56 protein-coding genes and 1 tRNA gene (2 of these 57 cut by a window edge) are annotated in these 57671 nt (G+C 33.3%); 29 read left to right on the forward strand and 28 right to left on the reverse strand.

Translation table 11 applies throughout. The annotated features are described in order from the left end of the window. Nucleotides 1-406 carry the 5' portion of a YceI family protein gene (locus tag BSF41_RS05755; protein ID WP_095928569.1) on the reverse strand. Its footprint begins 155 nt before the window's first position, so 406 of the gene's 561 nt are visible here — the first part of the coding sequence; its start codon is at nt 404-406; its stop codon lies off the left edge, out of view. A gap of 374 nt (nt 407-780) precedes the next feature. Between BSF41_RS05755 and rlmN the strand changes: the two genes are divergently transcribed. Continuing rightward, nucleotides 781-1824, forward strand: a complete 1044-nt coding sequence (gene rlmN / locus BSF41_RS05760) for a 23S rRNA (adenine(2503)-C(2))-methyltransferase RlmN (protein WP_095928570.1) — start codon at nt 781-783, stop codon at nt 1822-1824. A gap of 152 nt (nt 1825-1976) precedes the next feature. Here the strand turns inward: rlmN and BSF41_RS05765 are convergent, their stop codons facing one another. Further along, nucleotides 1977-2837 carry a hypothetical protein gene (locus tag BSF41_RS05765; protein ID WP_095928571.1) on the reverse strand — a complete coding sequence of 287 codons (861 nt, stop codon included), beginning with the start codon at nt 2835-2837 and terminating at the stop codon, nt 1977-1979. 161 nt (nt 2838-2998) lie between these two features. Between BSF41_RS05765 and BSF41_RS05770 the strand changes: the two genes are divergently transcribed. The 5 genes from BSF41_RS05770 (at nt 2999) to dnaG (ending at nt 8798) form a co-directional block, all read left to right on the forward strand. Further along, nucleotides 2999-3976, forward strand: a complete 978-nt coding sequence (locus tag BSF41_RS05770; RefSeq protein WP_095928572.1) for a polyprenyl synthetase family protein — start codon at nt 2999-3001, stop codon at nt 3974-3976. Nucleotides 3977-4177: 201 nt separating this feature from the next. Further along, a complete protein-coding gene (locus tag BSF41_RS05775) occupies nt 4178-4738 on the forward strand; it encodes an RNA polymerase sigma factor (RefSeq protein ID WP_095928573.1) in 561 nt (186 codons plus the stop codon). Further along, nucleotides 4725-5468, forward strand: a complete 744-nt coding sequence (locus BSF41_RS05780; protein ID WP_095928574.1) for a hypothetical protein — start codon at nt 4725-4727, stop codon at nt 5466-5468. Before BSF41_RS05775 ends, BSF41_RS05780 begins: the two co-directional genes overlap by 14 nt. 36 nt (nt 5469-5504) lie before the next feature. Further along, nucleotides 5505-6596 (forward strand): hypothetical protein, encoded by a 1092-nt coding sequence (locus tag BSF41_RS05785; protein ID WP_095928575.1) that lies wholly within the window; start codon nt 5505-5507, stop codon nt 6594-6596. A gap of 129 nt (nt 6597-6725) precedes the next feature. Continuing rightward, on the forward strand, nt 6726-8798 hold the full coding sequence (gene dnaG / locus BSF41_RS05790) for a DNA primase (protein ID WP_095928576.1): 2073 nt from the start codon (nt 6726-6728) through the stop codon (nt 8796-8798). 89 nt (nt 8799-8887) lie between these two features. On the opposite strand, the gene BSF41_RS05795 is transcribed toward dnaG, so the two are convergent. Further along, complete coding sequence (locus BSF41_RS05795; protein WP_008467169.1) at nt 8888-9517, reverse strand: response regulator transcription factor; 630 nt, start codon at nt 9515-9517, stop codon at nt 8888-8890. A gap of 92 nt (nt 9518-9609) precedes the next feature. Next, nucleotides 9610-10416, reverse strand: coding sequence for an NAD(+) synthase (nadE, locus tag BSF41_RS05800; RefSeq protein ID WP_095928577.1), 807 nt, complete (start codon nt 10414-10416; stop codon nt 9610-9612). 99 nt (nt 10417-10515) lie between these two features. On the opposite strand from nadE, the gene gldB reads away from it, so the two are divergent. From gldB to BSF41_RS23595, 3 genes are all read left to right on the forward strand, one after another. After that, nucleotides 10516-11472: a gliding motility lipoprotein GldB gene (gene gldB / locus BSF41_RS05805; RefSeq protein ID WP_095928578.1), complete on the forward strand. Its 957-nt coding sequence runs from the start codon at nt 10516-10518 to the stop codon at nt 11470-11472. Beyond that, on the forward strand, nt 11472-11804 hold the full coding sequence (gene gldC, locus BSF41_RS05810; protein ID WP_172426852.1) for a gliding motility protein GldC: 333 nt from the start codon (nt 11472-11474) through the stop codon (nt 11802-11804). The genes gldB and gldC overlap by 1 nt, the downstream gene beginning before the upstream one ends. 98 nt (nt 11805-11902) lie before the next feature. Next, nucleotides 11903-12559 (forward strand): hypothetical protein, encoded by a 657-nt coding sequence (locus BSF41_RS23595; protein WP_141248120.1) that lies wholly within the window; start codon nt 11903-11905, stop codon nt 12557-12559. 52 nt (nt 12560-12611) lie between these two features. On the opposite strand, the gene BSF41_RS05820 is transcribed toward BSF41_RS23595, so the two are convergent. From BSF41_RS05820 to BSF41_RS05830, 3 genes are all read right to left on the reverse strand, one after another. Continuing rightward, the gene (locus tag BSF41_RS05820; RefSeq protein WP_095928580.1) at nt 12612-13241 is read right to left on the reverse strand and encodes a hypothetical protein; all 630 of its coding nucleotides are present in this window, start codon (nt 13239-13241) and stop codon (nt 12612-12614) included. Between the two features lie 190 nt (nt 13242-13431). Then, nucleotides 13432-14052 (reverse strand): ribosome biogenesis GTP-binding protein YihA/YsxC, encoded by a 621-nt coding sequence (yihA, locus tag BSF41_RS05825; protein ID WP_095928581.1) that lies wholly within the window; start codon nt 14050-14052, stop codon nt 13432-13434. Between the two features lie 44 nt (nt 14053-14096). Next, nucleotides 14097-14861: an alpha/beta fold hydrolase gene (locus BSF41_RS05830; protein ID WP_095928582.1), complete on the reverse strand. Its 765-nt coding sequence runs from the start codon at nt 14859-14861 to the stop codon at nt 14097-14099. A gap of 378 nt (nt 14862-15239) precedes the next feature. Here BSF41_RS05830 and BSF41_RS05835 point away from each other — a divergent pair, with 378 nt between their 5' ends. The 16 genes from BSF41_RS05835 (at nt 15240) to BSF41_RS23695 (ending at nt 32383) form a co-directional block, all read left to right on the forward strand. Continuing rightward, a complete protein-coding gene (locus tag BSF41_RS05835) occupies nt 15240-15713 on the forward strand; it encodes a division/cell wall cluster transcriptional repressor MraZ (protein ID WP_035691746.1) in 474 nt (157 codons plus the stop codon). Next, nucleotides 15688-16596: a 16S rRNA (cytosine(1402)-N(4))-methyltransferase RsmH gene (gene rsmH / locus BSF41_RS05840; protein ID WP_172426853.1), complete on the forward strand. Its 909-nt coding sequence runs from the start codon at nt 15688-15690 to the stop codon at nt 16594-16596. The genes BSF41_RS05835 and rsmH overlap by 26 nt, the downstream gene beginning before the upstream one ends. 21 nt (nt 16597-16617) lie before the next feature. Then, nucleotides 16618-16965, forward strand: coding sequence for an FtsL-like putative cell division protein (locus BSF41_RS05845; protein WP_008467159.1), 348 nt, complete (start codon nt 16618-16620; stop codon nt 16963-16965). Next, the gene (locus tag BSF41_RS05850; RefSeq protein ID WP_095928583.1) at nt 16956-18962 is read left to right on the forward strand and encodes a penicillin-binding protein; all 2007 of its coding nucleotides are present in this window, start codon (nt 16956-16958) and stop codon (nt 18960-18962) included. Before BSF41_RS05845 ends, BSF41_RS05850 begins: the two co-directional genes overlap by 10 nt. Then, entirely contained in the window at nt 18959-20422 is a 1464-nt protein-coding gene (locus tag BSF41_RS05855; RefSeq protein ID WP_095928584.1) for a UDP-N-acetylmuramoyl-L-alanyl-D-glutamate--2,6-diaminopimelate ligase, read from the forward strand. The genes BSF41_RS05850 and BSF41_RS05855 overlap by 4 nt, the downstream gene beginning before the upstream one ends. 102 nt (nt 20423-20524) lie before the next feature. Beyond that, nucleotides 20525-21757 (forward strand): phospho-N-acetylmuramoyl-pentapeptide-transferase, encoded by a 1233-nt coding sequence (gene mraY / locus BSF41_RS05860; RefSeq protein ID WP_095928585.1) that lies wholly within the window; start codon nt 20525-20527, stop codon nt 21755-21757. Then, the gene (gene murD, locus BSF41_RS05865) at nt 21758-23089 is read left to right on the forward strand and encodes a UDP-N-acetylmuramoyl-L-alanine--D-glutamate ligase (protein WP_095928586.1); all 1332 of its coding nucleotides are present in this window, start codon (nt 21758-21760) and stop codon (nt 23087-23089) included. Nucleotides 23090-23178: 89 nt separating this feature from the next. Next, on the forward strand, nt 23179-24489 hold the full coding sequence (locus BSF41_RS05870; protein WP_095928587.1) for an FtsW/RodA/SpoVE family cell cycle protein: 1311 nt from the start codon (nt 23179-23181) through the stop codon (nt 24487-24489). 45 nt (nt 24490-24534) lie between these two features. Further along, on the forward strand, nt 24535-25623 hold the full coding sequence (gene murG / locus BSF41_RS05875) for an undecaprenyldiphospho-muramoylpentapeptide beta-N-acetylglucosaminyltransferase (protein WP_095928588.1): 1089 nt from the start codon (nt 24535-24537) through the stop codon (nt 25621-25623). 144 nt (nt 25624-25767) lie between these two features. Next, a complete protein-coding gene (gene murC, locus BSF41_RS05880; protein ID WP_095928589.1) occupies nt 25768-27117 on the forward strand; it encodes a UDP-N-acetylmuramate--L-alanine ligase in 1350 nt (449 codons plus the stop codon). Further along, nucleotides 27104-27826: a cell division protein FtsQ/DivIB gene (locus BSF41_RS05885; protein ID WP_095928590.1), complete on the forward strand. Its 723-nt coding sequence runs from the start codon at nt 27104-27106 to the stop codon at nt 27824-27826. The genes murC and BSF41_RS05885 overlap by 14 nt, the downstream gene beginning before the upstream one ends. A gap of 6 nt (nt 27827-27832) precedes the next feature. Then, entirely contained in the window at nt 27833-29239 is a 1407-nt protein-coding gene (ftsA, locus tag BSF41_RS05890; protein WP_095928591.1) for a cell division protein FtsA, read from the forward strand. A 79-nt stretch (nt 29240-29318) separates the two neighbouring features. Continuing rightward, nucleotides 29319-31313, forward strand: a complete 1995-nt coding sequence (ftsZ, locus tag BSF41_RS05895; protein WP_095928592.1) for a cell division protein FtsZ — start codon at nt 29319-29321, stop codon at nt 31311-31313. A 199-nt stretch (nt 31314-31512) separates the two neighbouring features. Next, nucleotides 31513-31962, forward strand: coding sequence for a GatB/YqeY domain-containing protein (locus tag BSF41_RS05900; RefSeq protein WP_095928593.1), 450 nt, complete (start codon nt 31513-31515; stop codon nt 31960-31962). Nucleotides 31963-32044: 82 nt separating this feature from the next. Beyond that, nucleotides 32045-32118: transfer RNA gene (locus BSF41_RS05905), tRNA-Arg, on the forward strand. A gap of 121 nt (nt 32119-32239) precedes the next feature. Then, entirely contained in the window at nt 32240-32383 is a 144-nt protein-coding gene (locus BSF41_RS23695; protein ID WP_172426854.1) for a hypothetical protein, read from the forward strand. A 390-nt stretch (nt 32384-32773) separates the two neighbouring features. Here the strand turns inward: BSF41_RS23695 and BSF41_RS05910 are convergent, their stop codons facing one another. The 17 genes from BSF41_RS05910 to BSF41_RS05990 form a co-directional block, all read right to left on the reverse strand. Continuing rightward, the gene (locus BSF41_RS05910; protein WP_095928594.1) at nt 32774-33934 is read right to left on the reverse strand and encodes a PQQ-binding-like beta-propeller repeat protein; all 1161 of its coding nucleotides are present in this window, start codon (nt 33932-33934) and stop codon (nt 32774-32776) included. After that, the gene (locus BSF41_RS05915; protein WP_095928595.1) at nt 33921-34634 is read right to left on the reverse strand and encodes a hypothetical protein; all 714 of its coding nucleotides are present in this window, start codon (nt 34632-34634) and stop codon (nt 33921-33923) included. Before BSF41_RS05915 ends, BSF41_RS05910 begins: the two co-directional genes overlap by 14 nt. 6 nt (nt 34635-34640) lie before the next feature. After that, nucleotides 34641-35624 (reverse strand): hypothetical protein, encoded by a 984-nt coding sequence (locus BSF41_RS05920; RefSeq protein WP_141248121.1) that lies wholly within the window; start codon nt 35622-35624, stop codon nt 34641-34643. 4 nt (nt 35625-35628) lie between these two features. Continuing rightward, nucleotides 35629-36627: a hypothetical protein gene (locus BSF41_RS05925; protein ID WP_141248122.1), complete on the reverse strand. Its 999-nt coding sequence runs from the start codon at nt 36625-36627 to the stop codon at nt 35629-35631. A gap of 8 nt (nt 36628-36635) precedes the next feature. Beyond that, nucleotides 36636-39500, reverse strand: a complete 2865-nt coding sequence (locus tag BSF41_RS05930) for an OmpA family protein (protein WP_095928598.1) — start codon at nt 39498-39500, stop codon at nt 36636-36638. 2 nt (nt 39501-39502) lie between these two features. Continuing rightward, complete coding sequence (locus BSF41_RS05935; RefSeq protein ID WP_095928599.1) at nt 39503-40000, reverse strand: DUF4280 domain-containing protein; 498 nt, start codon at nt 39998-40000, stop codon at nt 39503-39505. An 11-nt stretch (nt 40001-40011) separates the two neighbouring features. Then, nucleotides 40012-41202: a hypothetical protein gene (locus tag BSF41_RS05940; RefSeq protein ID WP_095928600.1), complete on the reverse strand. Its 1191-nt coding sequence runs from the start codon at nt 41200-41202 to the stop codon at nt 40012-40014. 859 nt (nt 41203-42061) lie between these two features. Continuing rightward, complete coding sequence (locus tag BSF41_RS05945; RefSeq protein WP_095928601.1) at nt 42062-42253, reverse strand: hypothetical protein; 192 nt, start codon at nt 42251-42253, stop codon at nt 42062-42064. A 32-nt stretch (nt 42254-42285) separates the two neighbouring features. Next, nucleotides 42286-43056 carry a hypothetical protein gene (locus BSF41_RS05950; RefSeq protein WP_095928602.1) on the reverse strand — a complete coding sequence of 257 codons (771 nt, stop codon included), beginning with the start codon at nt 43054-43056 and terminating at the stop codon, nt 42286-42288. A 12-nt stretch (nt 43057-43068) separates the two neighbouring features. Next, nucleotides 43069-43929: a hypothetical protein gene (locus tag BSF41_RS05955; RefSeq protein WP_095928603.1), complete on the reverse strand. Its 861-nt coding sequence runs from the start codon at nt 43927-43929 to the stop codon at nt 43069-43071. Nucleotides 43930-44035: 106 nt separating this feature from the next. Continuing rightward, nucleotides 44036-44539 carry a hypothetical protein gene (locus BSF41_RS05960; protein ID WP_095928604.1) on the reverse strand — a complete coding sequence of 168 codons (504 nt, stop codon included), beginning with the start codon at nt 44537-44539 and terminating at the stop codon, nt 44036-44038. Nucleotides 44540-44593: 54 nt separating this feature from the next. Then, nucleotides 44594-46432 carry a TlpA disulfide reductase family protein gene (locus tag BSF41_RS05965; protein ID WP_095928605.1) on the reverse strand — a complete coding sequence of 613 codons (1839 nt, stop codon included), beginning with the start codon at nt 46430-46432 and terminating at the stop codon, nt 44594-44596. A gap of 137 nt (nt 46433-46569) precedes the next feature. After that, nucleotides 46570-47463: an SAM-dependent methyltransferase gene (locus BSF41_RS05970; protein WP_095928606.1), complete on the reverse strand. Its 894-nt coding sequence runs from the start codon at nt 47461-47463 to the stop codon at nt 46570-46572. A 7-nt stretch (nt 47464-47470) separates the two neighbouring features. Then, complete coding sequence (locus BSF41_RS05975; RefSeq protein WP_095928607.1) at nt 47471-47935, reverse strand: DUF962 domain-containing protein; 465 nt, start codon at nt 47933-47935, stop codon at nt 47471-47473. 45 nt (nt 47936-47980) lie between these two features. Continuing rightward, nucleotides 47981-48496 carry a DUF2199 domain-containing protein gene (locus tag BSF41_RS05980; RefSeq protein ID WP_095928608.1) on the reverse strand — a complete coding sequence of 172 codons (516 nt, stop codon included), beginning with the start codon at nt 48494-48496 and terminating at the stop codon, nt 47981-47983. Between the two features lie 2 nt (nt 48497-48498). Continuing rightward, the gene (locus BSF41_RS05985; RefSeq protein ID WP_095928609.1) at nt 48499-49746 is read right to left on the reverse strand and encodes a TMEM143 family protein; all 1248 of its coding nucleotides are present in this window, start codon (nt 49744-49746) and stop codon (nt 48499-48501) included. A gap of 513 nt (nt 49747-50259) precedes the next feature. Next, complete coding sequence (locus tag BSF41_RS05990; RefSeq protein WP_095928610.1) at nt 50260-50724, reverse strand: hypothetical protein; 465 nt, start codon at nt 50722-50724, stop codon at nt 50260-50262. Between the two features lie 323 nt (nt 50725-51047). Between BSF41_RS05990 and BSF41_RS05995 the strand changes: the two genes are divergently transcribed. Then, nucleotides 51048-51467 carry a hypothetical protein gene (locus BSF41_RS05995; RefSeq protein WP_172426855.1) on the forward strand — a complete coding sequence of 140 codons (420 nt, stop codon included), beginning with the start codon at nt 51048-51050 and terminating at the stop codon, nt 51465-51467. 134 nt (nt 51468-51601) lie between these two features. Here BSF41_RS05995 and BSF41_RS06000 read toward each other — a convergent pair whose 3' ends face one another. The 4 genes from BSF41_RS06000 to BSF41_RS06015 form a co-directional block, all read right to left on the reverse strand. Then, on the reverse strand, nt 51602-52063 hold the full coding sequence (locus BSF41_RS06000; RefSeq protein ID WP_095928611.1) for a hypothetical protein: 462 nt from the start codon (nt 52061-52063) through the stop codon (nt 51602-51604). Between the two features lie 191 nt (nt 52064-52254). Beyond that, the gene (locus BSF41_RS06005; RefSeq protein WP_172426861.1) at nt 52255-52767 is read right to left on the reverse strand and encodes a tetratricopeptide repeat protein; all 513 of its coding nucleotides are present in this window, start codon (nt 52765-52767) and stop codon (nt 52255-52257) included. 263 nt (nt 52768-53030) lie between these two features. After that, nucleotides 53031-53744, reverse strand: a complete 714-nt coding sequence (locus BSF41_RS06010) for a LytTR family DNA-binding domain-containing protein (RefSeq protein ID WP_095928613.1) — start codon at nt 53742-53744, stop codon at nt 53031-53033. Beyond that, nucleotides 53720-54802, reverse strand: a complete 1083-nt coding sequence (locus tag BSF41_RS06015; protein ID WP_253251763.1) for a sensor histidine kinase — start codon at nt 54800-54802, stop codon at nt 53720-53722. The genes BSF41_RS06010 and BSF41_RS06015 overlap by 25 nt, the downstream gene beginning before the upstream one ends. Before the next feature lie 89 nt (nt 54803-54891). On the opposite strand from BSF41_RS06015, the gene BSF41_RS06020 reads away from it, so the two are divergent. The 3 genes from BSF41_RS06020 to BSF41_RS06030 all read left to right on the forward strand — a co-directional run. Beyond that, nucleotides 54892-55881, forward strand: coding sequence for a hypothetical protein (locus tag BSF41_RS06020; RefSeq protein ID WP_095928614.1), 990 nt, complete (start codon nt 54892-54894; stop codon nt 55879-55881). A 1-nt stretch (nt 55882) separates the two neighbouring features. Continuing rightward, nucleotides 55883-56128 carry a hypothetical protein gene (locus BSF41_RS06025; protein WP_095928615.1) on the forward strand — a complete coding sequence of 82 codons (246 nt, stop codon included), beginning with the start codon at nt 55883-55885 and terminating at the stop codon, nt 56126-56128. Nucleotides 56129-56375: 247 nt separating this feature from the next. After that, on the forward strand, nt 56376-57671 hold the 5' portion of the coding sequence (locus BSF41_RS06030; RefSeq protein ID WP_095928616.1) for a SulP family inorganic anion transporter. Its footprint extends 234 nt past the window's final position; only the first 1296 of its 1530 coding nucleotides appear in the window; it begins with the start codon at nt 56376-56378; its stop codon lies off the right edge, out of view.

Raw genomic sequence — 57671 nt, forward strand, 5'->3', positions numbered from 1 at the left:
GGGTTTTGTATTCTTTGCTTACTCCTGCAATCGTGTAAACTCCTGTTAAGTTCCAAGTGTTATCATCTATCTTTTCAGCAGATTTTAAAACGTATTCAATATTCTTGTGTGTTTCGGTATCCAAAGCTTCGTAAGCTACTTTGTCCATACTCGCTTTATAGCTTTTTAAGCTTTCGGCCAATATTGAAATTCTTAAACTATTTATCGTAGCAAGTTTAGAATCCTTAACTATTAAGTTGGCCATTCCAGTTCCTTCTGTAGATTTCATTACCCAGTCGTGCACTGTAGAGGTTCCTGCTACTTCAAAGGTTGAGTTTGCAGCTACACTATAATTTTTTTGAGCATTTGCCTGTAATGCTATTGTTGTAAAAATTACGGTCAGTAAAAATGATTGAATTGTTTTCATGTTGATAAAGTATAGGTTAATCATTTAAATGAGGAAATTTTAAAATTCAGTTAGTGGATGCAGAATCAAAAAATTATCCTTATTTCTTAGACCAAAATTATCGCGCGCGCGAAGAAAACGAAATGATAAAAATCATGGCTAAAGTTTTATTAAATTGTTATAGTAAAGGAAGGAATGGCCTATTAACACTAAGATTTTATCTTTAAAGGAAATAAAACAAGATGTAAGTAATTGCCTATTAGTTTATTGTGTGTTTGGATCGAAAACATCTCGTACTGTTTTTTCAGCCCAATTTTTTTGGAAAGAAATCAATAAAAAAAGCGGGAAAGTGCTTTAAGTTTTAGAAAATACTGGAAATAAACTAACTTTGCAGCATGCAAATGGAGAAAAAAGACATACGAGCCTTATCAAAAGAACAGCTTCGCGATTTTTTTGTTGAAAATGGAGATAAAGCTTTCCGCGGAAATCAGGTTTACGAATGGTTATGGAGCAAAGGGGCTCACAGTTTTGAAGACATGACAAATGTGGCAAAAGCTACAAGGTCTATGCTTGAAAATAGCTTTGTTATTAATCATATTAAGGTTGATACAATGCAAAGAAGTAGTGACGGAACAGTAAAAAATGCTGTTAGGCTTCATGACGGACTTGTAGTAGAGTCTGTTTTAATTCCTACAGAAACTAGAACTACTGCTTGTGTTTCTAGTCAAGTGGGCTGTAGTTTAGACTGTAATTTCTGTGCAACAGCACGATTAAAAAGAATGCGAAATCTAGAACCTGGCGAAATTTATGATCAAGTTCTAGCTATTGATAGAGAGAGCCGTTTGTATTACAATCATCCGCTTTCTAATATTGTTTTCATGGGAATGGGAGAACCTTTAATGAATTACAATAATGTCATTAAAGCAATAGACATGATTACTTCAGAGGAAGGTTTAGGAATGTCTCCAAAACGAATTATGGTTTCGACTTCAGGAATTCCGAAGATGATCAAAAAAATGGCCGATGATGATGTGAAGTTTAAGCTGGCAGTTTCTCTGCACTCTGCTATAGATGAAACTCGTGCTCGCATTATGCCTTTCAGTAAAAACTTCCCTTTAAAAGATTTACGAGAAGCTTTAGAATATTGGTATAGAAAAACCAAAAGTAAAATTTCGTACGAATATGTAGTTTGGAAAGGAATTAACGATGATAAAGCTTCGGTTGATGCATTGGTTAAATTCTGTAAATATGTGCCTTGTAAAGTCAATTTGATTGAATACAATCCAATTGATGATGGCGAATTCCAGCAAGCTTCAGAAGAATCGATTATGGCTTACATAAAAGCGTTAGAAAATATTGGAGTAGTGGTAAAAGTGAGAAGAAGCCGAGGTAAAGATATCGACGCAGCCTGCGGACAACTAGCCAATAAAGAAGCATAAAAAAATACTCCGTAAGAGTATCTGGTCGGTAGAAAAAAATATTGACAATGATGAATATGTCCCATCGGGACATTTGATTGGTTAATTAAAAAGCATTAAAAACAAGAATTATTTCTCGTTTTTAATGCTTTTTTTCTGGACAAAAAGGATGCTTATTTTTTCAAATCTACTTCTTCAGTAACGCCGTCTTTTGTTACTTTTACAAGCGTATCGCATTCTCCGCTACCATAATCAAGAGTTGCTGTAGCGCCATTTTTAGTTATAGAAACAATTCCTTTTACTGCAATAGATTTTCTGCAAGATGCATTAAACTCTAGAGGAGTTGTAATTTCTGCCGAAAAAGTATCTCCGTTTGGGAAAGTTGTAGAACCGCTTCCGGTAACCACAAACACATTATCATCCCAATCAAACCATGTGTCATAGCCAGAAGTCATTTCTTTTGTTAGCGTTCCTTTTCTAGTATACACTTTTCCATCATCAAACGTAATGGTTAAATCTATAGAAGCTGTAGAAACAGGATGTGCTGTCACCAATAAATTGGTCTCTTTAATAGTTCTCACAATACTTTTGCTTCCTTGAATTTTTTTACCATTATGATAAAATCCCTCAAAAGTGTAGCTAATGGTTTGTGTAGAAGAAGTAAAATCGTTTGAAAAAGAAACAACCATTTTACCTTTTACTGTATTTCCGTTATTAAGAGTGCAGCCTTCCACGCCAAAATCAACTGTTTTTGTCCAAGTGCTATTGGTCAAAACGGTAGTGATTGTAGCACAGCTAGGAAGATATTTTTTTATAGGTCCGTTTGGTTTGGCATTTACATTCAATTGAGAGCTAAATTGATCTTCGGCAATATCCGTAACATCCTCAACAGAAGCATCGATTTTGGCGTTGGTTACAATCTCGTCGTTGGTAATCGCAGCTGCCGATCCGTCATTTGTTTTTTCATCAGAATTACAGCTGATGAAAAAAGACATAGTAATAAAAGTACTAATTAATAAAAGTTTTGTTTTCATAAAAAAATGGTTTTAGGTTCTTCTTTTAACTTAATGAATTCAAATCAGTATTAGTTAGAGCTATTTTTGGCGTTTTTTTTCAGGTTAAAACATAAAATATTTAAATCCTAACCTAAAATAAACAACGTATTTTTATTTAAAATAGTATATTTGGAATCTAAATGAATATTACGTCTCAAATAAAGCAGCCTATTTTTACCGAGATGGAACTTTTCGAGAAAAAGTTCCATGAATCGATGACTTCGAAGGTTGCGTTGCTTAACCGAATCACTTATTATATCGTAAACCGCAAAGGGAAACAAATGCGTCCGATGTTTGTTTTTCTTACTGCAAAAATGGTTTCTGGAGGTACTGTAAACGAAAGAACCTATCGCGGAGCTTCGGTAATTGAGCTTATTCATACTGCAACTTTGGTACACGATGATGTGGTAGACGACAGTAACCGCCGTCGTGGATTTTTCTCAATTAATGCACTTTGGAAAAATAAAATTGCCGTTTTAGTTGGAGATTATTTATTATCTAAAGGTTTATTGCTTTCAATAGATAATGGCGATTTCGATTTATTGAGAATTATTTCTGTAGCCGTTCGTGAAATGAGCGAAGGAGAATTGCTTCAAATTGAAAAAGCAAGAAGACTTGATATTACTGAAGATGTTTATTACGAAATCATCAGAAAAAAAACAGCAACGCTTATTGCTGCTTGTTGTGCGCTTGGCGCGAAAGCCGTAATCGAAGACGATTCTCAGGTAGAAAACATGCGCAAATTCGGTGAATTGATCGGAATGGCATTTCAAATCAAAGATGATTTATTTGATTACAGCGAAGAAGCCATTGGAAAACCAACAGGAATAGATATTAAAGAGCAAAAAATGACTTTGCCTTTAATTCACGTTTTAAATACTTGTACTCCGCAAGAAAAAAAGTGGCTGATAAACTCCATCAAAAACCACAACAAAGACAAAAAACGCGTAAAAGAAGTTATTGCCTTTGTAAAAAATAATAATGGTTTGGCTTACGCCGAAAACAAAATGGTCGAATTCCAGCAAGAAGCACTTGCATTACTTCAAAACTTCGAAGATTCGGAGTACAAAGACGCTTTGACTTTGATGGTCAACTACGTTATTGAGAGAAAAAAATAATCTTTTTAAATTAGATAATCAGAAAATGTGTCAATTAAATAATTGGTTTACTTTGTTGTAAATCAGTTGTGTATTGCTGTATGTTGGAATTTGGAATTTAAAAATTTGATTTTTTTTTAAGCCCATGCAACCATTTCAAATCGACAATCGTCTATGCTAATAGAAGTCTGTTTCTAAAACCAAAAACCGAAAAGCTTATTAATGAAAATTATCCAGTTACATCAAGAAGAAACCAAAATCATAAAGCTGGCTGTCGAGAACAATCGTCAGGCGCAGCAACAGATTTATAGTAAGTTTTCTTCTAAAATGTTAAGTGTGTGTCGTCAGTACATAAAAGACATACAATTGGCAGAAGATGTAATGATAACGGCTTTTATGAAAGTGTTCACCAATTTAAGCAAGTTTGAACACAAAGGAAGTTTTGAAGGTTGGATCCGCCGAATTATGGTTAACGAATGCATTTCGTATTTAAGAGTTCAGAAAAAGGTAAAATTTGCCGAAGATGAATTTTTTGTAGAAGAAGGCTTCAATGAAATCGACAGCCAATTTACCGTAGAACAGATTCAGTATTTAATTGATGCTTTGCCCGACGGCTATAAGATGGTTTTCAATTTATATGCAATTGAAGGTTACAAACACAATGAAATTGCCAAGATGTTAGGAATTAATGAAGGAACATCGAAATCGCAATTATCGCACGCTAGAAAAATGCTGCAAACACAAATTACTATTTTAAAAAAACAAGATAATGGAACCGAATAATTTTGAAAAGGATTTCCGTGAAAAACTAAATCAACGCGAAATTGAGCCAAGCAACAAAGCCTGGGATCGATTGGATGCAATGCTGACTGTGGCAGAAGAAAAAGAACCAGTTAAGCTTAATTCAAAAAAATCAAAAAGAAAGTGGCTGTATATCGCAGCAAGTTTCATCGGGTTTCTATTGGTTGGAACGCTGTATTTCAATCAAAATAAAAATGCAGTTAAAACGCCAGAAACGGTAGTTGTAGAAAAAGAAACTGAAGCCGAAAAAGAATCGGTAACAAAACCTGTTTTAAACACTGCTGATTCAGTAAAAACGGAAATTGCAATTGCCGAAAAAACTTCTGAAAAAACAATAAACAAAAACAAAAAAAGCAATTCCGAAGCTTCGGAGCAAATTTCAAATAAAATCATTAAAAATGAATCCAATCAAATAGCGGAGTCTTCAATCATCAAAAACAATCAAGAAAAACAATCAACAAACAATCCAACTTTAATTGCCGAAACGTCTAAACAAGATGATGTCGATCAATTATTGGAAAAAGCTGAAACTAAAATTTTAGCAGAAAATGCAGTTAAATCAAAATCAAAAATCAAAATTAACTCAAACGACTTATTAGATCAAGTTGACGGTGAACTGGAACTTTCTTTTAGAGAAAAAATGATTGCAAAAATCAATAAAAGCTACCAGACCGTTAAAGTTGCTGTTGAAAATCGAAACGTTAAAAATTAAATCATCAATCAAATCAATCAATCAAAAAAAGTAATCATGAAAAATTTTACAATTTATCTATTTCTCTTAGTGTTCCTGTTTGTTACTAAAATGGTAGGACAAGAAACTTTTGAAAACAAAGCAAAAACAATTGCCGTTAATATCGAAAATATAACCAATGAAGAGAAAGCGGCATTAAAGAAAGAAGTCGATGAGGTTAACAATCAATTGGTAGAAGGAACAATTTCGAAGGAAGAAGCAGAAAAAAAGAAAAAAGAGTTTGCAGAAAAAAGAGCGCGTAATATCGAGAATCGAGTGGCTGTAGAACAGGAGAAATTGCAAGATTTGGTTCAGGAAAAAGTCGATGGCAAAGTGAATTATAATAAAGAAAAAAGAGGAACGGTTTTGTTAATTGGTACAGGCAGCGATTCGATTAGACAGCATGAAACTGAAATAAAGATTCCAGCAATGAAGGTGTACAACGGTCAAGATGATAAAGTGAAGAGAGAATCTAAAAGAACAACTTCTCAATTTGTGTTTGCAATGGGTTTAAACAGTACAATGGTCGACGGTAAACTGCAGGATTCTAATTATGATTTTATCGGATCACATTTTTACGAATGGGGTTTGACTCTTAATTCCAGAATTTTGAATGACAATAATTTGCTGCACGCCAAATACGGACTTTCATTAATGTATAATAATCTTAGACCAACAGATAATCGCAGTTTTGTTGTAAATGGCGACCAGACAGATTTAGTGACAAATCCGATACATTTAAAAGAATCTCGTTTTAGAAATGTGTATTTAGTGGCGCCAGTTCATTTAGAATTTGATTTTTCGAAAGACGGAAACTACGACGGGAAATCTTATTTTAGAACACATAAAGGATTCCGAATGGGATTTGGAGGTTATGCAGGAATCAATGTAAAATCGAAACAGATTTTAAAATTTGAAGACAACGACTATAAGACAACGCAAAAAACAAAGGGCGATTATAATGTAAATAATTTCATTTACGGATTGAGTTCTTATATAGGTTACAAAGAAATAAGCTTGTATTTGAAATATGATTTAAATCCAATATTTAAAAATAATGCTGTCGATGAGAATAATATTTCGTTAGGTATTCGATTCGATTTCAACTAAGAAGAAAATTAAGTTTAGTTAGTAAAAGGGCATCTCGTGAGGGATGCTTTTTTTGCTTTAAAAATGATTAAAATTCCAACAAGATTTACGTATTTTTGCAAGCTCTCAACTTCTAAAATTTAATACACTTTGATTTCACAAACCACCATTGATTCTGTTTTTGAAACTGCTCGAGTAGAGGAGGTTATTGGCGATTTTGTGAATTTGAAGCGTGCAGGAAGTAATTTTAAAGGGCTGAGTCCGTTCTCAGACGAGCGCTCTCCTTCGTTCATGGTTTCTCCAGCAAAAGGGATCTGGAAAGATTTTAGTACCGGAAAAGGAGGAAATTCTGTTAAATTCTTAATGGAACATTCACAATTTACCTATCCAGAAGCCATTCGTTATTTAGCTAAAAAATATAATATCGAAATTGAAGAAACGGAGCAGACTGAAGCAGAAAAAGCCAATACCGATCTTCGTGAAAGTATGTATTTGGTTTCTGAATTTGCGGCCAAGTATTTTCAGGATGTTTTGGTTAATTCTGAAGAAGGAAAAGCAATTGGTTTATCGTATTTTAAAGAAAGAGGATTTACGAATGAAACCATTAAAAAATTCAATCTAGGTTATTCTCCAGAAACTTGGGATGCTTTGACGAAAGAAGCCTTAGGGAAAGGATATAAATTAGAATTTCTAGAAAGTACAGGTTTGACAATTCCGAGAGAAGATCGACCATTTGACCGATTTAAAGGGCGTGTAATGTTCCCGATTCAAAGTATGTCGGGTCGTGTTTTAGGTTTTGGAGGACGTATTTTAACGAATGATAAAAAAGCTGCAAAATACCTCAATTCGCCTGAAAGTGATATTTACCATAAAAGTAAAGTCCTTTACGGAATTTACCATGCAAAACAATCTATAGCCAAACAAAATAACTGTTACTTGGTTGAAGGTTATACCGATGTGATTCAGTTTAGCCAAGCCGGAATAGAAAATGTTGTGGCTTCATCTGGAACAGCTTTAACGCCAGATCAGATTCGTTTGATAAATCGTCTAACGCGAAATATCACCGTTCTTTTTGATGGAGATGCGGCTGGTTTACGAGCGGCCATTCGAGGAATTGATTTGATTTTGGAAGAAGGTATGAATGTTCGTGTTTGTTCTTTTCCTCAGGGAGAAGATCCGGACAGTTTTGCGCGTAAAAATTCTCATGACGATTTAGTCGCTTATCTAGAAAACAACAGTAAAGATTTTATACAATTTAAGGCTTCGATTTTAATGGGCGAAGCTAAGAATGACCCAATAAAAAAGGCAGATCTGATTCGTGATATGGTTACGAGTATTTCTAAAATTCCAGACCGTATTCAGCGTGAAGTTTATATTCAGGAATGTGCTCGAATCATGGATATTTCGGAGCAGGTCTTGACGAGTACTTTGGCGCAGCTGATTCAGAAAGATATAGCTGACGCTAATAAAAAGCAGAAACAGGAACAAAAGCCTTTTGAGGTAGTTAGGAATCAGCCTCCGCAAGCAGGTACATTTTCAGGAGGAGATCCGGAAGATCCAAGAACTGGCCCACCCGAAGGTTATGATTATCCAGGAGATCCAGGATATTTTCCGCAAGAACAAAGTCAAAAAGTAGATATTTTATATGGTTTCGAAAGAAAAGTCATTGAGATTTTGCTATTGTACGGAAGTGTAGTAGAAAATTTTGAAGATGTTTTTTTGAGGGCAGATGAAGAGGGAAATGTAAAAGAAGTTTCCGAAAAAAGACAATATAAGGTATTCGAAAAAATATATCTAAGTCTTCAAGAAGATGAGGTGCAGTTGTCCAATATTTTGTTTCAGAATATTTACACGAACATCATTGATTTTTATAATCAGAATGAAACATTTAGTTTAGATAAATATTTGATGCATTTAGAACCTGATTTTGCTCAGGAAGTAACCAATATTTTGATGGAAGATGAAAGATTAACCATTCATAATTGGGAAGGGCAGAATATTTACCCAAAACATAAAAGTGAAACCATTGAACAGAATGTTTCAGATACGATATTTTCTATGAGATGGTATTTGGTGTCTGGAATTATAGCAGAATTAAAGAATTCTCTTTTAACCGATCCTCAGGAAGATAATTCGGAAGTTTTGAGTATGGTGATCGATTATTCTAAATTGCTGAATAACTTTTCGAAAAAATTAGGTCGAGTAGTAGTGCCATATCACTAAAAGAAAAAACTCTATCTAATTTGATAATTCAAAATAGATAGAGTTTTATAATTTTCGATTCTCTTAAAAGGCTAAGATTTTCGACTTGATTAAATAATTTCTAAAGTCTTAGCTTTGTTCACTAAGTCAACAAGATTAGTAACATTTAATTTTGTTAATAATCTCAGTTTGTAAGTACTGATTGTTTTTTCGTTCAGATTTAAGATTTTAGAGATTTCATTGTTTTTCTTACCATCACTTAAGTAACGTAAAACCTCGATTTCGCGGTTAGAAAGTTTTCTGTACAGACGCTCACTTTTGCTTTGTTTAGCAATAAGTGCCATGTTTTTACGTACTGTTTCGTTGATGATAATTTTTCCTTCGTGTACTTTAATAATAGAATGACCTAATGTTTCAAGTTTTTCTGTTTTGTGTACATACCCAGAAACTCCTGCTTTAATTGCGTTTGGAGCGTACATTTGCTCAGCAAGATCACTGAAAATAACAATTTTTGTTTTTGGGAAATTTTTTAAGATAGATTTAATTTCAAAGATGCTTGAAAGACCTTCTAACTCTAAATCTAGAATTAAAATGTCGATCTCCTTCGTTTGAAGAATATCTCTAACCATTGAAAAATTGCCTACGTTGGCAACAATTGAAATTTGATCGTGGTCTTTAAAATAAGACTTAACGCCAAAGTGCGTCACAGGATGATTGTCTGCTAGACATACTTTAATCATAATTTTTACCTTTTTTAGAATTGTTCATGTTTTTGGAATGGTAAAATTAATAAATAAATTCTGTAATAACTCGCAGAGAATGTTAAAATGTATTATTTTAACGTTTTTGGGATTAAACAAACAGGAATTGGATCCATTTTATGCTTGTTGCTGGTGTTTAATCGTTTATAGATTTCAAAGACAGATTTTTCTCTCCCTTCGAAGTCAGATGCCGTTTTTCCTGACTCCGCGGCTAACATCGCCCATTCTAATTCGTCATAACTTGCACCTAATTGATCTTCATCTGTACGATTGTCTCCAAATAATCCATCGGTAGGTGCGGCTGTTAAAATAGATTGTGGAATTTGCAAAAATTCTCCTAAAGCATATACATCAGATTTCATTAAGTCGGCAATCGGACTTAAATCTACGCCACCATCTCCGTATTTGGTGTAAAAACCTACGCCAAAATCTTCCACTTTGTTTCCTGTTCCGGCTACAAGTAAACCATGAATTCCTGCTAAATAATACAAAGAAGTCATTCTAATGCGTGCACGTGTGTTTGCTAAAGCTAAATTAACTTTTGCTACATCTTCAGTAGATGGCACTGCGCTTTTAAAAGATTCAAAAGTTTGGGTCAAATCGGTCTTAACGTCAGAAACATTCGGGAAGCGTTTTTTAAGCTGTTCAATATGCTCTCTTCCTCTCGAAACTTGACTTTCTGCCTGATGAATAGGCATTTCTACACATAAAACATTCAGTCCTGTCTGTGCGCATAAAGTAGAAGTTACTGCAGAATCTACACCTCCTGAGATTCCAATTACAAAACCATTTACTTTTGCATTAGCAGCGTAATTTTTTAACCACTCTACAATGTGCGTATTTACTTTTTCTGTCTGAATTGTGCTTTTTTTAGCCATAATAGTTTAAGTTTTAAGATGCAGGGATGTATATTTGCAGAATTATTTTGAGTATGCAACTACTTAAAATTCTGATAACACAAATCTAATTAAAATAAAATGAAAATATATCGCTTTGCAGTGGTTCTATGCCTGTTTTTTTTGTCTTGCAATCAAAAAAGTAAGGTTGAAAAAGAAGTAGAAGAAATTCCTGTTGATATTAAAGTAGAACGATTTGATAAGGTGTTTTTTGAAACCAAACCGCAAGATCTTGCGAAAGTAAAAAAACAGTATCCGTTTTTCTTTCCTGGTAATGATGATAACGTTTGGGTTCAGAAAATGAACGATCCGATCTGGAGAGAAGTTTATACAGAAGTTCAGAAAAAGTACAGCAATTTTGAGCCGGTTCGCAAAGAGTTTAATGAACTTTTTCAGCATGTAAAATACTATTTTCCTAAAACTAAAATTCCTAAGGTAATTACAGTAATTGGAGAAATGGATTATAATGCAAAATCTATTTACGCAGACAGTCTTGTAGTGGTAGCTTTAGAATTGTATTTAGGTAAAAACCATAAGTTTTATGAGTTTCCAAATTACTTAAAAGAGAACTTTGAAGAAAGACAAATTATGCCAGACGTAGTGTCTAGTTTTTCGTATCGAAATATTCCAAATTCTATAGATAAGAGTTTGGTTGCTCAAATGGTTTTTGAAGGGAAACAGCTTTACGCAAAAGATTTGCTGATTCCTGAATATACAGATGCAGAAAAAATGGGATATACTCCAGAGCAGATAAAATGGTGTGAAGAAAACGAAGCCTATATGTGGCGTTATTTCATAGAAAATGAAATGCTTTACAACGAAGACCCAAAGCTGAGAGCACGATTTATAGCTCCAGCGCCTTTTTCTAAATTCTTTTTAGAAATAGATAACGATTCTCCAGGACGAGTGGGAGCTTGGATTGGCTGGCAGATGGTACGTTCTTACATGAAAAACAATAGTGATGTAACTTTGGCTGAATTATTCAAGCTTGAGCCAAAAGAAATCTTCGAAAAATCAAAATATAAACCTAAGAAATAATGGCAAATATAAACTCAGAGATTAAATTTAATATAGAATTGGACGAAAACCGTGTTCCTGAAAAATTAACATGGAGCGCACAAGATGGTGGAGTTCAAGCTGAAGAAGCAAAAGCAATCATGCTGTCTATTTGGGACAGTAAGGTAAAAGAAACAATGCGTATTGATTTGTGGACAAAAGATATGCCGGTAGATGAAATGAAGATTTTCTTCCACCAGACTTTAGTTGCAATGGCTGATACTTTTAAACGTGCAACAGATGATGAAAAAATGTCTGACACTATGAAAGATTTCTGTGACTACTTTGCAGAAAAACTGGAGCTTACAAAGTAATAGAAATTCCAATATAAAAAATCCCAAATTCCAATTTCAAAGATTGGGTTTGGGATTTTTTGCTTTTTATTGTAAATTGTCTGAGTAAAACAAATTATATGCTATTTCCTTTTCTTGTAAGCCTTGTCGGGTTGTTTTTTTTACTTGCCAATGCGATACGGTTTTACATGACGTGCAAAAACAGAGATGTATTGTATCGTATTGTAACCACTTATTTGGTGCTGCTGTTTTGTGTAGAATTGCTTTGCAATATCATCGGATTCCTTTATCCGAATTCTAATTTCTTCCTTTCACACTATTATTTTAATTTCCAGTTTATCACACTTAATCTCTTTTTCTATAAAAGTTTTTCAAACCAGAAATTAAAGCAGGTTATGATAATGGTATTCTTTTCGGTGCTGCTTTTTTTAGGATATCAATATTATAGCAAGCCTTCGCTTTATTGGGGATTTAATTTAGTAGAAATAGCCCTAACGTCTATTCCGCTGTTGTGTTATGCGGTTTATTTTATTGTTTCAAATTTAAAAAACCATAAGCATAATTATTTCTATTTCTGTAATGGGTTAATTATCTACGTAACAAGTAGTGCGGGTATTTTTCTATCAGGAAATACCGAATCGGTAATTTTTACAGAACCGTTTGTGCTTGATTTCTGGTTTTTCAATTCGCTCTTTTATATCCTTTATCAATTTTTGATTTATAAAGAATGGAAAGCTTTAAACTTTAGAAGAACAGCAAAGAAAAAATTCCAATAAAAAAATCCCAAATTCCAAGTTTGCAATTGGGATTCGGGATTGTTGTTTCTTTTTATTTGACAGATCTTTTGTCTAGATCTTTGAATATCTTTTTTAAAGCTCCTTTCATTAATTTATCTGATGTTTTATAGAACTCTACATTATCAATAAACTTGTTTGATTTTTCGGTAGACCACATCGGTTCGGTTTTTGTTTTTTGAGAAATGCCGACCACATTTTGAGAATAGATGATTTCTTGAGAGTTTAGATCGTAAATTTCAACAAGTACGGCGGCTTCGTTTTTTCCTACTTCGTCATCGGATTGATAGAGTTCAATATATGAGAAATCACTTTTGCGTTTTGTAGTTGAGATATTGATAAAAAAATCAAAACCGGTTCCGTCTTTTAATTCTTTTAGTTTGGTTTTATTAGGATTTAAATGAATCTTTCGGCTAATTAATAGTCCGTTAACATCATTTATATAAAACAAACGGTCTCCCAAATTCTTTTTAAAAAACGCTAAAGATTCTTCAGTTAATTTGTCTTTGGATTTTTTTGGACAATCTAATTCATTCATCAACCATCTTCCTGAGGTAAAATTAACACCGGATCTTGGTCCAGATGTAAACATATAAGTTGGCGTTTTGCAAGATGCCAGGATCAGAGTCAAGAAAATAAAAAAGAATGGTTTTGCGTTCTTCATAAACTATTTTTGGTTGTGTCAAATGTAGTTTAAAAGATAGTTTTCAGACTATAAAAAACGATTTATTTTTAAGGTTTTACTTTCAAAAATAAAAATCCCAAATTCCAATGTAAACTTGGAATTTGGGATTTTAATATTGTGAGTTTGTAAAGTTTGAAATTTGGAATTTCAAAAAATTGGAATTTAAATTTTAAAACTCCGAGTTGTTTTTAAAAACTTCTTGATTCACTTCATCTATATAAGATAATAGTTCTTCTTTTCCGGTAGATTCTGTAGATGAGGTTACAAAATATTGAGGCATTTCGGCCCAGTTGTTGGCAAACATCTGTTTTTTGTAAGCTGCAATATGAGAATCTATTTTCGTTTTGCTAATTTTATCTGCTTTAGTAAAAATAATGCAGAACGGAATTTCGCTTTCGCCCATATAAGACATAAATTCGATATCTATTTTTTGAGCTTCGTGGCGAATGTCAATTAAAACAAAAGCACAAACCAGTTGTTCTCTGTTTTCAAAATAATCAGTAATAAATTGCTGAAAAACTGATTTTGTTTTCTTAGAAACTTTAGCGTAACCATAACCAGGCAAATCGACCAAAAACCAATTGTTATTGATTTTGAAATGATTTATTAATTGTGTTTTTCCTGGTTTTCCAGATGTTTTGGCTAAGTTTTTATTGTTGGTAAGCATATTAATCAAAGATGACTTACCTACGTTTGATCTTCCTATAAAAGCATATTCTGGCAAAAAATCCTTTGGACATTTTGATGCATCAGAATTGCTGACAATAAATTCGGCGGTGTTAATTTTCATGTTCTTTCGTTTTAAAACCTCCTAAAAAAAATAAATTTTGACGGCTAAAAATTCTTTTCAGTAAGCCATTTTTCAAGAATTTCATTAAATTCCTGAGGGTGTTCCATCATCGCTGCGTGTCCGCATTTGTCAATCCAGTATAAAGTTGAATTTGGTAACAATTTATCAAATTCTTCAGCTACATTTGGAGGAGTTACAGAGTCATTTCGACCCCAAATAATACAAGTTTCAACGTCCATTTTTGGCAAATCTTTAGCCATATTATGGCGAATGGCACTCTTTGCAATGGTTAAAGTTTTGATTAATTTGATGCGGTCATTAGCTGTAGCGTAAACTTCATCAATCAAATCGGGAGTTGCAATTTTTGGGTCATAAAATACAGCTTCAGCTTTTGTTTTGATGTATTCGTAATCGCCTCTTCTTGGATAGCTATCTCCCATTGCGCTTTCGTAAAGTCCAGAACTTCCAGTAATTACAAGTCCGGCAACTTTCTCAGGATAAAGTTTTGTATGGTACAAAGCAATATGCCCTCCAAGAGAATTTCCTAGAAGAATAACTTTGTCAAACCCTTTGTAAGTGATAAAGTCTTTTACGTATTTCGCAAAACTTTTTACGTTCGTTTTTAAAATGCTTTGGGTGTATATTGGCAAATCTGGGATAACAACTTTATATCCTTTCGTTGGGAAATATTGTGCTACACCATCAAAGTTACTTAGACCTCCCATTAAACCATGCAGAATAACGATCGGAGTTCCTTCTCCAGCTTCGAAATAGCTGTATTTGCCTTCTTTTTTATAGTGTTTGTCCATCTAATCTAATGCCAATTTCAATTTCGACAAATATAGGGTTAATTCAACAAAAATGAATTTTTGATGCCATTTTTTAACTAGATAATTTCAGTAGAATATGTAAAATGTTAAAAATCAGTAATTAAGATGATATTTGTTAAAATACGTAAATGTTAAGAAATGTGCATTATAATCAATTTTTTAAGAAAATTAGCGCATTATTTTTTTGAATGAATAACGTATTTAAGAATCTGTTAATTAATAGTTAAAGTATTGATTAAATGCAGGTTATGGAAAGTGGTAGCAAAGTGGTTAAACTTATTAACAAAGTGGTATAAAGTGGTAATATGTGGTAATATTTTTTATATTTTTGCTGTATAACATGTTAACTAGTTTTTTTTGAACACAATTGTTGGAACATATGAATGTAAAGTCGATGCTAAAGGGAGGCTAATGATGCCTGCACCTTTAAAAAAGCAGTTGACGGCTTCTCTTCAAGACGGATTCGTTTTGAAGCGTTCTGTTTTTCAGCCGTGTTTAGAATTGTATCCTATGGTAGAATGGGATGCGATGATGAAAAAAATCAACAAGCTTAATCGCTTTGTAAAAAAGAACAACGATTTCATTAGAAGGTTTACTGCTGGTGTTAAAGTGGTTGAGGTTGATGCATTAGGAAGATTGCTTGTTCCAAAAGATTTGGTAACGTTTGCAAGTATTTCTAAAGATGTGGTTTTTTCATCTGCGGTTAATATTGTTGAGATTTGGGACAAAGATTTATACGAGAAATCAATTAGTGGCGAAGATATGGATTTTGCAGATCTAGCCGAAGAAGTAATGGGAAATATTAATGACGACGAAGATGGAATATCATAATCCGGTTTTGCTTCATCCAACAGTAGATGGTTTAAATATTAAACCTGATGGTGTGTATGTAGATGTTACGTTTGGAGGCGGTGGTCATTCAAAAGAGATTTTAAAAAGATTAGGGCCAAACGGAAGGCTGTTTGCATTTGACCAAGACGAAGATGCGCTTGCCAATGCACTGCCAGACGAAAGGTTCACTTTGATAAACGAAAATTTTAGGTTCATAAAAAGGTTTTTACGTTTTCACGGAGTAAAAGCAGTAGATGGAATCTTGGCAGATTTGGGAGTTTCATCACATCAGTTTGATGTTCCAGAAAGAGGTTTTTCTACCCGATTTGATGCCGAACTAGATATGCGGATGAGTCAAAAGAATGATTTGAATGCTTATCGAGTGGTTAACGAATATGAAGAACAGGATTTACGTCGTGTTTTTTTTGATTATGGGGAGTTGAAAAATGCACCGGTTTTGGCTAGAACAATTGTTGAGGCAAGAAAAGATTACCCAATCAAAACGACTGAAGAATTGAAAGATGTTCTGAAAAAGTTTTTGCCAGAGAAAGTTCGAAACAAAGTTTTGGCTCAGATATACCAGGCAATTCGAATCGAGGTAAATCAGGAAATGGATGTTCTAAAAGAATTTATTGAGCAGTCGTTGGAAGTTTTAAAACCAGGAGGAAGATTTTCGGTAATCTCGTATCATTCTTTAGAAGATCGTTTGGTAAAGAGGTTTATTAAAAACGGAATGTTTGAAGGAGAGCCAGAAAGAGATTTTTACGGAAATTTTTCAGTTCCATTCAAAACTATCGGAAAACTGATTGTTCCAGACAACGAAGAAATCAAAATTAATAATAGAGCAAGAAGTGCCAAATTAAGAGTCGCAGAAAAGCTATAATATATATTAAGGTAGGAAATAATGAAAAGTGGTGTATTTAGCATATTAAAAGCAAGATTCCTGATTCATGAAGATGCAGTAAAAAATTGGCGATTTATCGTTTTTATAATTCTGCTGGCCATTTTGATGATTGCCAATACACAGCGATACGAACAAAAGGTTTTTGAAATCGCGAAATTAAATAATGAAGTAAAAGAACTAAGATCTGAATTTGTAGATCGCCGTTCAGAATTGATGAAGTTAAAAATGGAGTCAACTATCTCGGATAAAATGTTAGAAAAACAAATTTTTCCGTCGACGGTTCCTCCAGTGAAAATAGAAGTTAAAAAAGAAGAAGAAAAAAGTTTCTTTAAAAGAATATGGCAGTAGACGATAAACATATATCCTACAGAATTTACCTCGTAGCAGTTTTCATCTTTTTGATGGCAATTGCTATTGTCGTTAAATTAACCAATATTCAGTGGGTTGATGGAGATTATTACAGAAAACTGGCGAAACAGCGTACCGTTAGAAATTTTGTAATTCCTGCCAATAAAGGAAATATTTATTCTGCTGATGGAAGTTTATTGGCAACATCTATCCCGAATTATGAAATTCGTTTTGATGCAAAAGCGCCAAAAAAAGAAACATTCGAAAAGTATGTAAAACAATTGTCAGATTCTCTAGCAACTGTTTTAGATAAGCCAAGTGGCTATTTTCAAAAAGAATTAAGAAAAGCACGAGAGAATAAAAACCGTTATTATTTGATTGCCCGCAATTTGAGTTATACGGAATATGTAAAAATTAAAGGGTTTCCATTATTCAATTTAGGTGCTTTCAAAGGTGGAATTATTGTTGAGCAAGAAACTGTTAGAAAACATCCAATAGGTAAAATTGCAGAAAGAACAATTGGCTACGACCGTATTGATCCAGCAACTGGAATAGAAGTAGGAAAAGGAATTGAATGGGCTTTTAAAAGCTATTTGAACGGAAAAGATGGTAAAATTCTAAAGCAAAAAATTGCAAAAGGACAATGGAAACCAATTCGTGATGTAAACGAAGTGGATCCAATTGACGGTTACGATGTGATTTCGACTATAGATGTTTTCATTCAAGATATCGCACACCACGCTTTGTTGAAACAATTGGAAGATTACGAAGCAGATCACGGTTGTGTGGTAGTAATGGAAACAGAAACAGGATATATAAAAGCGATTTCAAATTTAGGAAGAGCAGAAGATGGTTCTTATTACGAAACAACCAATTATGCAGTTGCTGAATCTCACGAACCTGGATCGACTTTTAAATTAGTTGATTTAATGGCGATTTTAGAAGATAAGGTGGCTGATACAAGTACAGTTTACGATAGTCATGGCGGAGAAATTAGATATTATGGAAGAGCTGTTCGTGATTCGCATAGAGGTGGTTACGGGAAAGTTACTTTGGCACGCGGATTTGAGCTTTCGTCCAATACCGTAATGGTTCAGGCAGTCTACGAAAATTACAAAAGCAACCCTTCTAAATTTGTAAATCATATCAATAATTTAGGCTTAAATAAACCATTGGGATTGCATTTTAAAGGAGAAGGAAGGCCTTATATTCCGCAGCCTGGAGACAAACATTGGTCGGGAACTACGCTTCCTTGGATGGCTTTTGGATATAACGTTTCGGTTACGCCAATGCAGACTTTAACTTTGTATAATGCGGTTGCAAACAATGGGGTAATGGTAAAACCGCAATTTGTATCAGAAATTAAAGAATGGAACAAAACCATTAAAAAGTTTGATACAGAAGTAATGAATCCAAAGGTTTGTTCACCAGAGACACTTAAAAAAGTAAAAGCAGTTTTGGCGAATGTGGTGAAAAAAGGAACAGGTTCTAAGTTGTATTCGAAAGATTTTTCAATGGCAGGAAAAACGGGAACAGCTATGGTGAATTATGGCAACGCAGGAAGAGAAGGAATGTATTATGCATCTTCTTTTGCGGGCTATTTTCCAGCTGATCATCCAAAGTATTCTTGTATTGTAGTAGTTCATAAACCTAATACGTCTAGAAATAATTACTATGGAGCAGATGTTGCCGGACCGGTTTTTAAGAGAATTGCGCAAAAGATTTTTACCGATGCGCCTTCGACAAATAAAATCAAAAAATTAGATTCTAGAATTCCGAAGCAGGATGCTAGTTATGATAAATATACGGCTGAAGCTAATAAAAAGCTTAACCAGATTCCGAATTTAAAAGGAATGCCAGGAATGGACGCGATTGCTTTACTAGAAAATTTAGGTTTGAAAGTAAAAGTAAATGGAATGGGGAAAGTAAAGAATCAATCGATTCAAGCGGGAACCAGTATAAGTAAAAACACAACAATTTTATTAGAATTATCGTGAACGTATTAAAAGACATATTATATAAAGTAGCTATTGAATCTGTAAAAGGTTCAACAGATATTGCTATTCAGAAAATCGAATTTGATTCTCGTAAAGTAGAAGCAAATGATATTTTTGTAGCAATTCGCGGTTCACTTTCAGATGGACACGATTATATCGAAAAAGCAATTCAGCTTGGGGCAAAAGCTATTATTTGTGATACGCTTCCTGAAAATGCGGCTACTGACGTAACTTATGTTAAGGTTAAAGATACGAACACCGCTTTGGCTTTTATGGCGGCTAATTATTTTGAAGATCCGTCTGCAAAACTAAAATTAGTTGGTGTAACAGGAACAAATGGAAAAACGACTATTGCGTCCTTATTGTTTCAGTTGTTTCAAAAAGCAGGCTTTAAGGTTGGTTTATTGTCAACGGTAAAAATTGTAGTAGATCAAACAGAATATCCAGCAACGCATACAACACCAGATTCTTTAACTATAAATCATTATTTAAATGAAATGGTTGAAGCTGGCGTTACACATTGTTTTATGGAAGTAAGTTCGCATGGAATTCACCAGAAACGTACAGAAGCTTTGCATTTTGTGGGCGGAATTTTTACGAATCTTTCTCATGATCACTTAGATTATCATCCAACATTTGCTGAATATAGAGATGTTAAAAAGTCATTTTTTGATTCTCTTCCAAAATCAGCTTTTGTTATATCGAATATTGATGACAAAAACGGATCGGTAATGCTTCAGAATACAGTGGCTAAAAAACTGACTTACGCTTTAAAATCTTATGCAGATTATAGAGCGCAGATTTTAGAAAGCCAATTGTCTGGATTATTGTTGAAAATCAATGATAATGAAGTTTGGGTAAAACTGATTGGTACATTCAACGCATACAATGTTTTAGCGATTTATGGAACCGCAGTAGAGCTAGGAATTGATAGTCTTGAAGCGTTACGTTTACTATCTGATTTAGAAAGTGTTTCGGGTCGTTTTCAGTATATCGTATCAGATGGCGGAATTACTGCTGTTGTAGATTACGCACATACGCCAGATGCCTTAGAAAATGTTTTAAAAACGATAAATGATATTCGCACTAAAAACGAACAGCTAATTACTGTAGTAGGCTGTGGAGGAAATCGTGATAAAACAAAACGTCCAATAATGGCAAAGATTGCTTCAGATTTAAGCGATAAAGCGGTTTTGACTTCAGATAATCCAAGAAACGAAGATCCGGAAGTTATTTTGGATGAAATGGAGCAGGGAGTTGAGCCTCACAACTATAAAAAAATGCTGCGAATTACAGATAGAAAACAGGCAATTAAAACGGCTTGTCAATTTGCTCAGCCTAAAGATATCATTTTAATTGCAGGAAAAGGGCATGAAACCTATCAAGAAATAAATGGTGTTCGCCATCATTTTGATGATATGGAAACGGTAAAAGAGATTTTAGAACAACTAAATAAATAACAAAAAGGAAATTTCAAATTCCAAATCCCAATAAAATTTGGATTTTGGGTTTTAAAAAATTGGAATTTAATTCGAGATTGGAATTTAAAAAAATAAGAAAATATGCTGTACTACTTATTCGAATATTTTGATAAAACATTGGACGTTCCTGGAACAGGGGTTTTCCAGTACATCACATTTAGATCAGCTTTGGCATTTATGCTTTCGTTGCTTCTGTCGACTATTTATGGTAAAAGAGTAATTAACTTTTTACGCCGTCAGCAAGTTGGGGAAACAGTACGTGAGCTTGGTCTTGCAGGTCAGAATGAAAAAGCTGGTACGCCAACAATGGGAGGGTTAATTATCATTTTTGCAACCTTAGTTCCGGTTTTGTTATTTGCAAGATTGCATAACATTTATATCGTTTTGCTGATTGTAACAACATTGTGGATGGGAACAATTGGTTTTGTTGATGATTATATCAAGATATTCAAAAAAGACAAACAAGGCTTAAAAGGTATTTTTAAAGTAATTGGTCAAGTTGGTCTTGGAATTATAGTAGGAGCGGTTCTTTATTTTAATCCTGCTGTTACGGTAAGAACAGATACTGGACGTACAGATATTTTTAAAACAGCGGGAAACACAACAGTTGTATTGCCAGCGCCTATTGAAGAAAAATCTACAGCAACGACAATTCCTTTTGTAAAAAATAATGAATTTGATTATGCTGAAGTATTGTCTTTTATGGGAGATGGATATGAGAAATGGGCTTGGTTGATTTTTATTCCAGTAGTGATTTTTATTATTACAGCGGTTTCAAATGGGGCTAATTTAACAGATGGGATCGACGGACTGGCCGCAGGAACCTCTGCAATATCCGTCCTCGCACTCGGGATTTTTACGTTCGTTTCTGGTAATATCATTTTTTCAAATTATCTGAATATTATGTACATCCCCAATTCGGGAGAAATGACGGTCTTTATTTCAGCTTTTGTGGGTGCGCTTATTGGTTTTCTTTGGTACAATTCTTATCCAGCTTCTGTATTTATGGGAGATACGGGAAGTTTGACTATTGGAGGGATTATCGCAGTTTTAGCCATTGCAGTTCGTAAAGAAATATTGATTGTTTTATTCTGTGGAATTTTCTTAGCAGAAAGTGCTTCAGTAATTATTCAGGTAACTTATTTTAAATATACGAAGAAGCGTTTCGGAGAAGGACGAAGAATTTTCCTGATGTCGCCTTTGCATCATCATTATCAGAAAAAAGGATACCACGAAAGTAAAATCGTAACCCGTTTCTGGATTGTTGCTGTAATGTTAGCCATTTTATCAATCATCACTTTAAAACTGAGATAAATGAGGCTAGTAGTTTTAGGAGGAGGAGAAAGCGGTGTAGGAACCGCAATCCTCGGTAAGAAACAGGGATATGATGTTTTTGTATCCGATTTTGGAAAAATAAAAGAGAGTTACAAAGAAGTTCTTATCATTAATAAAATAGCCTGGGAAGAAGAGCAGCATACAGAAGATTTAATTCTAAATGCAGATGTGGTAATGAAAAGCCCAGGAATTCCTGACAAGTCTCCGATAGTAAAAAAGTTGGTTGCGGCAGGAGTGAAAGTTATTTCTGAAATTGAATTTGCGATTCCTTACACGGAAGCAATGACTATCGGGATTACAGGAAGTAATGGTAAAACAACCACAACAATGCTGACCCATCACCTGTTGAAATATGCAGGATTAAATGTCGGATTGGGAGGGAATATTGGAAAGAGCTTCGCCTGGCAGGTGGCCGAGAATAAATTTGATGCCTACGTTCTTGAATTAAGCAGTTTTCAGTTAGACGGAATAATAAATTACAGACCCGATATTGCAATAATAACCAATATAAGTCCAGACCATTTAGATCGATACGAATATAAATATGAAAATTATATCAATTCGAAGTTCCGAATAACGATGAACCAGACTGAAAGTGATTATCTGATTTACGATGCAGATGATGAAGCAAGTACAAAATGGTTGCAGCAAAACAAAACAAAAGCAAAATTAATTCCTTTTTCATTGACGAAAAAATTTGATGAAGGGGCTTCTATAAATAACAACAAAATGGAAATAAAGATCAACCAAGAAGAGTTTACAATGGATACAGAACACATTGCGTTAGAAGGAAAACATAATATGAAAAACGCCATGGCAGCAAGCTCTGTAGCTAAATTGATGCAAATTAGAAATGCAACGATTCGTGAAAGTCTATCTAATTTCCAAGGTGTTGAACACCGTTTAGAAAAAGTATTAAAAATACAGAACGTTCAATATATCAACGATTCAAAAGCAACAAATGTAAACGCTACTTTCTTTGCTTTGGATAGTATGAATTCACCAACAGTATGGATTGTTGGAGGTGTTGATAAAGGAAACGATTACAACGAATTAATGTCGTTAGTACGCGAAAAAGTAAAAGCAATTATCTGTCTTGGAATCGATAACCGTAAAATTATTGATGCTTTTGGAAACGTTGTTGATATTATGGTTGAAGTAAATAATATGAATGATGCAGTAAAAACTGCGCAAAGATTAACAGAAAAAGGCGACGTGGTTTTATTGTCTCCAGCCTGCGCAAGTTTCGATTTATTCGAAAACTACGAAGACAGAGGAAAACAATTTAAGCAAGCGGTACACAACTTGTAGAAAATAGTTTAAAGTTTCAAGTTTCAGGTTTCAAGTTAGACACCTGAAACTTGAAACCTGAAACAAAAGAAACTTGAAACAAAACAACAATGAAGGAGCTAGTAAACAAACTAAAAGGAGATAGGGTAATATGGTCATTTGTGGCCTTATTGGCGTTGTTTTCGTTTATGCCTGTTTTTAGTGCAAGTAGTAATTTGGCTTATATTGGGCACGGAACAGGAAATACATTAGGATATTTAGTAAAACATCTGGCGCATATCTGTATTGGATTCTTAATTATTTACTGGGTGCATAGAGTGCCGTATCACTATTTTAGAGCGATTTCGAAGATTGCGCTTCCAGTGGTTTGGATTTTACTGCTTTATACGCTTTTAAAAGGAACTGTTATCGCTGGTGCAAACGCTAGCCGTTGGATTCAGGTTCCCTTTATCGGAATTACGTTTCAGACATCAACATTAGCATCTATTGTATTGTTTATTTATGTAGCGCGCTATTTGTCTAAGACTAAAGAAGAAAATGAGCCATTTCAGACCTCGTTGATTCAGCTTTGGGTTCCAGTATTTATCACATTAGTATTAATTCTTCCAGCAAACTTTTCGACTACGGCGTTAATTTTTGCAATGGTTTTGATGCTGACATTTATTGGTAAATATCCATTAAAATATATTGCTTTTATCATTGGTTCAGGAGTTGCGATGTTAGCATTTTTCCTTTTAGTGGCAAAAGCTTTTCCAGACTCAAGATTCTTTAGCAGGGTTTCAACTTGGGAAAGTCGTATTACGAATTTTACAACAGACAAACCAGACGAAGATGACTATCAGATTGAGAAAGCAAAAATTGCAATTGCATCTGGGAAATTAGGAGGGTTAGGTCCAGGGAAAAGTGTTCAGAAGAACTTTTTGCCACAATCTTCTTCCGATTTTATTTATGCCATTATTGTAGAAGAATACGGTTTGGTTGGAGGAGTTTCAATTGTTATTCTCTATTTGTTGTTATTGTTCCGATTTGTAATTGCTTCGCATAAAGCTCCAACGGTGTTTGGGAAATTAGTTGTCGTTGGTGTTGGGTTTCCGATGATATTTCAAGCGATGATTAATATGGCGGTTGCGGTAGAATTGTTGCCAGTTACAGGGCAGACACTTCCGTTGATAAGTAGCGGGGGAAGTTCGATTTGGATGACCTGTCTTGGACTTGGAATTATCATTAGTGTAACAAGAAAAGAAGAAGAAATTGCTGAGGATAAATTGGAGAGAGAAAAACGAAAAGAAGCCTTACAGCGATTGATAGATAAAGAAATGGCAGAAGAGGATTTGCCAGCAGATGAAATATATGAAGAAGAGGCAATGTATTCGATAGAAGACAATTCAAGAAATCCGATGAATGCGGTTTTAAACAAATAAGATTAAAATATAAAAATTTTTTAAAAAGTTGTAATTTTTAGACAGATGACAAAGTATAAATTCATACTTAGCGGAGGAGGAACAGGAGGACATATCTATCCTGCGATTGCAATTGCAAATGAATTAAAATTACAATTTCCTGATGCAGAATTTCTTTTTGTAGGTGCTAGAGATAAAATGGAAATGCAGAAAGTGCCTCAGGCAGGTTATGAAATAAAAGGTCTTTGGATTGCTGGTTTACAGCGAAAATTGACATTACAAAATTTAATGTTTCCTCTTAAACTGGCAAGCAGTTTATTGGAATCAAAAAGAATAATTAAAAAGTTTAAGCCCAATGTGGTAATCGGTACGGGTGGTTTTGCCAGCGGACCTTTATTGCAAGCGGCAGGTTCGGCAGGAATTCCAACAGTGGTTCAGGAGCAGAATTCTTATCCAGGAATTACAAACAAATTGTTGAGCAAGAAAGCCAATGCAATTTGTGTGGCTTATGAAAATTTAGAGCGTTTTTTTCCAAAAGAAAAAATTGTTTTAACAGGGAATCCGGTTCGTCAGGATTTAATTGACATTGAAAGCAAACGTGAAGAAGCAATTGCTTTTTATGGCTTAGATCCGAATAAGAAAACATTACTGGTTTTAGGAGGAAGTTTAGGAGCAAGAAGAATCAATCAGTTAATTGAGAAGGAACTGCAAAATTTCCTTTCGCAAGATGTTCAGGTAATCTGGCAATGTGGAAAATTATATTTTGAAGATTATAAAAAATACAATCAGCCAAATGTAAAAGTGGTCGATTTTATTGAAAGAATGGATTTTGTTTACGCAGCATCGGATGTCATAATTTCACGTGCAGGTGCTTCATCAGTGTCAGAATTGTGCATTGTAGGGAAACCAGTGATTTTTATTCCGTCACCTAATGTAGCTGAGGATCATCAGACTAAAAATGCACAAGCGATTGTTGATGCTAAAGGTGCGATTTTGTTGAAAGAATCTGAGCTTGACAGTCAGTTTAGCATTGTTTTTGAAGCGCTGCTGAAAGATTCTGGAAAACAAAAACAATTAAGTGATAACATTAAAAAATTGGCAAAACCAAGAGCTACACAAGATATTGTGGCTGAAATTGTCAAGTTAATTAGATAAGCTGTAAGCTATAGGCAATCAGCTTTAAGCTTGAGAATGCTATCTAAAACGTAATATAGATTAAAAGGATAAAAGAGGATTAGAAAATAAAGACAAAAGTTATAGGCTTACAGCCTAAAGCTTACGGCATAAAGCAAAAAAAAAATGAATTTAAATCAAATACAAAACGTTTATTTTATTGGTATCGGAGGAATCGGAATGAGTGCTCTGGCTCGTTATTTCAAGTTTATTGGAAAACAAGTTTCAGGTTACGACAAAACGCCTTCTATGCTAACTAATGAATTGATTGAGAGTGGTATTGATATTCATTTTGAAGATGATATAAGCTTAATTCCAAAAGATTATTATTTGGAGAATACGTTGGTGATATATACGCCAGCGGTTCCAAAAACACATTCAGAATGGAATTATTTTATTGAAAGACATTACCAGGTTAAAAAAAGAGCTGAAGTTCTTGGAATCATAAGTAAAGATACTTTTTGTTTTGCAGTTGCAGGAACGCATGGAAAAACAACGACTTCTAGTATTTTGGGGCATATTTTGTTTCAAAGCGGTGCTGATGTAACTGCTTTCATTGGTGGAATTGTAGAGAATTATAATTCAAATTTAATCGGAAGCGGAAAAACGGTAACGGTGGTAGAAGCAGATGAATTTGACAGATCATTTTTGCATTTGCGTCCAGACATCGCTTGTGTGACTTCTATGGATGCGGATCACTTGGATATTTATGGAACTAGTGATGCAATTGAGGCTTCTTTTAGAGAGTTTGCTTCAAAAGTAGAAGATAAAAATAATCTCTTCATTACAAAAGAGTTGCCTTTAGAGGGAGTTCAATGTGCTGTAAATGAAGATGCTGTTTATAAGGCTTTTAATGTTCGCATTGAAGATGGGGCTTATGTTTTTGATGTGCAGACGCCATCAGAAATTATGAAAGATTTGCGTTTTGGATTGCCTGGAAGACACAATTTAATGAATGGATTGATGGCTATTGCGATGGCTAAGACTTTCGGCACCCCGACCGATTCTATTGCAAAAGCCATTGCTTCATTCAACGGAATTAGAAGACGTTTTTCATATCAAATTAAGAGTGAAAATTTAGTATATATTGATGATTATGCACATCATCCAACAGAAATAAATGCTGTTCATCAAGCAGTTAGAGAGTTGTATCCAGGACGTAAAGTTTTGGCAATTTTCCAGCCGCATTTGTTTAGCAGAACAAGAGACTTTGTCGACGGATTTGCAGCAAGTTTATCGCAGTTTGATGAAGTGTTTTTGATGGATATTTACCCTGCTAGAGAGCTTCCGATGGAAGGAGTAACTTCTGAGTGGCTTTTGGGTAAAATGACAAATTCGAACAAAAAGATTGTTACAAAAGAAGATTTATTAGGTGAAATTAAAGCCAGTGATGCACCTATTATTGTAACAATTGGAGCTGGTGATCTGGGAGAGATGGTTCCGTCAATTAAAAAGGTTTTAAATGAAAATATTTAATTGGGCAAATATTAGATTAGTACTTATTTTCGGACTGGTTTTGTTTCTATATTCTTTCGCTAAGCACCGAAATGGCGATCGAAAATTGAAAAAATCAGTAGTCGTTTTTGTAGGAGAAAATACGCTTTTTGTGAAGCCAGAGACGGTTAATAAATTGTTGATAGAAAATAGAAGAGATGCTTCCAGTATTAGAAAAGATGAACTAGATTTGAATAAGATAGAGAAAACCATCGATACGCAAGAGATGATTGAGAAGTCAAACGTTTTTGTAAGTATTGATGGAGTTCTAAAAGCAGTAGTAAAACAGAAGACGCCCATAGCAAGAGTTTATGACGGCGCTGCTTCTTTTTATATTGACTATGAGGGAAATAAAATGCACTTATCGGACAATTTCACTGCGCGAGTTCCTCTTGTTTCAGGGGCAATAAATGAAAAAAATAACGAAGATTTAGCAGCTTTATTTCGCACAATTTATGACGATGCGTTTTTGAAAAAAAACATCATTGCTGTAGAGATTATGCCGAATGGAAGCTTAAAAATGTTTAATCGTAACTATGATTACTTCATAGATTTTGGAAGAACGATGAATGTTGATAAGAAATTTAGAAACTATAAAGCCTTTTTTCAAAAAGCAGTTTTAGATAGTTCGTTATACAAATACAAAAAAATTGACCTTAGGTTTACGGAACAAGTAGTTTGCACTAAATAATAGAAAATGGAAAAAGATAATATTGCAGTAGGTCTAGATATTGGAACAACCAAAATCGTTGCCATGATTGGCAAAAAAAATGAATATGGTAAGTTGGAGATTTTGGGCATTGGTAAATCCAAAAGTTTGGGTGTTGCCAGAGGAGTAGTAAACAACATTACGCAGACGATTCAATCGATACAGCAGGCGATAGTCGAAGCAGAAAATAATTCAGGATACAAAATTAAAGATGTGGTTGTGGGTATTGCCGGACAGCACATCAGAAGTATTCAGCATACAGATTACATCAGCAGAAATAATCCAGAAGAAGTAATTGGCGAAAAAGATATTCAGCTTCTAATCGATCAGGTAAACAAACTGGCGATGTTACCGGGAGAAGAAATTATTCACGTTTTGCCACAAGAGTTCAAAATTGACGGACAGTCTGAAATTAAAGAGCCAATCGGAATGTATGGCGGAAGATTAGAATCTAGTTTTCACGTTGTAGTTGGACAGGCATCTTCTATCAGAAATGTTGGTAGATGTATTCAGAGTTCAGGAATAGAATTGTCTGGATTGACATTAGAACCATTAGCTTCTGCAGATGCTGTTTTGAGTCAGGAAGAAAAAGAAGCTGGTGTTGCGCTTATCGATATTGGTGGTGGAACAACAGATTTAGCTATTTTCAAAGACGGTATCATTCGCCATACGGCTGTAATTCCTTTTGGTGGAAATGTAATTACAGATGATATCAAAGAAGGCTGTTCAATCATCGAAAAACAAGCTGAACTTTTAAAAATAAAATTCGGATCTGCTTGGCCAGGCGAAAATAAAGATAACGAGATTGTTTCTATTCCAGGTTTGAGAGGAAGAGAACCAAAAGAGATTTCGCTTAAAAACTTATCTAAAATTATTCACGCAAGAGTGGTGGAAATTGTAGAGCAAGTTTTTGCAGAAATTAAAGCATACGGACACGAAGATCCTCGTAAAAAGCTAATCGCTGGAATTGTATTAACAGGTGGTGGTGCACAATTAAAGCACATTAAGCAGCTGGTAGAATATATTACAGGAATGGATACGAGAATTGGTTATCCGAACGAGCATTTGGCAGGAAACTCTGGAGAAGAAATCTCTAGCCCGTTATATGCAACTGCAGTAGGATTGGTAATGAACAGTATCGAAAACAGTTCGCAAAGCGCTGTTAGAATGGAAATGGTAAAAGAGCAACCAAAAATTGTTTATAGAACCGCTCCGCCAGTACAGCGATACGAAGTAGAAGAAAACTACGTTGAAAGAGTAGAAACCATTGATGATCCTGAAGAAGTTGTAAGTCAGAAGGTGCCTAAAAATGAATCTACTGAAACCAAAATAAGAAGATCATTTTTTGATCGATATGTCGACAAAATCAAAGAATTTTTAGACAACGCAGAATAATAAAAAGAGAAGGATTATTTCTTGCCCCAAGTCAAGAAGTAAAAAATGTACTTAATAAGAATTTCAAAAAACCAAAAAGATGATGAGCAACTCAGAATTTGGAAGTATTTCATTTGATTTACCAAAAAATCAATCAAATGTAATCAAAGTAATAGGTGTAGGTGGAGGCGGAAGTAACGCAATTAACCACATGTTTAAACAAGGTATTAAAGGCGTAGATTTTATCGTTTGTAATACCGATTCGCAAGCGCTTCAAAATAGTTCAGTACCCAATAAAATTCAGTTAGGAGTTAATTTAACTGAAGGGCTAGGAGCTGGAGCAAATCCAGACGTTGGACAACAGTCTGCAATTGAAAGTATTTCTGATATTGAAAAGATGTTGGACCGCGGTACTAAGATGGTATTCATTACTGCTGGTATGGGTGGAGGAACTGGAACTGGTGCAGCTCCGGTAATTGCGCAATTAGCAAAAGAAAGAGAAATATTGACAGTTGGTATCGTGACCATTCCGTTTCAGTTTGAAGGGAAAGTGCGTCAGGAGCAAGCTATTATTGGAATTGAGAAATTGCGCAAGCAAGTCGATTCTTTAATTGTAATCAACAATAATAAATTAAGAGAAGTATACGGAAATCTAGGTTTTAAAGCTGGATTCTCGAAAGCGGATGAAGTTTTGGCAACAGCCTCTAGAGGTATTGCCGAAGTAATTACGCACCACTATACTCAGAATATCGATTTACGTGACGCTAAAACTGTTTTGGCCAACAGTGGGACTGCTATAATGGGGTCTTCTGTAGCTGAAGGCGAAAACAGAGCTAAAGATGCTATCGTTTCGGCTTTGGATTCTCCATTGTTGAATGATAATAAAATTACAGGTGCCAAAAACGTATTGTTGCTTATCGTTTCTGGAACTAATGAGATTACTCTGGACGAAATCGGAGAAATCAACGATCATATCCAAGATGAAGCTGGTTACAACGCAAACATTATCATGGGAGTTGGTGAAGACGAAAGTCTTGGCGAAGCTATTGCAGTAACTATTATTGCAACAGGTTTTGATGTAGAACAACAAAATGAAATTGTAAATACAGAACCAAAGAAAATCATTCACACGTTAGAAGATGAGCAAAGAAGTGTTCATAATCTAACCAATAAACCGCTTGCATCTTTTGATTTAACTGTGGATACACCAACAGCAAAAGTGGAAGATAAAGTAGTGTTTGATTTAATTGATGATGACGAAACTTTTACTCCTACTCCAGTTCAAGCTGTTGCTCCAGCTATCAATCAGGAAGAGTTAGTGGTTATGTCTGAGTTTATCAAAAATCTTGATGTAACTTTCGAAATTGTTTCGCCAATTACCGATATCGATTTTACAATCTCTGCTCCTGAAACACCAGTAGCAAGAGAAGTGCAACAGCCACCAGTACAACAGCAGCCGGTGCAACAGCAAAGAGTATTTGAAAGAGAAGAGCAAACTACTTTTTCTTTTGATCTTCCTTTGTTCAAGCAAGAGCCTATAAAAAGAGAACCAGTTGTTGAAGATAACAGAGTTTTGTTTGAATTGACAAATGAAACTCGTGATATTAAAGTAAACGATCCAGTACAATTTGTTCCTGTAACTGAAGTTTCAGACAACGGAATCATTAAATATTCTCTAGAAGAATATATGGAAGTTGAAAACGATTTATTGGCTTCTAAACCAGTTGAAAAAGTAGTTGAAGAAACCATCCCAGAGGAATTAAACATCACGTTGAAACCAAGACCAGATTTTGCTAGTCAACCTGATTTGGCTACAACTTCTGAAGTTTCTCCTTTAGAATTAACTATTGAAGAAACATTGCGTTTAAGAGCTGAAGAAAGAAGAAAGAAACTAAAAGAATTTAATTATAAATTCCATAACAATGTTTCTAGAATTGATGAGTTGGAAAAAGAACCAGCTTACAAAAGATTAGGAATAGATTTGTCTAATTCACAATCTAACAATACAAATTCTAGAATTTCTGTTGGAACAGATAGTAACAACGATTTGCAATTACGTTCAAACAATTCATTTTTGCACGATAACGTAGATTAATTTTAGAATCATAATATTTGGTAACCCGAAAATTGGATTTAATTTTCGGGTTATTTTTTTTATCTTCGCACAGAATTTCAAAATTTGACTTCCTAAATAGGTTTTTAAAGTGAATCTTATGGTCACCCTGAGCGAAGTCGAAGGGCCAAATTAATATATCAATTAATAAGCTTTGGCTTATTTTAAATAAAACATAAACATGAGTTTACAAACAAAAATTATGGACGAAATCAAAACGGCCATGAAAGCAAAAGATACAGTAGCATTAGAATCTTTAAGAGCAATTAAATCGGAATTGTTATTGGCTTCAACAGCTTCTGGATCTAAAGAAGATTTATCTGAAGATGATGAAATTAAATTGCTTCAGAGATTGGTTAAAACTCGTAAAGAAAGCGCAAGAATCTTTACAGAGCAAAACCGTCCAGATTTAGCAGAACCAGAATTGGCTCAAGTTGCTGTAATCGAGAAGTTTTTACCAGCTCAATTAAGCGAAGAAGAAGTAGAAGCTGTAATAGCAAAAATTATTGCTGAAACAGGAGCTTCTGGAATCGCTTCAATGGGTAAAGTAATGGGATTAGCATCTGCTCAATTAGGAGGAACTGCTGAAGGAAAAACCATCTCTACAATTGTAAAGAAATTACTTTCGTAAATAATAATTTTAGATTTTAGACTGTAGATTTTAGATTCCAATCAGTAATCTATAATCTATAATCTAAAATCATAAATAAACTGACCTCGTAGTTCAACTGGATAGAATATCAGATTTCGGCTCTGAGGGTTGGGGGTTCGAACCCCTCCGGGGTCACTAAAAAAAAGCCTGAGAATATTGTTCTCAGGCTTTTTTTATTTAAAAATACATTATGCCTTAAATATTTGTTCCCTGAGCCAAGAGTCTTTATTTGAAGGGACATCATAGACCCAAAAGCATGACAAAAGAAGAATCTATTAAAGAAGATTATTTTAGAATAAACAAAAGTATAGATTATTTTGAAGATAAATTAAAATTTCAGAATAACAGACATATTGAGCGTATCTTAAATAATTTATGGGCTCATAATCATAATTCTTAATAGTTTTAAGCATTATTTCCATGTAGTTTTTACTCGTTAAATCGCTGGCTTTGTTAGTTTGTTTTTGCGAGTAAGCACCAAAACAAACCATCAGTAAAGTATACAACAAATACTTCTTCATCAAAATTTATCTTAAAATTACGAGTTCGTCTTCGCCTTCTGGAATGTACAGATAGTATTTTAAAAAATCATACATCATACCGTCTCCTTCACCAAATTTTGCTCATAATGCTGATTTACCTCTCATTTTTGCTTCCTGGCTTCTAAGCTCTAAACAAACTATTCTGCCATTACCATAAAGTTTAAGCTCATAGTCTTCTAATGGTTGAAGTTTATAATCCTTAATTGTAAAAGCTTCTATTTAAGATTCTAATTTTCTAGTAATTTCCATTATTCGAAAACCATAAAGGTTTCATCTAAATTTCTATCCGTTTTGTAATGAACATCTTTTAATACTATAGATTCATTTTGTAATTTAGTATCAATTTTATATAAATTATTATCCGAACATAAATAGTAAAAAAAACTATTAACATAATTAACCTTACCAACTATTTTTCTGTTTGAAAAATATTTTCTTTTAGTTAATTTACCATTATTTTTATTTATTAATAATATATAATGTTCTGTATTAGCAACTAAATCATCAAAATTTGTTTCTATTGCTTCTAGATATTCTTCATTTGGGATTAAAAAATGTTTATTTCCCAAAACTTCTTCATCACTTTTGGGGAATTCTATTTTACAAACTCTTATTTGCCATTTTTTAGTTCCGGATAATTTATCTAAACAAACTATTTCATCACGTCCATAAAAAACATTGTTTTCATCTATTACTAAATTATTCGTAATGTAAAGTTTTTTCTCTGGGGTATATTGCCATTGAACATCTTTTTCATCCATACATAAGACAATTCCATGTTCATCAACTGAATAAAAAAACTTTTCATCTTTTATAACTTCATTATAAATAGAATTTTGGGAATCTACATACATAATTCCTTTTCCTGTATGTGGATCGATTATAGAAACATTACTAGCTAAACTTACTGCAAGAAAATTTTTATAAATAATTGGAGAACTTTGTATCGGAAAAGGATACTGATTAGTCCAATTCGTTTTCTTTGTTTTGATGTCTATTGACTTTAATTCACCATGACTGTTTGCAAAAATTATTGATTTACCAAAAACAATAGGATATTGATAAAATAATAGAAAATCAACATCTGAAAAGTCATACCCATAGTAAGATTGATCAGGTGAAACTTTATCATTATATTCCCAATTTATTTTTCCCGATACTTTATTGAGTTCAATAATTCTTCCATCACAATATGTTCTATAAATAACGCTGTCTAGGATTGTAAAGTATGTGATTTCATCAGTGTCTTTATTACCTGATATTTTCCAGTTCAATTTTTCTTTTTTAAGATTAATACTGTACATATCTCCATTACTAGTTGATAAATAAAGCGTATTATATTTCCTTTCATTGTTGTGACAAGAAATAAAGAATAAAAACAAAAAAAAATAATTTTTAATCGATGTCATTTTTATGTGGATTTAATTCATAATCAAAAGGAATTCTCTGTGAAAGATTTTCAACATACCAATTTTCTGGATCGAAAGAGTATCTAACAAAATCATATGCTATTCTTAATGGCATTTCAATATTACTTAAATTTTCATTTTTCCTGTTAAAACCAGATACCATACAAGTAACTCTTGCTATTTCAACTCTATCCGGATCAGTATTTAATAAAGGAGCAACATAGCATTTTCCTATTTTTAAGCTTGCTTCATACTTTTTAAGTAACTTTATAACGGGTGCACCATAGTGCCTTACTATTGCATATTGACATTCTGTATCAGTTGGAAAATCTTCTGCAACTTTTAATTTAGAAAAATCAACTTTTCTTAATTCTTCCAACTCTTCTTTGAAATCATCCTCAACTTCACCATCGTGAATATATAATAAACTGTCAAGAGGATATTTTGGTGGTTGAAGCACTACAATAGTATCTGGAGAATTTTTAAAAGAATGTTTATCATTATCTTTTGGTATAATTTGGTCATTATCTCTTTCCTCAGTAGTAAATTTATAAACAATGTCTCGCCAAAGATCGTGTATGTGCCCTGGAATATGCTTAAAACCAATGTAATTTGCAAAACAGAATATACAAACACTAAAAACACAAAATACTGTAAGTTTGTTCTTATGTCTTTTGAAAAAAGTTTCTTTCTTATTCATCAAAATTTATCTTATTATTACTAATTCGTCTTCGCCTTCTGGAATGTAAAGGTAGAATTTAAAAAAATCAGCCATCACACCATCTCCTTCGTCAAACTCGGCCCATAACGCCGATTCTCCTCTTAAATTATTGTCTAGACTTTCTATTTCTAAACAAACAATTTTCCCATCTCCGTAAAGTTTAAGTTTATAATTTTCTAAGGGCTGTATTTGATAATTAGGAATAGTAAAAGGATCTAAATACAAGTCTAAAATTTGTTGCAACTCTTTTTTATTAAAATATAAACTCTGACGAGTTTCTTTTTCTCTTAAATCTAAATATGAGAAGTATTCTTCTAGTTTTTTCTCTTTTAGCAGTGTCAACTGATTTTTATAAAAATCGACCACTTTTTGTTCCAGTTTTTCGGGATTCCATTGTCGCAAATCCTGACCTTTCTCTAAACTATTAAATTCGTAAGGAACTTTTGCTTCAAAAGTAAAACTGGCTTCATAATAGGTTTTTCCTGTTGCTATAAATTCTTTCTCCTCATACGCATTACTATTTGCGACGGTTTTCGTGACATAATCTGCAATTTTTTTTTCCGTTTGGTCTCGTTTTTTATTATCGGATTCTGATATTTCGATTTTCATATCGGTCTGTCCCGTTAATGTATGATGATCAAAATCTTTACCTTTACTTGCCGGGTATAATCGAAAAGTCACTTTTTGCAAACCACTCTTAAAAATATAATTGTTTATCCTTAGTGTTTGCCCATCGGCAACTTCTGTAAAATTCTTGTTAAGAGGTATATCATTTACCAGTATTTCTGAATAACAGCTGTTTTGTACATAAGTCAGAAAATATACTGGTTCGTACTCATAATGCTTAATAGTTTTAAGCATGGTTTCTACATAATTTGTACTGGTTAAATTGCTAGTTATAGAAGTATTTTTTTGCGAACAAGCACCAAAATAAATCATCAATGAAGTATACAACAAATATTTCGTCATAAACCTACCTTAAAATTTCTAATTCGTCTTTACCTTCTGGAATATATAGGTAGTATTGTAAAAAATCTGCCATTATCCCGTCTCCTTCATCAAGTTTTGCCCATAAAGCAGATTCGCCTCTTAGATGATTGTTCAAGCTTTCTATTTCTAAACAAACAATTCTACCATCTCCATAAATTTTAAGTTTATAATTTTCTAAAGGTTGCATTTGATAATTTGGAATAGTAAATGCTTCTAAATATGAATCAAGCACGTCTTGTAAATCCTTTCTATTGTAAAATAAACTCTGACAAGTTTCTTTTTCTTTTATTTCTAAATAAGAAAAATATTCCTCAATTTTTTTGTTTTCTAGAAGAACCAATTGATTTTTATAAAAATCAACCACTTTCTTTTCAAGTTTTTCTGAATCCCATTTTCTTAAATCCTGCCCTTTATCAAGGCTGGAAAATTCGTACGGTACTTTTGCTTCAAAGGTAAAACTGGCTTCAAAATAAGTTTTCCCTGTAGCTGCAAATTTCTTTATTGCACCATTCTCATTGACTCCATCTATAGTCGGAGTTAGATAAGAAGTTATTTCTTTTCCTTTCTTATTTTTATTAATATTGTCTGATTCACTTATACTAATCTTCATATCAGTCTCGTCTGTAAATTTTTTTAAATCAAAGTCTTTACCTTTAATTGCCGGATATAATCGAAAAGTTACTTTTTGCAAACCACTCTTAAAAATATAATTATTGATTTCCATTGTTTCGCCATCTCCAAGCTCTGTAAAATTCTTATGCACAGGTATATCATTTACCAATATTTCAGAATAACAGACGTTTTGGACATATGTCAGAAAATATACAGGTTCGTAATCATAGTGCTTAACAGTTCGAAGCATTGTTTCTATGTAATTTTTGCTGGTTAAATTGCTCATTTTTTCTGATTTGAGGTTATTGTTTTGCTTGCAAGAGGGAAATATAAAAAGGGCGACTAAAATAATTAAAATTATATTTTTCATGTGTTTTACTATTGAGGTTTAGTATTAAAAAGATAAATGGTTTTTAGAGTCTTAGTGTAACCTTCTAATACGGTAAATTGTTTTGGTTTTCCATCATTTGAAGAATATCCCATTGGTTTTCGTTTTTTAACTTTAACCTTAACATTTCCTTTAAAAGTTCCTTTCAATCCGGAAAATTTTATTTTTTGTGTCACAAATAACCCTCTTCCACTTACTTTATCAAAGCCATATTCTGTTATTATAATAGCTTCACAGGCGATATTAAACTTAAGGTCGGCAGTAACTAACGTTTCTAAAGGTGAAAATAAAAATAATTTTTTAGTAAAATTAGTTTCAAACGAAATAGTACCTGTTATTTTATTACTATAGCTTATGATTCTTTTTTGAGGTAAATTATTGAATTTATCTTTTAGTGTATACTGCTCCGTTAGTACATTGTATTGTATGTTTTGATTTAAACCTACTTCTCCAACCATACTTAAGCTAAACTTAATATCATCTTCTCCCATTTCAGATAATATACCACTTATATTTTCATTTATTTCTTTCCAGTCTTCATCAGTTTCATTTTTTGTTTCTTTATCAAAGAGGAGACTTTTTATAGTAAACTTCTTTTCAAAATTTATCGCGACAAGTGGATCAGCTTTTATGTTAGCTTCATAAATAAGTGCCATTCTTCTGTCTGTTTGCATTTTGTAATACATACCTGTGTTGATAGCAATCGATGGTGGCACAAGTTCAGCTCCAATATCTTTAAGATACTTTGAGACTCTTTTAGCTTTTGCCGCCATTTTCAAGATTTTTCCTTCTGCACTTCCTCCTCTTGTTAAGTATAGCATGATTAAATCGATAACAATTCCTATCGCTACCATTTCATAAATTATCGCGGCAACAACGAGTCTGGTAGTTGTATCTGTTTTTATAAAATCCAGCGTTGTACCTTGTAAGTTTAATTCTTCATCGCGTTTCTCGATATTTCGATCGTATATAGCATGCAAACCAGCATCGTAAAATTCAGACTGAGTTTCCAAGTAAGCCATTAAAGTTTCTGCCATGAGCCATTTTTCATGAAAAAAGCTTAAGATAAAGCCTACGATCGAATTTTTGAGTTCTTTTATTTCCTGTGCAATTCCGTTTTTTAATTCTACTGTTTTATCGTGAAAAAAATAAGGATCTTTGGAGGTTTCATCATCATCCCCCCAATTTCTAATTTTATAATTGTACATAAAGTGACCAATCCATACAATATCAGGATAAGCATTAATAGCAAAACTTGGATGTTCTGTACTAGAATAATAAGTACAGGAATGTAGATAGTAACTGTAAATGTTTCTGTAATTTTTTCCAAAATTAAAAATATCGGTTATTTTTGGCGCGGTAGGCAATCTGGAATTCAGTTTAACCTCAATTGAATTAGGTTTGTGTTCAATTAAATCATAAACAGCCGACTCCTTATAGCTGTCATACGATTTAATGCTATTGAGGTGTTCCTTCTTTTTATGACAGCCTTTTCTAATAAATCCGTCTATATTAATTTTTAACTCAGCAGGTTTTTTATAACTTGGTACTAGAACATCGTACACAAGTGTTTGGGCATTGTTTTCGAAAATTTTGAAGCGCAAAGTGGTTCTTCTGTTTTCCTGGTGCTGTGCTTCAGACAGATGAGCTCCTGTGCGAACGGGTTTTGTTTTTCCGTATCCTTTTCCGGAAATTAAATGCGAAGGAACTCCTTTTGAAATTAAATATTTAACTGCAGCATCTGCTCTTTTTGCAGACAAATCCAGATTGTATTCAGCTGTTCCTCTACTGTCTGTATGAGCACCGAGTTCAACAGGCAGAAAAGGCGGGTCTTTTAAATAATCTGCAATTTTATCTAAAATTGGTTTTGCATCATTACGGATATCCCATTTATCATAATCGTAATGTATTTGCTCTACAATATTAAAATCATCTTTAGGATCCATTTTACGAATGAACTTTCCTTCATCAAAAAGTAAGTCATTTTCATCCTGATAAGTAACCTCAATTTTTGTAAACTTGCAGGTGCCTGCATTTTTATCATATGGTTTTAACTTACCAACTTTTGCCTTGCTTAAACCAAGGTCTATTGTGGGCAAAACAAATTTATTTTCATCCATCACATTTAAATAACGAGCATGATAAACATCATTATTATCGTCTTTTATGTATTTGTTTGTTGAAGAGTCTTTTACTTTTATATAAAATTGTTCTGGACTGGCTCTATTTGTTATCTTGCCTTGCCAGGAAAGCGAATCTTTAATGATGATATTAACTTCACCATTATTTACAGGGATTTTACTATAAACTTTTATTAACTGATCGTCATTTGCACCCTTTCCTCGCTGAACTCTTCTGTATATTTCGATGATCAGATTATTTACTCCATTTAATCCTTCGGTAGTAAGATTAAGATAAAGTGGTTCTCCATAAGAAAACGGATGTGTTTTTCTTACGTCTTCTCCCTGAGTTTCAGTCGCCCATGCACTGGAGATTATCTTAGGCTCACACAACCCGCTAATCAGTAAGCCTGCAGATTTTGAGTATGATGAATTTAGCAGACTTGTCTGGAGATAATAAGTAAAAGGGCCACAAAATTTTTTAGCCAATTTGATTCCGTAAATTTCATCGCCTTTTTTTGTCAATTTCAAAACACTTTTTCTTGGAGAATAGGTTTGAAAATGCCATAAAACAGTTCCTTTTTTCTCTTCTGCAGTGGTGCCATCATGCCATTCTGCTATTTTAAAGTAAACAAACTGGTCTGCTTTAATTTTAGCTCTAGCGTTTTTAACTGAAAAGTTACCAGCTATTTCACCCTTACCAGCCCATTCTATTTTTTTAATTCCTTTTGCCATAATTATATTTGTGCTATACCGGTAAAATCAAATTTTGGTTGCATTAAATCATTCAGCCCTAATAACGGATTAATTTTATTCTGAACGTCAGGATTTGCATTTTTAAGATTTTGTTCTGATGGTTCTGCAATTTGTCCATGATCTACTATTTCGATACAATCCGGAGTTCCCATTTTGCAGGTAGCTTTACTGTCTTCAAGTAAAATATTCCCACCATTGCTTAGTGTTACCTTATCGTAAAAGTTTTTCCACTCAGAAATATCTACTTTGCATGGATTGTAACTTCCACTGCCGTTTGGCTGCATTTTACAGGTTCCAAAAGTGTTTTTCTCTAAAGTTTGTCCAATATCTTTTGTAGTGGCTGTTAACTTTTCAGAACCATCTTTATCGTTTGTATAATGTTTCGATTGTGTTTTTACTTTTAAAACATCATTTTGTGATTCATTGCTGTACTTGCAGGTACAAGTCGCACCTTGTACGACAATATGTTTTTCGCTCATAATATTTAAATTTATCTTCCTGTTATTACTTCCAGAAATAACTTAAAAATGCTTGATTTTTTCTCTGTTATTTCTTCATCTAAAAATGAAAAATTTGAACTTAAGTTCAATTTGGCGTTTTCTTCTATATTTGAAATAACAACAGTTAGTTTTTGAGGAATATCTAATTTAATTTCACACTCTAAATAAACGCTTTCCAGGACGTTGGTGTTCGGATCCAGAAAATAATACGCTGTATAGCTACCCTCTGCTTTTTCGGCATTGTTATCTTCTGAATCATCTTCAGGAAATAACAAATTGTTTTCAAAGTCATTTTTGCTTCTTAGATCTGAAAGTATACCGGTTTGCGTTATATTAATTAAATTATAAGCATCAAGAGTGGGTAAAATTGTCTGCTCAGCAGTAAATGACACATTTCCTGTTTTTTGAGATATAGGAAATTCTATCACCTGTTGAATGGTAAGGTTTTGGGTATATTCAATGTTTAGGCTGTTAAAAAAGACTTTTAAAAACCAATCTTTGGATAATGAATCAAAAATAATTTCATCATTTTGCAGTCTGTCTTCAAATTTAAGCAGTGCTTCATGTAATACTTCTCCCTGAAAATCCTTAAGTACTTTGCGCTTTACTTTCTGCCAGCGGTTGCGGATATCTTCATAATTATATATGGAGACTAATTCTCCTTTTGGATCAATAACTACTTGCAGGGGATAAAAGACTTTAGCGGTTTTCTCCGCTAATTCATCGGCCATTGTATCAGCCTCTTTTCCATCAATATATACTTGGGATATTCTATTAATTTCTATTAGCGAAAAATCATTTTTATCTTTATTTATAAACTTTACATTAATTTCTTCTTTTACTGTGTGCTGCTCTTCACCATTTTCCATGGTGTACATCGCTAAATAATTCGTATTGAGTCCCTGAGGTGTAAATGGTAATTTGAAATTGTTTGCAAAATGTACATTTTCACGATGTGTTTCTCTGGCGATTTTAGATTCTTCAGATTCAATTATCAAAAACTTCAAATGTGGTTTAAAGTCAGCTTCGATTAAATCATCTAGGGGACAACGCATATTATGATAAGATCTCAAAGAATAAGAATCAACTTCTAATTGTTCTGCTACCTTTTTTAATGTGTCACCTTCCTTTATTTTGTAAACGAAGTGATTTTCATACGCGAAATCTGGGATATATAACATTAGTTAAAGCTTGTTTTTTGTTTGATAGTTGTGTAGTTTTTTTGATTCTTATTTTGACTTAATTGACAAAATAGGAAATACGTTTGGCAGCGTTAGTGTTTCTTAAAGTGAGCCATTAATTTTTGAGGTTATTACTGACTTAAGATCGATATCAAAATGCAGTTTATCGAAAAGTTTTTCATTTTCAAAGTATTGATATGAGTATCTATATTTTCTTGTTTTATGAAAACTGCTATGTTTTAACGTAAGGCTACTATAAAAAATTATTTTTTTCAAACTGAAACTATTAAGAAAAGGCTTGTTATTTTTTTGGAGTAAATGTAAGTTTTTGTTTTCAAAAAAAGTATTCAAAATTTAAAACTTAGCAGAAAATTTCGGAGGTAAGGGAAGAAATTAGTATAATAACCTCATATGGTTCTGATATTAAAAAACTTACAAATTAAGAAGTAGAGAAATGAAGGGTAAAAAAATGCGTTGAAAATTAATCTTTATTTAATTTGATGGATCTCCCTACTTGATGTGCTACCTTAGCATGAAGTTTTAAGAACTAGATCTTAACTTTAGAGGATGGGAGAGAATCATAAAACTTTCTGAGTTCTTGAAAAAAAGCTTATTAAACGGAATAGTTTTTATTTATTAGAGGTAACACATGACTCTAAACAATATTGGTTCCCGAAGAGAAGAGTCTTTAGTTGAAACGACATCATAGATCCAAAAGCATGATAAGAGAAGAATCTATTAAAGAGTGTTATTTTAGAATAAAAGTAAATAGCACAAAATAAAAGTGCATTCCTTTAATTATTAAAGGAATGCACTTTTTAGATTATATATTACAGTGATTTTTCCGCAAGCTTAGAATTTACTTTGGCTGTTTCTTAGAATTTCTAATAATATAATAAACCGAAAACGCAAAAACTACAATATATATAACTGCCATTGCAGGATTCTCAAATTTTAGACTTTTAAAATCAAATTGCTTGTATAAAGTTACGCCTAAAATGATCGCAATAATCCAAAAAACAAATGTAATAGGTTGGTTTTTATTTTCCATGGTTCTAAGTTTAAAGTTAATTTTAATGTCGATTAGTTGCCATCGTATATGATAACACTTTGAAGTCCGAGTTTTTCTAAATCTACTTCGATATTTATATTGGGATTTTCTGCCAGTTTTAAGATTGATTCTCGCATATTAGTTCCAGAAACAACTCCAAAATCATTTTCAATGGCAATTTCTATAAATTTCAAAAAGTCATTGAAATATTCTTTTGAATTAGTTGAAACTAAATTAGCACGGTCTAGCCACAATAATTTTAAGTCTTCGTTTGTAATCCAGTTTATGATTCCCGAACCGTAAGAGTGTGTAGATCCGGATGGTGAATTGTCTATTTGCGAAATAATTGCTTCAGCAACAGATTTTGGTTTTGCCCCAACATTTCCAGAAAAAATTCTACGTCCTAAAATGAGATGCGGATTAAATGCAGCACATTCAGAAAACATTATTAATGTTAGTGCCGTAGCAAGATCATCAGCTGCGGTTCCATTTTGTTTGTAGAATTCGTCTGTATCTTGTAGCATCTTCTGCATGAATGTTTGATATTCCTCGTCTGGTTTTTTCTTCCGAGTTTCGATCTCATAAAGAAGTTTATGGGTTTTGAAATCTTCGCCAAAAAATTGACAATATTCCAAGACAGCATTAATTCTTTTGTCATTATCAGAATTATGAAACAAAAGATAGTTGCCTAATTTTGATTCAAAGTATTTTTTAAGCAAAATTCCTTCACCTGTTAGATCAGGAACTACTTTTTCATAAAAGTGTTTGTCACTAAAAAAATGTAAGGTATTCCAATCTCCCATTATTTTTTTTCTTTACAGTTTACTTTGTTCAGCACTTAAAATATCAAAAATAGTCTCACTCTTAAAGTTTTCTAGAAACAAATTGATTAGAGGAACCGTTGGGCTTTTTGGATATTTTTTCAAGAAACGATTAAATTCCTGAATGTTTTCTGGATAAATATATTTTTCGTCTGAAGACCTTTCGGCCGTTGGCGTATTGTCTTGACCCACCAAATAATCCATTTGGTAATTTTTGTATTGCTCTTTTACAGATGGAATTAATTTTGAATTCGGGTATTTGGTCATAAAATTTTCCCAAGAAATAATTCGGTCGCCCAAATCTTTAAAAGAAATTACAAGTCCTGCATCTGCAGAATAGAGCGACTTATTTTCTTCACTCTTTAAGTACAAATAATCTTTATAGTCATTCGTTACATAATCTTTAAAGATCTTATAATAGAAATCATGAAGCGGATCTATTTCAACATACCCTTCTCCAATTTCAGAATACTCCAATTCATGTTTAGAAAGTCTTTCGCCCAAAAGTTTAACCGCTTTTTTGTCGGCTTCGTCTTCATTATAAAACTTATCCAATACTCCAGATTCTTTTGCGGCGATCTCTTGTAATAAAGTGCCATTTTCTTCAAAATATTTTTCATACAATGCATTGGCAGCTTCTCTGTTGGGTAATGATTTTAATTGGAGAACCACTTCATTTTTGTTTTTAGAAAACTGTTCTAATAAGTTAGAATCTGATTGTGCTGTTTTGGCACCATCTTCAACTTTAACACTGTCTTTTTTTATTTCTGCTTTGCCAGAAACGCTTTTATTATCTGTTTGTTTGCAAGAAGAAAGTAAAATTAAAGAAGTAATCGCGATAATGAATTTTCTCATTTTATAGGCTGAATTTTTTTGTAGTGTTTTTTAAATAAAAAAGGACAATAAGATAAAATTCTTCTTTGTCCTTTATTTTTTTAGAAATGCATTAGATTAAAGAAAATTACAAAGACTTAAACTCGCCCGAGCCCTTAAAATCTTTAAACTCTGAGTATACTTCTATACCAAGAAGTATCCATTTTCTAGTTCCTCCAACCTCATATTGAAAGGTGTTTTTCTTTTCTGTTTTATTTATAATAATGTACACTGTCGACCATCTCGTACCACAAATAAATCCAGTTCTTCGAATCATTGCTGAACTAGCATTTTCACCATCGGAATTAGCATACAATTCGATTTTTGAAAGGAGATCCTCTTCAAGAACAATATTTGAAAAATAGTTATTGTGATTTAAAGACTGCGTTTTGGTTTCCCTATTTTCAAATTCAAATTTTTTATCTTTTTCTTCTTTGCTTGGCCTTGCGATAAAAGATAAAGCAAAAAAAGAAAAAAGAAGCGTGGCTGAAAGGCTAATTTTGTTGCGAATTTCTGAAGCCGTTTTTGTACAAAAAATGACAAGCCCTAATACTGTGGCAATGTTTACTATCGCCCAAATTAACTGTATCATAAATTTAGTTTTGGTATATCAAATGTACATTTTATTTTAAAAATAAGAGAATACTTATTTTAATTGTTCATCAATAATTGCTGCGATATCGGTATTTGAATAATCGTAAGCCAGAATAGTTCCGTTTTTGTCAATGACAACGCGAGTCGGGATGCCGTTTACTTTGTAACTGGTAACTACTTCTGTTTTTGAATCAAAAACAACGTTGAAGTCAAATTTTTTATCAGTGATATAAGCAGAAACTTTTTTAAATATATCTTCTTCTTTGCCATTTTCCCAAGTGTTTACAAACAAAAAGGCAACATCTTTTCCTTTGTATTTAGTCACTAAATTCTGCATCTTCGGAAAAGAAGCTTTGCATGGTCCACACCAAGTTGCCCAAAAATCAAGAACGACCACTTTGCCTTTATAATCAGAAAGTTTTGTTTCTTTTCCGTCTAGATTTTTTAAGGTAAAATCAATTGCATTTGTACTTCCAAATCTTTCAATTAGATCTTTGCTTTTGTTTTCTTTTGCTAATACATCTGTTTTTTGCTCAATTGCATTAAATTCTGCAAGAGGCAATTTCTTCTCGATATAAATCTCTTTTAGTTTAGCTAGAAATACTGATGATGTATTGCCTTTACTAATTTCGTCGTCAATATAAGCTTTTACTTCGTCTTTGCTTTTCACCTTATCCATCATTGTCAAATAGCGATCTTTTCCTCCAGAATCCAAACCGTTATTCTCTTTTACGGCACTTTGATATTTAAACGCCTCTTCATATTTGCCTTGTTTATAAAGCAAAAGCGCATAAGTGTCTGCAAACATATTAAACGACTCTTTATACGCAGGATAAAAGCTTTCTTTATTTCTCTGTTCAAGCAAATACATTGCTCTCTCAGATACTTTTACAACAAAATCAAGATCTTTTACTGGCGTAGTAAGGTCTCCTCCCGATTTCCCCCAAGCAAAGTCGTTGTACAAATCACTAGCGTTTTTTAAATATGGTTCTAATGCAATTGCTTTTTCATATTGTCCATTCTCCAAATATACCGTTAGTAAAGCGCGATAAAAAGTTCTCGAATATTCTGCTGAAATACCTTTAAACTTGGCGTTGTAAGTCTTCATGCTTTCCATAATTGAAGCCTCCGTTTTATTAGGCTGATCGTAGAAGCTTCGCATAAAAAACATTTTTTCAAGTTTACCTGTAGGATACCTAGCCGAAATTTCTTTTCCGAGTTTTTCAGTTTCTTCAGGTTTACTGCTGCCTTGAGAAATATTGTAAGCAAGAGTTAAATACTCTTCTGTGTTTTTTTCAATGCATTTTGATATGAAAGCAGTCAGATCTTTTTGGCCTTGTTCGGCATTAAGAGACTTCTTTAAATACAAATAATTTACAGCATCTTTGTCTTCTCTTAGTTTTGGATATTTTGCAAATAAAGCGTCATAAGCGGCAATAACATTTTCTTTTTTGGTATCTAATTTTAGGTTTAAAAAATGATTCCCATAATTTCTCATGAAAATTTGGTTCATCAGCGATTTTCCTAATTCAATATCATTTTGTGTTTTTAGAAATACCGAATAACCTTGGTCTTTATTGCTGTCAGCGATTTTGTGCAGATCATTTATAGTTACCATAAGCACTCTAGCAGAATCGGAAACTTTTGTGGTGAATTCATAACGTTTTCCATCCTTTTTTAAAGAAACTAAATCATTAGAAAAATCGTCTGGAGTAGCGTACAAAACATTTGCTTTAGCATTGTCTTCTATAACAAGACCTTGCGGTGGTTCGTAAATATAGGTATTGGGTTTGCCTACATTGAATTTATTGTTTTTTAAATAGATTTTTCCACTTTGAGAAAAAGCAGTGTTAAAGATTGCAAAGAGGAGTAAAAGAATAGTTTTTTTCATTTGTTTTTGGTTTTTTGATTGATGATTTCTTAAATTTTAGCGAATGCTAAATTATACAATGTTGTCTTTGTGCGATTTTTATTAAGAAAATATTAGCATAAAAAACATAGAATAATTTCAGAACAATCAAAAAGAAGTTAGATCGTAGAAGAAAAATGGGTTTCTTTTATGCCAATTGCAGTCCGATAAAATTCATAACCTTTTTCAGAACGGTCGGGGAGAAATCTATTGCGGTATTCATCCGCTCCCAAATCTTCCAAAAGTTTGATTCCAAACAGATTTAAAAAGTCTGGCACTTCTTCAGGAAGTAAACCAAAAGTCCAGTGTTCTTCTATGTTTTTAAGATCTTCTAACAATTTTTTTCCTCCTAAAAAAGCATCAGGATTTTGAAGGATGTCTTTATGTACGTAAGTAAAAATAATTTGACTCTTGTTGGCAAATTTTGAAATAAACGAAAAAGTACTTTTTACCGCTTCTTCGGTTAAATAATTGGTAACACCTTCCCAGATTATCGTGGTAGGTTTTGAAAAGTCAAGATTGTGTTTTAGCGCCAGATGATTTAGATCTTCTTTATTAAAATCAATTTGAAGAAAAGTCACATTCTCTGGAATTTTGCCAATACGTTTCTTATAGATTTCAGCTTTAAAATTTGAGGTATTCGGATGATCGATTTCTATTACGGGAATCGATTTTAGAGAATCAAGACGAACTGCTCTGGTGTCAAATCCGGCGCCTAAAATGATGACTTGTTTTACGCCTTCGGAGATCGAATTTTCCAGTAGACTATCAATATATTTTGTTCTTGCAATTCCAGAAGAAAGAGCTCCTGGAATCTTTTTGTTTATGATGCCATTGATGTATTTTCTAAAAAAAGAAAATTGAGACAGACGTACAGCCATTCTCAATTTGAAGTCTATAAAATGTATGGCATAAGGATCTGAAAACAATCTTTCGTTCGCATTGCGTTTAGTTTCCAATGCTCTAAAGAAGGCCATATATTGGGCCGTTCTACTTGTTTTTGCAGCTTTCATTCTGCTTTTACTTCTTCGAAAATAAATTCTCTACCACCCAAGCTGGACCAATCAATAAAAACTGAAGATCTTTAAGGAATGAAGGTTTTTTGCCTTCGATATTATGCCCATAAAATTGTCCAATCCATGCCAAAGCAAAAACACCAATCGAGAAGATCCATAACGGAACCAATTGCGAGATATAATAATTGACAATGAGGCAAAGCATAGAAAAAATGGCAATTTTAGCCGCCATTGCAATGGATAATCTGATGTAAAAAACGAGAACAAAAAGCAAAACCAGAAATGCCCAATTTTCAATAATAGGTGCATTTAATTGTAAGGTATGGGAGATTATCGTACTCGGAATACTCATAAGTAAACCAACGATCGAAAAGTAAATAGCAGGGACACAAATATAATGTATCGCTTTGTTTTTTGGGTTCTGATGACTTACGGCATATTCTGCAAACCATTGATCTAATGTTCTCATTTTTGTGGTTTTAAGGTTAGATGCGTAAATCTAATGAAATTTCTTTTAGGTTTTACCGTGCTGTATTTTCATTATTTCATCGACAATCGAAATGGCTTTTTCTAGTGTAATTCCGTTTTCTTGATCTAGCGTCAAAGGATGATTTTCTTCAATCATTTTTATTTCGGGAATTAAGCCTAAACCTTGTTCGATTGCAATTGTTTTAAGCGAAATAGTTTTGCCATAAGTAGGCACATTGGTCTGCATCCAGCCAAAATAAGGTTCTTGATTTACTCGATTTGGATCTTCCCATAAGTCCATTCGCACACAGAAATTATCTTCACTTATCGTTGTCCAAACATTAAAAACCAAATCTTCATGATAATCTATAATAGGAATAGTTAATCTGCCACGATGAAAAAAATGTTCTTCATCGATATAACACCAGCTTCCTCCGAATTCAATTCTTTTTTCTCTTTCTTCGGGCGGAATGGAAAAATAATAAGCAGGAAATTCATTTCCAAAACACAAAGGCATTTCATCGAAAACCTCTCCGCAGCAAGAACATGTGTAGGTATACATTTTTAATTTTTTAAAGAATCAACTTTCTGATTATACTGAAAAACATTATCCCATAATTCGTCAATGGCAACAAGTGCTTCATTGAGTCGAATGACATTCCATTTTCCGTTAGTTTCTATTCCTAAACCAATGCTTTTTAGTTTTGCTAAAGCATCGTTTACATCAAAATCCAAATCGGTATTTAGTTTGATTTTAAACCAAGATTCTATTTGATCGTCTAGCTCTTCGGCAGTTAAAGATTTTTCACTTTCGTGCAGAAAAGTATAGGCAAGAATCGTTTCTTTCAAAGCTTCTTCTTCAGACGAATTTAATAAAGAATAAAATGCTCCGCTATTGTTTCCAACATTCTTAAAATACAAGCTATCTGAGAGTGTTTTAGAATATCTGATTTTTTTGTTTATAAAGTTATTGTATTGACGGAAACAATACGCTCCTAAGATCCCCAATGCAATTAAACCTTGATTTAAGGACGTTTTACTGTTTAAGAGATCAATTGTTTCGCCCGTTTGATAAGCTTCGTACATATTAATCAAAGCAGGAATCACTTTGGCACTTAATAGAGAAAGTCCACCAAAAACACCCGGAACCCAAAGCAATAATTTATCCTTCAGAGACATTTTCGGAATGGCATTTGGAAAAACCGTTTCGAGATCATTCTTAGGAACACGTTTAAAGATTTTTAATGCAATAGAACCTGGATCGATTGGCATTTTACCCAATTTGACTTTCTTTTCTTTGAGGTAATCTGCATCGCTGTAATTGAGGTAAATGAGAACACGATCGTAATATTCGATCTCCACTTCTTTGGTCCAGAAAAAGTATTTTTTGACTTTTTCTTTTGCTTTATGATGCCCACGCGCGTAGAGTTCAAAATCTTTAAAAGCATTAAAATCGATGGCAAGATTCAGACCCACCAAATCAGATTCATTAAAGGCTTCGTCTAATGCATTCTGATTGATTCTGTAGTAATTGCCACGCTCTAAAACTTTAAGAAGTGTTTCTTTAAAAACAGGAAAATTGCTTTTATTGATAAATTGCTCACGTTCTTTTTCGCTTAAATCGGGATCGTAAAGGGCGTAATGCTGTTTTAGATTTCGATTAAGATTAAAAGATTCGTAATGATAATAATGTTCGATGATTTCGAACAATTTCTTAAAATCGCTAACCTTTTCTGGATTTTCGGCAAAAGCTGCGATTTGCTGTTCCAGTAAGAATTCTTTGTTGAATGGAATATAATGTTCTCTAGTCATTTGGACTTTAATTTCGTGGCATTTACAGAACGCAAAAATACAGCCTGAAATTTGATTTTAGGCTTTATGCGTGATGTTTTTTTTAACGCAAAGAGCGCTAAGAATTTTTAATTAGAGACTTAATAAAACCGCAAAGTTCGCAAAGCTTTATGGCAATATAGTTTTCCCGCAGATTTTGCAGATTAAGCAGATAAAACAAAATCTCTTAGATCTGCTAAATCTGCGAGAGAAAAACTTTGCGAACTTTGCGTTATCCTTAGCGCTCTTTGCGGTAAAAAAAACGATTAAGTAGGTAAACAAAAAAAAGTGAAATTTCCAATCGGTACCAGCGATTTGAAATTCCACTTTCTGTTCCAAAAAAAAAGTGACAAAAAATTAAGAAGCTCTCTATAAAGCTTTTTAGAAACTAAAAATTATTTACCGCAATATTACTACTAAATAAAATGGTGGCTATAGGTGTTTTTACCTGTTTTTGTAAACGGTTGTAGATTTTGAGTAGCTGAGCTGCAAATATTATTGTAACACCGTTTTCTTTAGTTCGATTACACCTTGAATGTATTTTATTAATTCTTCTTTGGTTACAGCAAAAGGAGCTTTTTCGGCCTCGAATTTTAAATACAAATTGGCAATGCTTTCGGCATCGAGATTTTCAGTAAGGTAATGATGTTCTGAATATTGTATAAGATGATCTACAAAAAGTTCGCGTAGCTTTCCTTTTTCGACTGTTTCAGGATCGCCTTCTTTTATTTTTTCGATTACAGATTCTGGTAAATCGATTGTGAGATACATGCAATCGACAGAAACTTTTGAAAGCATTTCTTTTGGGACTCTTCCTGTGGCATCGCAATAGGCGCATGGTGCGGGAACCCATTTCAATTGTCGGTTTAAACGGCGGATATCATCCCAATCAACAAATCTTTTTCCAAGGCATCTTGGACATTTTACAGTAGATCTTTTAAAAAGATTAAAAATGGACATTGGTTATTAAATAGCTTAGGGGTTGGTTTGCGGCGAATTTAAAGAATTAAGTAGGAAAAGTTACTTTAATCTATACTTTTTTTAAGAAAAGAATTAACAAAATTGCAAATTTGTATATTTTGAGAGAGGATTAGAGGCAACAAAAAAATAGTTTTGGTAACAATATTAGGCGATGACAAAAACGAAAGAAATCATTTTTTGTTTTCAATTAAAATGAGAGGATATGGTTATTAAACAAAAACGACACTAAAAATATAGAAAAAATCTCACTTTATTTCTTGTAAATTTGATAGAAAGTTCATTAAAAAAAATAATAACTACCTATGGAACATATAAAAACTTCAAAGCTTCAAAATTTTATTCGAATATTTTTGGGATTGTTTATGATAACAGCTGCTATCGGACATTTTACTTTTCAGAGAACAGATTTTCAGGCACAGGTTCCCAATTGGGTTCCTCTGGACAAAGATTTGGTAGTTATACTTTCTGGAATTGTCGAAATTGCTTTAGGACTTGGAATGTTATTTCTAAAAAAGAACAGAATACAAGTCGGAATTGCATTGGCTGTATTTTATGTCTTAGTTTTTCCAGGTAATATCGCCCAATATCTAAACGGAACTTCTGCCTTTGGACTCGACACAGATCAGGCGCGATTAATACGATTGTTTTTTCAACCCGTTTTAATTTTTCTGGCTTTATGGTCAACTGGGGCACTTGCTGCGTTGTTTAGCAATAAGAAATAGGGAGAAAAATATTTAGTTTTTTTAAAGTAAGAGATTTCTTGAAATTAAAAAACTTTGCGTTCACACAAGACGCTTGCTCGACAGGTGCTATAGAAGCTATTGCTTATTTCAAAAGGAAAGATTAAAAGTAGCCTCTATGAATTAAATTTTTCTAATTCGATTGCTTCATTAAAGTAATTTGTAAAAATCTTAGAAAGATTTTCATCTTTAAATTTAATTATAGTGTAAGAGCTGTCAATTGCCGAAATTTCGATTGTAGAATTAGGAATTTGAAAATTTCCATTTTTCCATATTAAATCATTTCCTTCTGCGTAAGGTAAATTGTTTTCATCAATTACTATTTCGTTATCTTTTGGAAAACCAGATATTACGCCCCAAATAAATTGCGTTTGAGAATTTAGAATTTCATTAAATTCCTGACTTGTTAAAATAACAAATTCTTTCTCATAATTTATAGGAAGTTCCTTATCAGATATAAAATCTAAATCACTAATTACCCAATTATATTCTTGTATTTCGAATAAAATTGGTTTTAATATTTCTTTTAGGTTAGTATGGAATTCTAATTTATCTGATTTTTGAATTATCCAATTCATGTTTTTTATTTTGATGTTTATACGCAAAGATAGCGCGGATTTGCAATCCGTGTCCGCAACTATTAGACACAACTACTTGTAAACACAATTTTCCAAACTATACGGGCACGGATTGCAAATCCGCGCTATCGGGTTTTCGAGAAACGATTATAAACAAAAAAAGTCTATTTTTTGTTTCTTTAATATTTCGATTATTTTGAATTTCGAAGTTTAGAAATATTAACTTTTAATTCTTTAAGATATTGATTGTCAGAATCAATTTTAAGTGATTTATCGGCATACATCAGCGATTCTTCATAATCACCCAGATCAAAATTTTCAATAGATAATCTACAGTAGAGACTTGCTTTTAAATTTAAATTGTCATCTCCAACAAGAGCTAATGCTTTTTTTGAAATTTCTATTGCCTCTTTATATCTTTTTGCAATGCAGAGTATATTACTCAAAGATAAATAAGGGTGAATGTCATTCTCAATATAACCCGTAGGAGATTGGTTAATTTCTATAATCTCGATAACTTTGTATTCTAATCTTATTGCTTCGTCATAATTTTTCTGATACAACTCAAGATTAGCTAAGTAACTAAGTACTGCCGTATCATTTGGGCTAAGTTCGTATGCTTTAAGGAGATATTCTCTAGCTTTTTGGTAATTGTCCTTTTCAGCATATTTCATTGCAATTCGCATATATTCTTCTGACATCATATTATTATTTGAATAGAAAAATATTGTATTATCATTAGATTGTTTATTGCAGGATTGAAATAAAAATATAACTAGTATTAAATATTTTTTCATAAAGATAGGTTTTTTATTACAAAAATATATAATTATTTTAACTAGAAAGGGATTTTATGTAAAAGATTCTGGAATGAGCATCCTATTCAAGCAACCTTTTCAATAAATTGAAAAAAACTTTGCGTTCACACAAAACGCTTGTTCGACAGGTGCTATTAAACTTTCAGAATTTATCTAATTGGCAAATTATTTAGCAGAATCTGATACTTCCTTCCCACAGGAATAATATCGCCATTAGACATCGTAAGATTTTTGGTTGTAACAGCAGAAATTTTGGTTGTATTTACAATATAAGATCTGTGAACTTGTACAAAATGCGCACAATCAATTTCGGCACTTATACTCGCAAGCGAACCGTAAATGACAATAGGAGATTTTAATTTGCAGTTGTACAATTTCATGTAATTGCCTAGACTTTCTATATATAAAATATCAGAAAGAGGCGTTTCAATTACTTGTCCGTTTGAGCGATAAGAAAGCACTTTTTCGTCGGTGGTGTTTTCTTTTTTAAGGTTATTTCCAGAATGGTACGTTTTGGCTTTTTCGATTGCCTTTGAGAATTTATCGAACGAAATGGGTTTCATTAAATAATCTATCGCATCGTTTTGGTAAGCCGAAAGCGCAAAGTCAGAATAAGCCGTTGTCACAATCGTAATTGGGCGTTTGGGCTGCAGTTCCATTAATTCTACACCCGAAATTACAGGCATATTAATGTCGAGAAAAATAATATCATATTGGTTTTCGTTGAGCAGTTTTATGGCTTCCATACCGTTAAAAGCGCTTCCAGAATGTTCCAGTTCGTCAAATTTTGAGATGTGCGAAATCAGGGCCTTATGGGCCGGCGATTCGTCATCAATTATCAGACAGCGGTAGGTAAGTGCCATATGGTCAATTTTACGGTAAATATATTTTTATCTTTTTTACAGCTCAAATTGTGTTTTAAGCCATAAACTTCCAAACGTCTTTTTAGATTTTCAATTCCGATTCCTGTGCTCGAAAGTCGTGAACCCGAATCGAGATAATTGTTTTTTAAGGTAAAAATAACGCCTCGGCATTGTACTTTCAAATCCAGATTAATAAACGGTTCTACTGTTTCGGCAGAAAACTTGACAGCGTTTTCAACCAAAGGCAGAAAAAACAAAGGCGGAATCTCGATTTGACTGTGCAGGCCTTCAATGTTTTGTTTTACAGCGAGTCTTTCGTTTCTAAACGTATAATATTCTATATATTTTTTGATAAAGGCTATTTCTTCTTCCATTGAAACAAAATCCTTTTTAGAAGCTTCAATTTGGTAGCGCAGCATGTCTGAAAGGTTTAGAATTCGATCTGGAACTTTGTCGGGTTCTGCAAGGGCTTCTCCATAAAGATTATTCATTGCATTCAATAAAAAATGCGGATTGAGCTGCTGTTTTAAAAACGAAAGTTCAGACTTAAAATTCATAATGTCTTTATCGGCTTGACTCATTTTTTTGCTAATAACAATATGCAGGAAATAAAAAAAACAGCCATTTATGATTAACGACACAATCTGAAGCGCTTTTAAATTTCCTAACTCCACAAGCGGAAGAAACCAGTTCATGAAGAAATAAAAACAAGTCCAATAGATGGCAAGAAGCGTAAAAAAGATTTTGAACTTTTTATGAAAAAGAAAAGGTTTGATAATGCAGATGTTGAAAATGGTAATCCAGACAATACACGGAAAATAGCCCACTGCAATTTTGCTGAGTATATAAGACCAGCTGTGCCCGTCGAGTTTTATTTCGTCGTAAACACAAGCGAGAATGACTAAGTAAACAAGTGTGTTTACGAGAAGATTTCGTAGAAAGAAGTTTTGATAGATTTTTGCGATTGTCATAACGGCAAAAATACTATAATCGTATAGTTTATAATCATTTGAAAGCGATAATTTATACCAACGCCATTCGTATAAATCATACGCCACTGGTATAAAATTGCTATAAAAAGAGAGACATGTCAATTACTTTTGGATCCAAGTTTTATTTATACCCCAAAATAATTTATCCTAATTGTATGAAATCTAAAATCATGTCGCTTGTGTTTGTTTTTTCCGCTTTTCCAATCATGGCTCAGGAAAAAGAGCCAGGTGTCAAAACCTTTGCAAAAGCCGTGGTTGATAAATTTCCGAACACGCGAACTTTTGATGTGCAATATGAAGTTTTAGGGCCATCAAATTACGATTCAAGATTGTTGGGCAATAAATTTGAAAGAGGGAGAATCGAGGAGCACAATCGTTTCAAAGCCGCTTTCAATCTTCCGTTTTACGCTTCAAAATCTAAAAAGTTAGTTTTAACAACTTCGCTTCGCTATAAATATGAAAATTTTGGATTTGGAGATGTTTATAATTATCAAACCAATCAAACGTATACAAAGGAGAATCAGGAATTTCATTTTTGGGCAGGGGCACTGACAGCAACTTATATGTCGACACTTTTTAAGAAACCAGTTATTTACAATGCAACGGCGACTATTGACGGCGACGAAGAAAAACTGCAGCGTTTAAAAGGTTTTGCATCGGCAGTTTTAGTGCTTAAAAGAACACCTTCGACCACCATTACCGCTGGGGCTTTAGTATTGCTCGATCCATCATCGATTGTACCTGTTACGCCGCTTTTTTCTATAAACCATAAATTCAAACAATCAAAATGGGATATGGACTTTATTTTGCCTCAGCGTATTTTGTTTAGAAGAGAATTGTTAGAAAACGGAAGAATTTCGTTAGGAACAGAATTGAATACAGAAAGTTTTTATTTGAACTTAGATACTCCAACTTTAAAAGGGGTTTACGAATTGAACCAGCTAGAGTTAAGATCTGGAATTACTTATGAATATAGTTTTACTCCCAAACTGATTGCATTTGTAAAAGGCGGTTTTAATAATGTGGTAAGCGCGCGACTTACAGAAAGAGGAGAGCGAACGAACCGATATGTTTACGATCAGAAAGAAGATACACAAGGCTATTTAAGATTTGGAGCTTCCTACAACCTTTTTAATAGAAAGTAAAATGTACAAGTTAGAAGAATTAAAACAAGAAGAAATGATAGTGGAAATTTTTAAAACCAATGTTGAGAAAAAATCTGACGGAGATTACATACTTGCAGTGATGAAAAATCGGTTTCCAAATTATAAAATTAATTTTGATTTGGAAGATTGTGATAAGATATTAAGAATAGAAGGCTTTGATTTGCAATACGATAATGTTATGAGTCATGTTGCAGGTTTAGGTTATACTTGTGTACGATTAGAATAATGTTTTGAAACCATCAAAATTAAATCGGGTGAAAATACGCAGCTGTATTTCCTTTTTTTGTAAGTATTTTGCATAATATTTTAATTTAAAATTAAATACAGAAATGATCGGTTTTATACTTTCGATTTTACTTTTCCTTTTAGAACAGCTCACTTAATAAAGCTGTTTAAATTCTCCTATCCTTACTGCTTTTTCAATACGAAAAGGTTTGTGCTTTTTTGCATATTATTTTTCTAATTTTGTGCCCATGAAAAAAGCATTCCAACTCTTCGATTTTAGCCAGAAAGTCAATTATAAAAACGAAATTTTAGCGGGCTTAACTGTAGCAATGACCATGATTCCAGAATCGTTGTCGTTTGCTATTTTAGCTGGATTTCCGCCATTAGTTGGTTTGTATGCTGCTTTTATTGCGGGATTGGTTACCGCTATTTTTGGAGGAAGACCTGGAATGATTTCAGGCGGTGCAGGGGCGACGGTAATTGTTTTGATTGCCTTAATGAAATCGCACGGAATTGAATATGTTTTTGCTGCAGTCGCATTGGGTGGCGTGGTTCAGATTTGTATCGGACTTTTTAAACTTGGAAAATTTATTCGATTAGTTCCGCAGCCCGTTATGTTTGGTTTTGTAAACGGTTTGGCGGTTGTGATTTTCATGTCGCAGCTAGAACAGTTTAAAACCATGGTGAACGGTCAGGTTTCTTGGCTTCAAGGAACTCCGCTTTACATTATGTTAGGTTTGGTAGCTTTGACCATTGCAATTGTTTTGATTTTTCCGAAGATTACAAAAGCGGTTCCAGCATCTTTAGTAGCTATTATGGTCGTTTTTGCTTTGGTTATTGTTTTTAATATTGAAACTAAAACGGTAGAAGATATTGCTTCGGTTCAAGGCGGATTTCCACCGTTTCATATTCCGAATATTCCATTTTCTTTTGAGACTTTTAAAGTGATATTTCCGTATTCGGTAATAGTTGCCGCTGTAGGTTTAACAGAAGGTTTGCTTACGCTGAATTTAGTTGACGAAATTACAGGAACAAGAGGAAACAGCAATAGAGAATGTATTGCGCAAGGAAGCTCGAACATCTTAAACGGATTTTTTTACGGAATGGGGGGATGCCCAATGATTGCGCAAACATTGGTAAATCTTGGAGCTGGTTCTAGAGCTAGGCTTTCGGGAATTATTGCTTCTCTGACCATTTTGATTATCATACTTTTTGGAGCACCCGTAATTGGAAAACTGCCCATGGCGGCCTTAGTTGGAGTCATGATGATGGTGGCCATTACAACTTTTGAATGGGCAAGTTTTAAGATTATCAATAAAATGCCAAGACATGATATTTTTGTTGGAATTCTAGTGGCATTAATCACGATTGTATTGCATAATCTGGCTTTGGCGGTTTTAATTGGCGTAATTATTTCGGCTTTGGTTTTTGCTTGGGAAAGTGCTAAACGAATTCGTGCAAGAAATTATATTGACGAAGATGGAATAAAACATTACGAAATTTATGGGCCATTATTTTTTGGTTCAACTGCCGCTTTTTTAGAA

The sequence above is a fragment of the Flavobacterium sp. ACN2 genome, from assembly GCF_002303885.1.
In the GTDB taxonomy this organism is placed as follows: Bacteria; Bacteroidota; Bacteroidia; order Flavobacteriales; family Flavobacteriaceae; genus Flavobacterium.

Coding starts and splice junctions, on each gene's coding strand:
- BSF41_RS05915 (WP_095928595.1), bottom strand. CDS start 34,634: ATGAATAAGAAAGAAACTTTTTTCAAAAGACATAAGAACAAACTTACA.
- rlmN (WP_095928570.1), top strand. CDS start 781: ATGCAAATGGAGAAAAAAGACATACGAGCCTTATCAAAAGAACAGCTT.
- BSF41_RS05945 (WP_095928601.1), bottom strand. CDS start 42,253: ATGGAAAATAAAAACCAACCTATTACATTTGTTTTTTGGATTATTGCG.
- BSF41_RS05950 (WP_095928602.1), bottom strand. CDS start 43,056: ATGGGAGATTGGAATACCTTACATTTTTTTAGTGACAAACACTTTTAT.
- BSF41_RS05990 (WP_095928610.1), bottom strand. CDS start 50,724: ATGTCCATTTTTAATCTTTTTAAAAGATCTACTGTAAAATGTCCAAGA.
- BSF41_RS05960 (WP_095928604.1), bottom strand. CDS start 44,539: ATGATACAGTTAATTTGGGCGATAGTAAACATTGCCACAGTATTAGGG.
- BSF41_RS06010 (WP_095928613.1), bottom strand. CDS start 53,744: ATGGCACTTACCTACCGCTGTCTGATAATTGATGACGAATCGCCGGCC.
- BSF41_RS05985 (WP_095928609.1), bottom strand. CDS start 49,746: ATGACTAGAGAACATTATATTCCATTCAACAAAGAATTCTTACTGGAA.
- mraY (WP_095928585.1), top strand. CDS start 20,525: ATGCTGTACTACTTATTCGAATATTTTGATAAAACATTGGACGTTCCT.
- BSF41_RS05775 (WP_095928573.1), top strand. CDS start 4,178: ATGAAAATTATCCAGTTACATCAAGAAGAAACCAAAATCATAAAGCTG.
- BSF41_RS05975 (WP_095928607.1), bottom strand. CDS start 47,935: ATGAGAACATTAGATCAATGGTTTGCAGAATATGCCGTAAGTCATCAG.
- BSF41_RS05970 (WP_095928606.1), bottom strand. CDS start 47,463: ATGAAAGCTGCAAAAACAAGTAGAACGGCCCAATATATGGCCTTCTTT.
- ftsZ (WP_095928592.1), top strand. CDS start 29,319: ATGATGAGCAACTCAGAATTTGGAAGTATTTCATTTGATTTACCAAAA.
- BSF41_RS05995 (WP_172426855.1), top strand. CDS start 51,048: ATGGAACATATAAAAACTTCAAAGCTTCAAAATTTTATTCGAATATTT.
- BSF41_RS23595 (WP_141248120.1), top strand. CDS start 11,903: ATGCTATTTCCTTTTCTTGTAAGCCTTGTCGGGTTGTTTTTTTTACTT.
- BSF41_RS05845 (WP_008467159.1), top strand. CDS start 16,618: ATGAAAAGTGGTGTATTTAGCATATTAAAAGCAAGATTCCTGATTCAT.
- gldB (WP_095928578.1), top strand. CDS start 10,516: ATGAAAATATATCGCTTTGCAGTGGTTCTATGCCTGTTTTTTTTGTCT.
- murD (WP_095928586.1), top strand. CDS start 21,758: ATGAGGCTAGTAGTTTTAGGAGGAGGAGAAAGCGGTGTAGGAACCGCA.
- BSF41_RS23695 (WP_172426854.1), top strand. CDS start 32,240: ATGACAAAAGAAGAATCTATTAAAGAAGATTATTTTAGAATAAACAAA.
- BSF41_RS05920 (WP_141248121.1), bottom strand. CDS start 35,624: ATGACGAAATATTTGTTGTATACTTCATTGATGATTTATTTTGGTGCT.
- BSF41_RS06000 (WP_095928611.1), bottom strand. CDS start 52,063: ATGAATTGGATAATTCAAAAATCAGATAAATTAGAATTCCATACTAAC.
- BSF41_RS06025 (WP_095928615.1), top strand. CDS start 55,883: ATGTACAAGTTAGAAGAATTAAAACAAGAAGAAATGATAGTGGAAATT.
- BSF41_RS05935 (WP_095928599.1), bottom strand. CDS start 40,000: ATGAGCGAAAAACATATTGTCGTACAAGGTGCGACTTGTACCTGCAAG.
- BSF41_RS05850 (WP_095928583.1), top strand. CDS start 16,956: ATGGCAGTAGACGATAAACATATATCCTACAGAATTTACCTCGTAGCA.
- BSF41_RS05785 (WP_095928575.1), top strand. CDS start 5,505: ATGAAAAATTTTACAATTTATCTATTTCTCTTAGTGTTCCTGTTTGTT.
- BSF41_RS05900 (WP_095928593.1), top strand. CDS start 31,513: ATGAGTTTACAAACAAAAATTATGGACGAAATCAAAACGGCCATGAAA.
- BSF41_RS05885 (WP_095928590.1), top strand. CDS start 27,104: ATGAAAATATTTAATTGGGCAAATATTAGATTAGTACTTATTTTCGGA.
- BSF41_RS05910 (WP_095928594.1), bottom strand. CDS start 33,934: ATGACATCGATTAAAAATTATTTTTTTTTGTTTTTATTCTTTATTTCT.
- rsmH (WP_172426853.1), top strand. CDS start 15,688: ATGACGACGAAGATGGAATATCATAATCCGGTTTTGCTTCATCCAACA.
- BSF41_RS05965 (WP_095928605.1), bottom strand. CDS start 46,432: ATGAAAAAAACTATTCTTTTACTCCTCTTTGCAATCTTTAACACTGCT.
- BSF41_RS06020 (WP_095928614.1), top strand. CDS start 54,892: ATGAAATCTAAAATCATGTCGCTTGTGTTTGTTTTTTCCGCTTTTCCA.
- BSF41_RS05820 (WP_095928580.1), bottom strand. CDS start 13,241: ATGAAGAACGCAAAACCATTCTTTTTTATTTTCTTGACTCTGATCCTG.
- murC (WP_095928589.1), top strand. CDS start 25,768: ATGAATTTAAATCAAATACAAAACGTTTATTTTATTGGTATCGGAGGA.
- BSF41_RS06005 (WP_172426861.1), bottom strand. CDS start 52,767: ATGATGTCAGAAGAATATATGCGAATTGCAATGAAATATGCTGAAAAG.
- BSF41_RS05770 (WP_095928572.1), top strand. CDS start 2,999: ATGAATATTACGTCTCAAATAAAGCAGCCTATTTTTACCGAGATGGAA.
- BSF41_RS05795 (WP_008467169.1), bottom strand. CDS start 9,517: ATGATTAAAGTATGTCTAGCAGACAATCATCCTGTGACGCACTTTGGC.
- BSF41_RS05980 (WP_095928608.1), bottom strand. CDS start 48,496: ATGTATACCTACACATGTTCTTGCTGCGGAGAGGTTTTCGATGAAATG.
- BSF41_RS05930 (WP_095928598.1), bottom strand. CDS start 39,500: ATGGCAAAAGGAATTAAAAAAATAGAATGGGCTGGTAAGGGTGAAATA.
- nadE (WP_095928577.1), bottom strand. CDS start 10,416: ATGGCTAAAAAAAGCACAATTCAGACAGAAAAAGTAAATACGCACATT.
- murG (WP_095928588.1), top strand. CDS start 24,535: ATGACAAAGTATAAATTCATACTTAGCGGAGGAGGAACAGGAGGACAT.
- BSF41_RS05870 (WP_095928587.1), top strand. CDS start 23,179: ATGAAGGAGCTAGTAAACAAACTAAAAGGAGATAGGGTAATATGGTCA.
- BSF41_RS05925 (WP_141248122.1), bottom strand. CDS start 36,627: ATGAAAAATATAATTTTAATTATTTTAGTCGCCCTTTTTATATTTCCC.
- BSF41_RS05780 (WP_095928574.1), top strand. CDS start 4,725: ATGGAACCGAATAATTTTGAAAAGGATTTCCGTGAAAAACTAAATCAA.
- BSF41_RS05830 (WP_095928582.1), bottom strand. CDS start 14,861: ATGGACAAACACTATAAAAAAGAAGGCAAATACAGCTATTTCGAAGCT.
- yihA (WP_095928581.1), bottom strand. CDS start 14,052: ATGAAAATTAACACCGCCGAATTTATTGTCAGCAATTCTGATGCATCA.
- BSF41_RS05765 (WP_095928571.1), bottom strand. CDS start 2,837: ATGAAAACAAAACTTTTATTAATTAGTACTTTTATTACTATGTCTTTT.
- ftsA (WP_095928591.1), top strand. CDS start 27,833: ATGGAAAAAGATAATATTGCAGTAGGTCTAGATATTGGAACAACCAAA.
- BSF41_RS05940 (WP_095928600.1), bottom strand. CDS start 41,202: ATGTTATATATCCCAGATTTCGCGTATGAAAATCACTTCGTTTACAAA.
- gldC (WP_172426852.1), top strand. CDS start 11,472: ATGGCAAATATAAACTCAGAGATTAAATTTAATATAGAATTGGACGAA.
- BSF41_RS05955 (WP_095928603.1), bottom strand. CDS start 43,929: ATGAGAAAATTCATTATCGCGATTACTTCTTTAATTTTACTTTCTTCT.